Origin of the sequence: Maritimibacter sp. HL-12 (assembly GCF_900177545.1) — a bacterium.
In the GTDB taxonomy this organism is placed as follows: domain Bacteria; phylum Pseudomonadota; class Alphaproteobacteria; order Rhodobacterales; family Rhodobacteraceae; genus Sinisalibacter.
In genome coordinates, this window is record NZ_FXBQ01000001.1 from 1,514,195 (window position 1) to 1,569,604 (window position 55,410).

At 61.1% G+C, this 55,410-nt stretch carries 56 protein-coding genes (2 of these 56 only partly in view); 26 read left to right on the top strand and 30 right to left on the bottom strand.

The features are described from left to right. Both B9Y97_RS07505 and ahcY read right to left on the bottom strand, forming a co-directional pair. A protein-coding gene (locus B9Y97_RS07505) for a ketopantoate reductase family protein (protein WP_085526162.1) crosses the window boundary here: on the bottom strand, nucleotides 1-182 show its start. Its footprint begins 793 nt before the window's first position; the window shows 182 of its 975 coding nt (coding positions 1-182); it begins with the start codon at nucleotides 180-182; its stop codon lies beyond the left edge, outside the window. Next, nucleotides 182-1,576: an adenosylhomocysteinase gene (ahcY, locus tag B9Y97_RS07510; RefSeq protein ID WP_085526163.1), complete on the bottom strand. Its 1,395-nt coding sequence runs from the start codon at nucleotides 1,574-1,576 to the stop codon at nucleotides 182-184. Before ahcY ends, B9Y97_RS07505 begins: the two co-directional genes overlap by 1 nt. Before the next feature lie 123 nt (nucleotides 1,577-1,699). On the opposite strand from ahcY, the gene B9Y97_RS07515 reads away from it, so the two are divergent. Beyond that, on the top strand, nucleotides 1,700-2,290 hold the full coding sequence (locus tag B9Y97_RS07515) for an HD domain-containing protein (RefSeq protein ID WP_085526164.1): 591 nt from the start codon (nucleotides 1,700-1,702) through the stop codon (nucleotides 2,288-2,290). Here B9Y97_RS07515 and B9Y97_RS07520 read toward each other — a convergent pair. From B9Y97_RS07520 to B9Y97_RS07530, 3 genes are all read right to left on the bottom strand, one after another. Next, complete coding sequence (locus tag B9Y97_RS07520) at nucleotides 2,287-2,655, bottom strand: hypothetical protein (RefSeq protein ID WP_085526165.1); 369 nt, start codon at nucleotides 2,653-2,655, stop codon at nucleotides 2,287-2,289. The genes B9Y97_RS07515 and B9Y97_RS07520 overlap by 4 nt on opposite strands. Next, nucleotides 2,652-3,206 carry an ActR/PrrA/RegA family redox response regulator transcription factor gene (locus tag B9Y97_RS07525; RefSeq protein ID WP_085526166.1) on the bottom strand — a complete coding sequence of 185 codons (555 nt, stop codon included), beginning with the start codon at nucleotides 3,204-3,206 and terminating at the stop codon, nucleotides 2,652-2,654. The genes B9Y97_RS07520 and B9Y97_RS07525 overlap by 4 nt, the downstream gene beginning before the upstream one ends. Before the next feature lie 86 nt (nucleotides 3,207-3,292). After that, nucleotides 3,293-3,916, bottom strand: coding sequence for an SCO family protein (locus tag B9Y97_RS07530; protein WP_085526167.1), 624 nt, complete (start codon nucleotides 3,914-3,916; stop codon nucleotides 3,293-3,295). Nucleotides 3,917-4,017: 101 nt separating this feature from the next. On the opposite strand from B9Y97_RS07530, the gene regB reads away from it, so the two are divergent. From regB to trxA, 8 genes are all read left to right on the top strand, one after another. Further along, on the top strand, nucleotides 4,018-5,415 hold the full coding sequence (gene regB / locus B9Y97_RS07535) for a sensor histidine kinase RegB (protein ID WP_085526168.1): 1,398 nt from the start codon (nucleotides 4,018-4,020) through the stop codon (nucleotides 5,413-5,415). 85 nt (nucleotides 5,416-5,500) lie between these two features. Beyond that, entirely contained in the window at nucleotides 5,501-7,114 is a 1,614-nt protein-coding gene (locus B9Y97_RS07540) for a PAS-domain containing protein (protein ID WP_085526169.1), read from the top strand. A gap of 43 nt (nucleotides 7,115-7,157) precedes the next feature. Beyond that, complete coding sequence (gene tsaE / locus B9Y97_RS07545; protein WP_085526170.1) at nucleotides 7,158-7,664, top strand: tRNA (adenosine(37)-N6)-threonylcarbamoyltransferase complex ATPase subunit type 1 TsaE; 507 nt, start codon at nucleotides 7,158-7,160, stop codon at nucleotides 7,662-7,664. Nucleotides 7,665-7,716: 52 nt separating this feature from the next. Continuing rightward, nucleotides 7,717-8,676 carry an aminoglycoside phosphotransferase family protein gene (locus tag B9Y97_RS07550; RefSeq protein ID WP_254900969.1) on the top strand — a complete coding sequence of 320 codons (960 nt, stop codon included), beginning with the start codon at nucleotides 7,717-7,719 and terminating at the stop codon, nucleotides 8,674-8,676. Further along, nucleotides 8,676-9,347 (top strand): nucleotidyltransferase family protein, encoded by a 672-nt coding sequence (locus B9Y97_RS07555; RefSeq protein WP_369596656.1) that lies wholly within the window; start codon nucleotides 8,676-8,678, stop codon nucleotides 9,345-9,347. Before B9Y97_RS07550 ends, B9Y97_RS07555 begins: the two co-directional genes overlap by 1 nt. Then, nucleotides 9,340-12,279 carry a double-strand break repair protein AddB gene (gene addB, locus B9Y97_RS07560; RefSeq protein WP_085526173.1) on the top strand — a complete coding sequence of 980 codons (2,940 nt, stop codon included), beginning with the start codon at nucleotides 9,340-9,342 and terminating at the stop codon, nucleotides 12,277-12,279. The genes B9Y97_RS07555 and addB overlap by 8 nt, the downstream gene beginning before the upstream one ends. Continuing rightward, entirely contained in the window at nucleotides 12,276-15,641 is a 3,366-nt protein-coding gene (gene addA, locus B9Y97_RS07565) for a double-strand break repair helicase AddA (protein WP_085526174.1), read from the top strand. The genes addB and addA overlap by 4 nt, the downstream gene beginning before the upstream one ends. Nucleotides 15,642-15,688: 47 nt before the next feature. Continuing rightward, nucleotides 15,689-16,009: a thioredoxin gene (trxA, locus tag B9Y97_RS07570; RefSeq protein ID WP_085526175.1), complete on the top strand. Its 321-nt coding sequence runs from the start codon at nucleotides 15,689-15,691 to the stop codon at nucleotides 16,007-16,009. A gap of 152 nt (nucleotides 16,010-16,161) precedes the next feature. On the opposite strand, the gene B9Y97_RS07575 is transcribed toward trxA, so the two are convergent. Next, nucleotides 16,162-16,350, bottom strand: a complete 189-nt coding sequence (locus B9Y97_RS07575) for a hypothetical protein (RefSeq protein ID WP_085528156.1) — start codon at nucleotides 16,348-16,350, stop codon at nucleotides 16,162-16,164. A 123-nt stretch (nucleotides 16,351-16,473) separates the two neighbouring features. After that, nucleotides 16,474-17,085, bottom strand: coding sequence for a L,D-transpeptidase (locus B9Y97_RS07580; protein ID WP_085526176.1), 612 nt, complete (start codon nucleotides 17,083-17,085; stop codon nucleotides 16,474-16,476). A gap of 168 nt (nucleotides 17,086-17,253) precedes the next feature. Here B9Y97_RS07580 and B9Y97_RS07585 point away from each other — a divergent pair, with 168 nt between their 5' ends. After that, nucleotides 17,254-17,766 (top strand): divisome-associated lipoprotein DalA, encoded by a 513-nt coding sequence (locus B9Y97_RS07585; RefSeq protein ID WP_085528157.1) that lies wholly within the window; start codon nucleotides 17,254-17,256, stop codon nucleotides 17,764-17,766. Nucleotides 17,767-17,775: 9 nt separating this feature from the next. On the opposite strand, the gene B9Y97_RS07590 is transcribed toward B9Y97_RS07585, so the two are convergent. From B9Y97_RS07590 to B9Y97_RS07610, 5 genes are all read right to left on the bottom strand, one after another. Next, entirely contained in the window at nucleotides 17,776-18,270 is a 495-nt protein-coding gene (locus B9Y97_RS07590) for a L,D-transpeptidase family protein (protein WP_085526177.1), read from the bottom strand. A 66-nt stretch (nucleotides 18,271-18,336) separates the two neighbouring features. Next, nucleotides 18,337-19,551: a class I SAM-dependent RNA methyltransferase gene (locus B9Y97_RS07595; RefSeq protein WP_085526178.1), complete on the bottom strand. Its 1,215-nt coding sequence runs from the start codon at nucleotides 19,549-19,551 to the stop codon at nucleotides 18,337-18,339. Continuing rightward, nucleotides 19,551-20,711 (bottom strand): CCA tRNA nucleotidyltransferase, encoded by a 1,161-nt coding sequence (locus tag B9Y97_RS07600; protein ID WP_085526179.1) that lies wholly within the window; start codon nucleotides 20,709-20,711, stop codon nucleotides 19,551-19,553. The genes B9Y97_RS07595 and B9Y97_RS07600 overlap by 1 nt, the downstream gene beginning before the upstream one ends. Next, a complete protein-coding gene (locus B9Y97_RS07605) occupies nucleotides 20,708-21,298 on the bottom strand; it encodes a CoA pyrophosphatase (RefSeq protein ID WP_085528158.1) in 591 nt (196 codons plus the stop codon). Before B9Y97_RS07605 ends, B9Y97_RS07600 begins: the two co-directional genes overlap by 4 nt. After that, the gene (locus B9Y97_RS07610; RefSeq protein WP_085528159.1) at nucleotides 21,291-22,280 is read right to left on the bottom strand and encodes an Hsp33 family molecular chaperone HslO; all 990 of its coding nucleotides are present in this window, start codon (nucleotides 22,278-22,280) and stop codon (nucleotides 21,291-21,293) included. The genes B9Y97_RS07605 and B9Y97_RS07610 overlap by 8 nt, the downstream gene beginning before the upstream one ends. A gap of 69 nt (nucleotides 22,281-22,349) precedes the next feature. Between B9Y97_RS07610 and B9Y97_RS07615 the strand changes: the two genes are divergently transcribed. Next, nucleotides 22,350-22,793, top strand: a complete 444-nt coding sequence (locus B9Y97_RS07615; protein WP_085528160.1) for an NUDIX domain-containing protein — start codon at nucleotides 22,350-22,352, stop codon at nucleotides 22,791-22,793. Here B9Y97_RS07615 and B9Y97_RS07620 read toward each other — a convergent pair. Next, entirely contained in the window at nucleotides 22,775-24,064 is a 1,290-nt protein-coding gene (locus B9Y97_RS07620) for a PP2C family protein-serine/threonine phosphatase (protein ID WP_369596650.1), read from the bottom strand. The genes B9Y97_RS07615 and B9Y97_RS07620 overlap by 19 nt on opposite strands. A 153-nt stretch (nucleotides 24,065-24,217) precedes the next feature. Here B9Y97_RS07620 and B9Y97_RS07625 point away from each other — a divergent pair, with 153 nt between their 5' ends. Beyond that, the gene (locus tag B9Y97_RS07625) at nucleotides 24,218-24,529 is read left to right on the top strand and encodes an Hpt domain-containing protein (protein ID WP_085528163.1); all 312 of its coding nucleotides are present in this window, start codon (nucleotides 24,218-24,220) and stop codon (nucleotides 24,527-24,529) included. Here B9Y97_RS07625 and ilvA read toward each other — a convergent pair. Beyond that, nucleotides 24,526-25,773: a threonine ammonia-lyase IlvA gene (ilvA, locus tag B9Y97_RS07630; RefSeq protein ID WP_085528162.1), complete on the bottom strand. Its 1,248-nt coding sequence runs from the start codon at nucleotides 25,771-25,773 to the stop codon at nucleotides 24,526-24,528. The two genes, B9Y97_RS07625 and ilvA, sit on opposite strands and share 4 nt — an antisense overlap. A 106-nt stretch (nucleotides 25,774-25,879) precedes the next feature. Between ilvA and B9Y97_RS07635 the strand changes: the two genes are divergently transcribed. Next, nucleotides 25,880-27,103 carry an argininosuccinate synthase gene (locus B9Y97_RS07635; protein WP_085526180.1) on the top strand — a complete coding sequence of 408 codons (1,224 nt, stop codon included), beginning with the start codon at nucleotides 25,880-25,882 and terminating at the stop codon, nucleotides 27,101-27,103. 6 nt (nucleotides 27,104-27,109) lie between these two features. After that, entirely contained in the window at nucleotides 27,110-27,571 is a 462-nt protein-coding gene (locus B9Y97_RS07640; protein WP_085526181.1) for a GNAT family N-acetyltransferase, read from the top strand. Between the two features lie 14 nt (nucleotides 27,572-27,585). Here the strand turns inward: B9Y97_RS07640 and B9Y97_RS07645 are convergent, their stop codons facing one another. Further along, a complete protein-coding gene (locus B9Y97_RS07645) occupies nucleotides 27,586-28,485 on the bottom strand; it encodes a ribokinase (protein WP_085526182.1) in 900 nt (299 codons plus the stop codon). Next, nucleotides 28,482-30,740 (bottom strand): NADP-dependent malic enzyme, encoded by a 2,259-nt coding sequence (locus tag B9Y97_RS07650; protein ID WP_085526183.1) that lies wholly within the window; start codon nucleotides 30,738-30,740, stop codon nucleotides 28,482-28,484. Before B9Y97_RS07650 ends, B9Y97_RS07645 begins: the two co-directional genes overlap by 4 nt. A gap of 186 nt (nucleotides 30,741-30,926) precedes the next feature. Between B9Y97_RS07650 and galE the strand changes: the two genes are divergently transcribed. Together galE and mutS are read left to right on the top strand one after the other, a co-directional pair. Next, nucleotides 30,927-31,937, top strand: a complete 1,011-nt coding sequence (galE, locus tag B9Y97_RS07655) for a UDP-glucose 4-epimerase GalE (protein WP_085526184.1) — start codon at nucleotides 30,927-30,929, stop codon at nucleotides 31,935-31,937. Between the two features lie 88 nt (nucleotides 31,938-32,025). Next, the gene (gene mutS, locus B9Y97_RS07660) at nucleotides 32,026-34,650 is read left to right on the top strand and encodes a DNA mismatch repair protein MutS (RefSeq protein WP_085528164.1); all 2,625 of its coding nucleotides are present in this window, start codon (nucleotides 32,026-32,028) and stop codon (nucleotides 34,648-34,650) included. Here the strand turns inward: mutS and B9Y97_RS07665 are convergent. Further along, nucleotides 34,647-35,237 (bottom strand): nucleotide exchange factor GrpE, encoded by a 591-nt coding sequence (locus B9Y97_RS07665; protein ID WP_085526185.1) that lies wholly within the window; start codon nucleotides 35,235-35,237, stop codon nucleotides 34,647-34,649. The genes mutS and B9Y97_RS07665 overlap by 4 nt on opposite strands. Nucleotides 35,238-35,241: 4 nt before the next feature. Beyond that, complete coding sequence (gene hrcA, locus B9Y97_RS07670) at nucleotides 35,242-36,312, bottom strand: heat-inducible transcriptional repressor HrcA (RefSeq protein WP_085526186.1); 1,071 nt, start codon at nucleotides 36,310-36,312, stop codon at nucleotides 35,242-35,244. Nucleotides 36,313-36,394: 82 nt separating this feature from the next. Here hrcA and rph point away from each other — a divergent pair, with 82 nt between their 5' ends. From rph to hemW, 3 genes are read left to right on the top strand one after another with little or no spacing between them, the layout of a single operon-like run. Further along, nucleotides 36,395-37,108 carry a ribonuclease PH gene (rph, locus tag B9Y97_RS07675; RefSeq protein ID WP_085526187.1) on the top strand — a complete coding sequence of 238 codons (714 nt, stop codon included), beginning with the start codon at nucleotides 36,395-36,397 and terminating at the stop codon, nucleotides 37,106-37,108. Next, on the top strand, nucleotides 37,108-37,716 hold the full coding sequence (gene rdgB / locus B9Y97_RS07680) for an RdgB/HAM1 family non-canonical purine NTP pyrophosphatase (RefSeq protein WP_139828252.1): 609 nt from the start codon (nucleotides 37,108-37,110) through the stop codon (nucleotides 37,714-37,716). The genes rph and rdgB overlap by 1 nt, the downstream gene beginning before the upstream one ends. Next, on the top strand, nucleotides 37,709-38,869 hold the full coding sequence (hemW, locus tag B9Y97_RS07685) for a radical SAM family heme chaperone HemW (RefSeq protein WP_085526189.1): 1,161 nt from the start codon (nucleotides 37,709-37,711) through the stop codon (nucleotides 38,867-38,869). The genes rdgB and hemW overlap by 8 nt, the downstream gene beginning before the upstream one ends. Here hemW and B9Y97_RS07690 read toward each other — a convergent pair whose 3' ends face one another. From B9Y97_RS07690 to B9Y97_RS07720, 7 genes are all read right to left on the bottom strand, one after another. Further along, nucleotides 38,870-39,760 (bottom strand): ParB/RepB/Spo0J family partition protein, encoded by an 891-nt coding sequence (locus B9Y97_RS07690; RefSeq protein WP_085526190.1) that lies wholly within the window; start codon nucleotides 39,758-39,760, stop codon nucleotides 38,870-38,872. A 10-nt stretch (nucleotides 39,761-39,770) separates the two neighbouring features. Next, nucleotides 39,771-40,565: a ParA family protein gene (locus tag B9Y97_RS07695; protein WP_085526191.1), complete on the bottom strand. Its 795-nt coding sequence runs from the start codon at nucleotides 40,563-40,565 to the stop codon at nucleotides 39,771-39,773. Then, the gene (gene rsmG / locus B9Y97_RS07700; protein ID WP_085526192.1) at nucleotides 40,558-41,181 is read right to left on the bottom strand and encodes a 16S rRNA (guanine(527)-N(7))-methyltransferase RsmG; all 624 of its coding nucleotides are present in this window, start codon (nucleotides 41,179-41,181) and stop codon (nucleotides 40,558-40,560) included. The genes B9Y97_RS07695 and rsmG overlap by 8 nt, the downstream gene beginning before the upstream one ends. After that, nucleotides 41,178-43,055 carry a tRNA uridine-5-carboxymethylaminomethyl(34) synthesis enzyme MnmG gene (mnmG, locus tag B9Y97_RS07705; protein ID WP_085526193.1) on the bottom strand — a complete coding sequence of 626 codons (1,878 nt, stop codon included), beginning with the start codon at nucleotides 43,053-43,055 and terminating at the stop codon, nucleotides 41,178-41,180. Before mnmG ends, rsmG begins: the two co-directional genes overlap by 4 nt. Before the next feature lie 15 nt (nucleotides 43,056-43,070). Then, nucleotides 43,071-44,351: a tRNA uridine-5-carboxymethylaminomethyl(34) synthesis GTPase MnmE gene (gene mnmE, locus B9Y97_RS07710; RefSeq protein ID WP_085526194.1), complete on the bottom strand. Its 1,281-nt coding sequence runs from the start codon at nucleotides 44,349-44,351 to the stop codon at nucleotides 43,071-43,073. 27 nt (nucleotides 44,352-44,378) lie between these two features. Next, complete coding sequence (gene rho, locus B9Y97_RS07715) at nucleotides 44,379-45,647, bottom strand: transcription termination factor Rho (protein ID WP_085526195.1); 1,269 nt, start codon at nucleotides 45,645-45,647, stop codon at nucleotides 44,379-44,381. A 116-nt stretch (nucleotides 45,648-45,763) separates the two neighbouring features. Then, nucleotides 45,764-46,213, bottom strand: a complete 450-nt coding sequence (locus tag B9Y97_RS07720) for a CopD family protein (RefSeq protein WP_085526196.1) — start codon at nucleotides 46,211-46,213, stop codon at nucleotides 45,764-45,766. 402 nt (nucleotides 46,214-46,615) lie between these two features. On the opposite strand from B9Y97_RS07720, the gene B9Y97_RS07725 reads away from it, so the two are divergent. The 4 genes from B9Y97_RS07725 to dnaQ are packed head-to-tail and all read left to right on the top strand — an operon-like array spanning nucleotide 46,616 to nucleotide 49,347. Beyond that, a complete protein-coding gene (locus B9Y97_RS07725) occupies nucleotides 46,616-47,215 on the top strand; it encodes a Maf family protein (protein WP_085528165.1) in 600 nt (199 codons plus the stop codon). Continuing rightward, on the top strand, nucleotides 47,212-48,057 hold the full coding sequence (locus B9Y97_RS07730; RefSeq protein ID WP_085526197.1) for a shikimate dehydrogenase family protein: 846 nt from the start codon (nucleotides 47,212-47,214) through the stop codon (nucleotides 48,055-48,057). Before B9Y97_RS07725 ends, B9Y97_RS07730 begins: the two co-directional genes overlap by 4 nt. Further along, entirely contained in the window at nucleotides 48,054-48,653 is a 600-nt protein-coding gene (gene coaE / locus B9Y97_RS07735) for a dephospho-CoA kinase (RefSeq protein ID WP_085526198.1), read from the top strand. Before B9Y97_RS07730 ends, coaE begins: the two co-directional genes overlap by 4 nt. Further along, on the top strand, nucleotides 48,646-49,347 hold the full coding sequence (gene dnaQ / locus B9Y97_RS07740; protein WP_085526199.1) for a DNA polymerase III subunit epsilon: 702 nt from the start codon (nucleotides 48,646-48,648) through the stop codon (nucleotides 49,345-49,347). The genes coaE and dnaQ overlap by 8 nt, the downstream gene beginning before the upstream one ends. Here dnaQ and secB read toward each other — a convergent pair. Then, nucleotides 49,340-49,849 carry a protein-export chaperone SecB gene (gene secB, locus B9Y97_RS07745; protein WP_085526200.1) on the bottom strand — a complete coding sequence of 170 codons (510 nt, stop codon included), beginning with the start codon at nucleotides 49,847-49,849 and terminating at the stop codon, nucleotides 49,340-49,342. The genes dnaQ and secB overlap by 8 nt on opposite strands. A 71-nt stretch (nucleotides 49,850-49,920) precedes the next feature. Next, on the bottom strand, nucleotides 49,921-50,421 hold the full coding sequence (locus tag B9Y97_RS07750; protein ID WP_085526201.1) for an FxsA family protein: 501 nt from the start codon (nucleotides 50,419-50,421) through the stop codon (nucleotides 49,921-49,923). Nucleotides 50,422-50,527: 106 nt separating this feature from the next. Between B9Y97_RS07750 and B9Y97_RS07755 the strand changes: the two genes are divergently transcribed. From B9Y97_RS07755 to B9Y97_RS07765, 3 genes are read left to right on the top strand one after another with little or no spacing between them, the layout of a single operon-like run. Then, nucleotides 50,528-51,190 carry a Tim44/TimA family putative adaptor protein gene (locus B9Y97_RS07755; protein ID WP_085526202.1) on the top strand — a complete coding sequence of 221 codons (663 nt, stop codon included), beginning with the start codon at nucleotides 50,528-50,530 and terminating at the stop codon, nucleotides 51,188-51,190. 43 nt (nucleotides 51,191-51,233) lie between these two features. Continuing rightward, entirely contained in the window at nucleotides 51,234-52,232 is a 999-nt protein-coding gene (locus B9Y97_RS07760) for a murein transglycosylase A (RefSeq protein ID WP_254900875.1), read from the top strand. Between the two features lie 3 nt (nucleotides 52,233-52,235). Beyond that, on the top strand, nucleotides 52,236-52,823 hold the full coding sequence (locus tag B9Y97_RS07765; RefSeq protein WP_085526204.1) for a Smr/MutS family protein: 588 nt from the start codon (nucleotides 52,236-52,238) through the stop codon (nucleotides 52,821-52,823). On the opposite strand, the gene B9Y97_RS07770 is transcribed toward B9Y97_RS07765, so the two are convergent. The 3 genes in view from B9Y97_RS07770 to hslV are tightly spaced (at most 52 nt apart) and all read right to left on the bottom strand, a layout consistent with a single transcriptional unit that may run on beyond the window. Further along, nucleotides 52,820-53,923 (bottom strand): alpha/beta hydrolase, encoded by a 1,104-nt coding sequence (locus tag B9Y97_RS07770; RefSeq protein WP_085526205.1) that lies wholly within the window; start codon nucleotides 53,921-53,923, stop codon nucleotides 52,820-52,822. The two genes, B9Y97_RS07765 and B9Y97_RS07770, sit on opposite strands and share 4 nt — an antisense overlap. Before the next feature lie 52 nt (nucleotides 53,924-53,975). Then, nucleotides 53,976-55,286 (bottom strand): ATP-dependent protease ATPase subunit HslU, encoded by a 1,311-nt coding sequence (gene hslU, locus B9Y97_RS07775; protein WP_085526206.1) that lies wholly within the window; start codon nucleotides 55,284-55,286, stop codon nucleotides 53,976-53,978. Beyond that, nucleotides 55,283-55,410: the end of an ATP-dependent protease subunit HslV gene (gene hslV, locus B9Y97_RS07780; protein ID WP_085526207.1), read on the bottom strand. It continues 430 nt past the right edge of the window; 128 of the gene's 558 nt are visible here — the last part of the coding sequence; the start codon falls outside the window, past its right edge — the gene reads right to left on this strand; the stop codon is at nucleotides 55,283-55,285. The genes hslU and hslV overlap by 4 nt, the downstream gene beginning before the upstream one ends.

Genomic DNA, 55,410 nt, shown 5'->3' on the forward strand with positions numbered 1-55,410 from the left:
GTTTCGACCACGTCGAGGACCACGGTGAAATCATCTTTCGGACTGCGCAACCGCAGCCCTCTCCCCCGGATCGCGGCCAATTGTTCGCCCCGGGCAATCGCGGTGACCTCTTGCCCGTTGCGGGCAAGTGCTGCGGCCACCGTTCCACCGATCGCCCCGGTGCCGAAAACGACGATGCGCATCAGTAGCGGTAGTGTTCGGGCTTGTAGGGGCCTTCCACCATCACACCGATGTAATCCGCCTGCTCGGGCTTCAGTGTGGTGAGCTTCACGCCGATCCGGTCAAGGTGGAGCCGCGCCACCTTCTCGTCGAGATGCTTGGGCAGAATATAAACCTCGTTCTTGTATTCATCGCCCTTCGTCCAAAGCTCGATCTGGGCCAGAACCTGGTTGGTGAAACTTGCCGACATCACGAAGCTCGGGTGCCCCGTGGCGTTGCCGAGGTTCAGCAGGCGTCCCTCGGACAGCAGGATGATCCGCGCGCCCGAGGGCATCTCGATCATGTCCACCTGGTCCTTGATGTTGGTCCACTTGTGGTTCTTCAGCGCCGCCACCTGGATCTCGTTGTCGAAGTGACCGATGTTGCCGACGATCGCCATATCCTTCATCTCGCGCATGTGCTCGATGCGGATCACGTCTTTGTTGCCGGTGGTGGTGATGAAGATGTCCGCGCTGTTGACCACGTCTTCCAGCGTCACCACTTCGAAACCGTCCATCGCTGCCTGAAGCGCGCAGATCGGGTCGATCTCGGTCACCTTCACGCGCGCGCCCGCACCACGCAGAGAAGCCGCCGAGCCCTTGCCTACGTCGCCATAGCCGCAGACCACGGCAACCTTGCCCGCCATCATCGTATCCGTCGCGCGGCGGATGCCATCGACCAGCGATTCCTTGCAGCCATACTTGTTGTCGAACTTCGACTTGGTGACGCTGTCGTTCACGTTGATCGCCGGGAAGGGCAGCAAGCCCTGCTTGACCAGTTCGTAGAGCCGGTGCACGCCGGTGGTCGTTTCCTCCGAAACCCCCTTGATCATGTCGCGCTGCCGGGTGAACCAGCCGGGGCTTGCGGCCATCCGCTTGCGGATTTGCGCGAACAGCGCCTCTTCCTCCTCCGATTTCGGCACGGCAATGAGGTCTTCCTCACCCGCCTCCACCCGCGCGCCAAGCAGGATGTAGAGCGTGGCGTCGCCGCCATCGTCGAGGATCATGTTTGCCCCACCCTCGGGGAACATGAAGATCCGGTCGGCGTAGTCCCAGTATTCTTCCAGCGTTTCGCCCTTGATCGCGAAAACCGGCACGCCGGACGCCGCAATCGCCGCTGCCGCGTGGTCCTGGGTCGAGAAGATATTGCACGACGCCCAGCGCACATCCGCACCCAGCGCCACCAGCGTTTCGATCAGAACCGCCGTCTGGATCGTCATGTGCAGGCTGCCGGCGATCCGCGCACCCCTGAGCGGCTTGGCCGCGCCGAATTCCTCGCGCAATGCCATCAGTCCCGGCATTTCGGTCTCGGCGATATCCAGCTCCTTGCGACCGTATTCCGCCAGCGAAATGTCCTTCACAATATGGTCTTGGGTCACCTTGGGTGCCTCCGTTCAAATCTCGTTTGGCGCGGGGTTACCACCGGAATGCGAAACAGACAACAACGCGCGATTGACTCGGTCGTTGATCGCGGCATTGTGCGCGGCAATCAGGAGGCTCGCATGGCGGCACAACGCGCTTGGCAAAGGATGCTCTCGGGCCGCAGGCTCGACCTGCTCGATCCCACGCCGATGGATATCGAGATCGAGGATATCGCCCACGGGCTGGCCTTCGTGGCGCGCTGGAACGGGCAGACTTTCGGCGATTGGCCCTACTCCGTGGCCGAGCACTCTCTGCTGGTAGAAGCGATTTTTGCTGAAATAGAGCCTGATTCACCACCCAGGTGGCGGCTTGCGGCGCTTCTTCACGACGCCCCGGAATACGTCATCGGCGACATGATCTCGCCGGTCAAATCCGCCGTGGGTCCAAGCTATGGTGAACTTGACGCACGGCTTCAGGCGGCGATCAACATCCGGTTCGGCCTGCCCGCCGAGGTGCCGGCTCGCATCAAGAAAGCGATCAAGAAGGCCGACCGCATCTCGGCCTGGCTGGAAGCGACACAGATCGCCGGGTTTTCCCGAACCGAGGCCGACAAGTTCTTCGGCAAGCCCAATCCCGCCACCATCGAGGGCATGACCTTGCAACTTCGCCCGCCCCGCGAGGTTCGCGAGGCCTTCGTCGCCCGGCACAAGGCGTTGTTGAAGGCGGTTTAGGCCAGCATCTCGCAGATCTGCCCGGCGCTTTCCCCAGCCTGCCGCCAGCCTACAAAACGTTCGCTGGTAAAGGTCAGAACCAGCCCGTCCCAGTCGCGTTGCGCTGAAATATCAGCGCCACAACCCGCAACGCCAAGGTCGCGGCCCGGCCCCAACTCGCGGTCGAGTGCGGCTATCACGCCCGCCGGAGCGCGTCCAAAGTCGATGCGCAGCGCGTTGCCCGTCACCGCGAGCCCGGCCTGATCGGGTGTGAAGCTTATACCCTGACGCCCGGTCGCCTGTTGAGTGGCACTTACCTCGGCACATCCAGCGAGCACCGCGCAGGCCATCAGCGTCGCCGCGAACCGCCAGCGCTTCGGGATCATTTCGGGCTGCGTTTGGCCAGAATGCGTTGCAAGGTCCGCCGATGCATGTTGAGCCGCCGCGCGGTTTCGCTCACGTTGCGGTCGCACAGCTCATAGACTCGCTGAATATGCTCCCAGCGCACCCGGTCGGCACTCATCGGGTTGTCGGGCGGCGGCGGCAGGTCATCGCCCCGGGCGAGCAGCGCGTTAACCACGTCATCGGCATCGGCGGGCTTCGACAGGTAATCGGTTGCGCCCACCTTGACGGCTGCAACCGCCGTGGCGATGGCTCCATAGCCGGTCAGCACCACGATCCGGGCCTCGGGCCGTCTTTCGCGAATGGTTTCAACAACATCGAGCCCGCTGCCATCCTCCAGCCGAAGGTCGACCACCGCATAGGCCGGTGGGCGAGCAATTGCGCTCGCCTTGCCCGCGGCGACCGACTCGGCCATCTCCGGCTCGAATCCCCGCTTCTCCATCGCCCGGAACAGGCGACGCAGAAACGGCTCGTCGTCATCTACGAGAAGGAGAGACCGATCTTCGCCGATGTCTTGCAACTGGATGTCAGACATGGATATTCCTTACCGCTGTTCGCCCGATTGGCGAACATTATGCGCAAGGTCGCCGCAGGTCAATTTATCGCACGCATTCCAACGGATCACTTCGCGGCATCAATGAAGCAGGCCGCGCGATCCGCCATGGCCTCGTGGCCTTCATCACGTTTGAAAAACTCGACAAACCCGGTCTCCGGCAGCACCAGATAGGTAAAGGTGGAATGGTCGATCAGGTAGAAATCCGGATCGGGATCTTCCTCTTTCTTGAAGTAGGTCTTGTAGGCTTGGCTGGCGGCGCGGATCTGTTCGGGCGAACCGGTGTAGCCGTAGGCCTCCGGGTGCAGGTAATCGGTGAAATCGCGCAGCCGCTCGGGATCGTCGCGCTCGGGATCAACCGAGATGAAGGCCATCTGTGCATCGTAGCCGCGCTCGATCAGGATATCGAGCGCCTCGGCGTTGCGGGCGTTGTCGAGCGGGCAGACGTCGGGGCAGAAGGTATAGCCGAAATAGACCAGCGTCGGCTTGGTGAACATCTCGGCATCCGTCACCGGGTTGCCGTTCTGATCAATCAGCGACAGCGGGCCGCCGATCGAGGTGATCCCGGTGCCGATCGAGGTTTCGCGGCATTGCGCGAAGCGATCTTCGCCTGCCGGACGGCTCATCCACCACGTCACGCCAACAAGGCCAACAACCGCTGCCGCAGACCCCAGGGCAATGATCTTTCGCATGAGCTTCCTCCGGTTTGAGCGCTCGGCATTGATCCCCGATATGGCCCCGACATACAAGGGATCACTATGACGCAACCAGACGTGAAGGCGCACCGAAGGCGATGACCGACAACACACCCGCCCTGTTCGATCACCACCAAGCCGATGGCTGGGTTCGGCTGCGCACCCTCATCCTCTTGCGCTGGGTTGCAATTGCGGGCCAGATCGCGGCCATTGGCATCAGCCAACGCCTGTTCAACCTCGATGTTGAGCTTGGCCTTTGCGCCGTTGCGGTGGGACTTTCGATTATCCTCAATCTGGTTTCACTTTTCGTTTACCCGGAATCCAAGCGGCTGACCGAGCGCGAGGCAACGCTGATGTTGGCCTTCGATACGGTCCAGCTCGGTTTCCTTCTCGGGGTCACCGGCGGCATCAACAACCCTTTCGCGGTGCTGATCATGGCCCCCGTCACCGTTGCCGCAACCGCGCTTTCCCTGCGCGCGACGCTTGCGATCGGCCAGGCCGCGGTGGTGCTGATCTCCGTGATCGCCTGGTTTCACCTGCCGCTGCGCACGCTTGACGGCCAACTGCTCCAGATGCCGGAGTTGTTCGCGCTCGGCTATTGGTTTGCCATCGTGATCTCGATCGTGTTCATCGGCATTTATACTCGCCGGGTCAGCACCGAAATCCAGTCGATGAGCCAAGGCCTGCTTGCAACCCAGATGGCGCTTGCCCGCGAACAGAAGCTGACCGATCTCGGCGGTGTCGTGGCCGCGGCAGCGCATGAACTGGGAACCCCGCTCGCCACCATCAAGCTGGTCAGTTCCGAGATGATTTCCGAACTGCCCGAAGGTTCTGACCTGCGCGAAGACGCCACACTGATCCGGGATCAGGCCAATCGTTGCCGCGATATCCTGCGCTCGATGGGGCGGACCGGAAAAGACGACCTTCATCTGCGCCAGGCACTGGTTTCGGCAGTGATCGAGGAGGCGGCCGAACCACACCGCGAACGCGGAAAGAAAATCATCATCCAGACCCTTCAGGGCGAGGCACTGCCGGAAGACCAGCCAATGATCCTGCGCCGGCCGGAATTGATCCACGGGCTGCGCAACCTGATCCAGAACGCGGTGGATTTCGCCAGCTCCACCGTCTGGATCGAAGCCTGCTGGAGTGACACCGTTTTCAGTATCCGCATACTCGACGATGGCAGCGGCTACCCGCCTCACCTGCTCGGTCGGATCGGAGACCCGTTCATTCGCAAGATCCGAAAAGCAAAGCGCGATACCAGGCGGCCGGAATACGAAGGGATGGGCCTCGGGCTGTTCATCGCCAAGACCCTGCTGGAAAGAACCGGCGCGGAGCTGAATTTTGCCAATGGAACAAATCCCTACACCGGCCTTGCAAAACCCGGCGAGAAATCGGGGGCGATTGTTGAGGTGACATGGTCCCGCAAGCAGAACGGAATCGAGGCAGAAGACCGGACTCCCGTGCTGGGCGAGAATACCCAGTTCGAAACCTGAGGCGCGCCTCAATTCCTGCTTAAGCCTTCCTTAACCTTCGCCGGATTACGGTTTGGTTAACCAAACTCGTGCCCGGTGTTTCAGAATGCTCAATACGCTCATCGCCATTCTTCTGATCGCTTCGGCGTTCCTGATCGCCCTCGCCGTTCTGTTAACCTTCGGATTGTTCGACAAAAGGCGCACCAGCCGTCTGCGGCAATTCTCGGAAACCGAACGCGACTCGATTGTCTTCATTTTCGAGGATGAAACCCTGCTCGACGCCACCCCCGCTGCCCGGCAACTCCTCGATTCAACGATCCGACAGGGGACGGTCTGGGCGCATCTCGCCGCGCTGCTGAGCGCGCGTTTCTCCAGGTTTTCGGAGCGCATGCTGGATCTCGCCGAGCTTGGCGAGCTGACTTTCACGTCACAAGACGGCAACAGTCGGATCAAGGCAGAATGGCACGACGGCGTGACCCGGATCACACTCATGAGCAACCAGCCCGGAGCACATGAGGAAGAAATCGACGGCCAAAGCGTCCTCGCGATGAGTCGGGAAATAGACGAACTGCGCGCCCATATCGACTCCACACCCTATCCGCTTTGGCGCGAGAATTCCGGCGGCGCGATTACCTGGTGCAATGCCGCGTATCTCGACCTTGCCGATAGCTTGCGCGGGTCGGAAGAAGTTCCGGCATGGCCGCCAGCAAGGATTTTCGATCATTCCGATGATCCTCTCGAGCAAAACCGCAGCCGGGTTTCGCCCGGATCCAACCGCGTTGCAGTCTGCCCGCGCGGTCAGCACACCCGCCATTGGTTCGAGATCACGCAAGCCGAACTGGAAAATTCAGACCGGTTCTTCGCGGCGATTCCGGTCGACCGACTGGTGCGCGCGGAGACAACACTCGACGAGTTCGTCACCACGCTCACCAAGACCTTTGCCTCACTCCCGATCGGGCTTGCCATCTTCAACCGCTCGCGTGAGCTTGCCTTGTTCAACCCCGCATTGATGGATCTTACCGTTCTGCCGGCGGATTTCCTGATCTCGAAACCGTCGCTCTCGGCCTTTCTGGACAAGCTGCGTGAAGCACGCATGATGCCCGAACCCAAGGATTATCGCTCTTGGCGCCACCAAATGTCAGACCTCGTCGCGGCCGCGCAGAACGGCACCTATGAAGAGACATGGGCCCTGCCGACCGGGCAAACCTATCGTGTAACCGGCCGGCCGCATCCGGACGGTGCGGTTGCGCTGTTGTTCGAAGACATTTCGGCCGAGATTTCGGTGACCCGCCGCTTCCGCGCGGAGCTCGAAACCGGACAGGCCGCGCTCGACGCGCTTCCTCAGGCCGTTGCCGTCTTCTCCCCCGGTGGCGTGCTCTCGATCTCGAACGCAGCCTACGCAGATATCTGGGGCAACGACCCTTCCACCAGCCTCGGTGATATCACCATCCTTGATGCGGTGAAGCGCTGGCAAACCATGACCGCCCCGAATACCGTCTGGGAAGAGATCCAGAGGTTTGTTTCACAATCCGGGCCGCGCGAGAACTGGCGCGCGCAAGTACCGATGCAAAATGGACGGATGATCGAATGCGAGGTGAAGCCGCTCGCGCGCGGGTCTACGATGGTGAGTTTTTCAATCCTCCAGCATGGGCCCTCACGTCGACATGACTTCGGTTCCCTGCCCTCCCCTTGGCCCGAAGCGACAAGTGTGGAAGCCTGAACAACCAGCTTGCGGGCCGCCATACCTGCGGTAAAACGGAGACATGATCGTCTCGTCCCGCCGCATCTCTCTGCCCTCGCCCGATGTTACAGCCCGGTTGGCGACGGCGCTTGCGCCGAAGCTCGGTCCCGGCGATGCGATCCTGCTGGAAGGGCCGATCGGCAGTGGCAAGACGCATTTCGCACGCGCCTTGATTCAAGCCCGTCTCTCGCTGGACCACGCCCCGCATGAAGACGTGCCGTCGCCGACATTCACGCTCGTCCAGACCTACGACACGGGCAAGGTCGAAATCTGGCACGCCGATCTCTACCGGCTCACGCATCCTGACGAAGTTGAAGAGCTTGGGCTGTCACAGGCATTCGAGCAGGCGATATGCCTTGTCGAATGGCCGGACCGCCTTGGCAATCTTGTGCCCGACAACGCCCTGACCCTTGCGTTTTCCCAAGGCGACAAGTCCGACGAAAGGTGGCTGACAGTGACGGGCTCCCCGGATTGGAGAGAGAAACTAGACCCTGTTCTGGCGGAAATCGTCCATGAACACCCTTCGTGAAAACCGGCTTCGTGCCTTCCTTGCCAGCAATGGCTGGCAACAAGCCAACCGCATGGCGCTCGCGGGGGATGCGTCAAACCGACGTTACGAACGTCTTTCCGGGGGCCCCGGGGGCAGAAAAGCCGTGTTGATGGACGCATCGCCCGACAAGGGCGAGGATATCCGGCCTTTCGTTGCCATTGCCCAGCATTTGCGGAGTCTCGGGCTTTCGCCCCCAAAGGTCTTTTCGGCAGACCAGGAGCAGGGTTTCGCCTTGCTGGAAGACCTCGGGGATACGCTATTTGCACAGCTCCTGGAAGATACCCCGGAACTCGAGGCCGAGCTTTACCTGGCCGCGACCGACGTTCTGCTCACCCTTCACGCCGCGCCTCCACCGCCAGCTCCGGACTATGGTCCGCAAACCATGGTTCCGCTCGCCGGGTTGGCCTACCAATGGTATGGGTTTGGGGCGACGGGCCGCACCGACGATACCGGCATGTTGTCCATGCAGGCCGAACTCGCGTCACTTCTTGCCCAACTGCACCCGTGGAAACCGGTTCTGGTCTTGCGCGATTTTCACGCCCAGAACCTGTTCTGGCTTGCAGACCGCGAGGGGCCTGCGCGGGTCGGGCTGATCGACTTTCAGGACGCCGGGATCGGTCACCCGGCCTATGATTTCGTTTCGCTCGCTCGCGATGCCCGGCGCAATGTGTCGCGCGATACCGAAGCCCGGATGATCGCACGGTATTGTTCGGCGACCGGGCAGAACCCGGACGGGTTTGGCCTCGCTGCCGCGATCATGTCGGCCCAACGGAGCCTTCGAATCCTGGGGGTATTCGCCCGGCTCTCGATGCACTTCGGCAAAGCGCAATATGTCGATCTCATTCCCCGGACCTGGTCGATCCTGATGAATGATCTCGCGCATCCGGCGCTTGAACGCCTTCGCGGCATTGTCTGCGATGATCTGCCCGAACCGTCTCCCGAAATCCTGGACGCACTGAGAGCAAAATGCGGCACGATCCCGAAGCCTTGATGATCTTTTCCGCAGGCCTTGGCACGAGGATGGGTGCCTTGACGGTTTCGCGACCGAAACCGCTTGTTGAGGTGGCCGGGCGGCCTTTGGTGGATCATGCGCTCGATTTGGCAGAATCCGCCGGAATAGAGACGATTGTGGCCAATCTTCACTACCTTGCGGAGCAGCTTGCCGCCCATCTGGAACCTCGTGGCGTGGTTCTTTCGGATGAGCGCGAAAACCTGCTGGAAACCGGCGGCGGCCTGCGTCATGCCCTGCCTTTTCTCGGTGATGGGCCGGTCTTCACGCTGAACTCGGATGCGGTCTGGACCGGCGCAAATCCGTTGGAACAACTCCGGTCGCAATGGAAGCCGGACGAGATGGACGCGCTGCTCCTTCTCGTCTCGCAAGAATCCGCGCTCGGCCACAGCGGGCAGGGCGATTTCATTCTCGACGACGCGGGCCGTTTGGCGCGCGGGCCGGGGTTGGTCTATTCTGGCGCACAGATCATCAAGACCGAGGGGTTGGCTGCCATCACCGACGAGGTTTTTTCGCTCAACCGGCTTTGGGACAGGATGATGGACGAGGGCAGGTTGTTTGGTGCCGTGCACAGCGGTGGATGGTGCGACGTCGGCGATCCCCGCGGCATTGCCTTGGCGCAAGCCATGCTGGCCGGAGCAACCGATGTTTGAGCCGAGCACGAAGCCGCGTCTGTTCGCGCTCCCGCCCGGCGTCGACTTTCCCCGTGCGGTGGTCGCGGGATTGCGCGCGCGGTTCTGCGGGCAACCGCCCGAAGCCCTCGCCCGGGTCTCCGTTTTCGTAAACACGCGAAGAATGCAGCGCAGGTTTGTCGAGCTTTTCGATGAAGGCCCCGGCGTCCTGCTTCCCCGTATCCGGTTGGTGACCGACCTCGGGCAAGACGTTGCTTTCGCCGACTTGCCGCCTGCCGTCTCGCCGCTTCGGCGACGGCTTGAATTGGCCGAGCTGATATCTCGATTGCTCGACTCGCAACCCGATCTTGCCCCGCGCGCGGCGATCTACGATCTCGCCGACAGCCTTGCCGCCCTGATGGACGAGATGCAGGGCGAAGGAGTCACACCCGAGGTGATCCGGGCGCTGGATGTCACGGATCTGTCCGGGCACTGGCAACGCAGCCTTACTTTCATCAACGTTGTCGCGCGGTTTTTCGGTGAATCCAGCAAAGAACCCCCCGATCTGGAGGCGCGGCAAAGGCGTGTGATCGAGCGCCTCAACCGGATCTGGGAGGCCAGTCCTCCTGCTGATCCGATCATCGTCGCCGGTTCGACAGGATCGCGCGGGGCCACGCAAATGCTGATGCGCGCGGCGGCCGGTCTGCCTCAGGGTGCCGTGATTCTGCCCGGGTTCGATTTCGACATGCCGGAACCGGTATGGGATACGCTCAAGGATGCGATGGCCTCGGAAGACCACCCCCAATTCCGGTTTTCCCGGTTGATGGAAGCCTTGGACCTGCGCCCCCGCGAGGTCATGCCCTGGAGCGACGCAACACCTCCGGTTCCGGCCCGGAACCGCCTTGTCTCTCTTGCCCTGCGGCCCGCTCCGGTCACCGATCAATGGCAGGCCGAAGCGCCTGGTTTCTCTGGAATAGAGACTGCTACAGACGCCATATCGCTTATAGAGGCACCGTCTCTGCGGCTCGAAGCGAGCGCGATTGCCCTCATCCTTCGCGATGCGGCGGAGCGGGGGATCGAGGCCGCCCTGATCACGCCGGATCGGACGATCACACGTCAGGTCACCGCCGCACTGGACCGGTGGCGGATCGAGCCCGACGACTCAGCCGGCCGGCCGCTACCCCTCACGGCACCGGGCCGGCTCTTGCGTCAGGTTGCCGACCTCGCCGGTAAAAAGATCAGCGGGCCGGCGTTTCTGGCGTTGCTCAAACACCCGCTCACCAACACCGGCAGCAACCAGCGCGGCGATCACCTGCGCCATACCCGCGACCTCGAACTCGAAGCGCTGCGCGAAGACATGCCTTACCCCACGTCCGACTCAATCACCGCATGGGCCGGGTCGCGCGACGATCGCAGGAACTGGGCCGCCTGGGTGAGCTCTGTTCTCGATGCGCTCGCCCGATCCGGCACACAGGAACTTTCCAGCCACGTGGACCACACCTTGAGAGTTGCCAGCCTGATCGCTGCAGGCCCTGACGCCGACGGCGCGGGGCAGCTCTGGGAAAAGCCCGCAGGTCGCGAAGCACGGCGCATCATCGATGAGCTTGTCCGCGAAGCGCCTCACGGCGGAGAGATGAACGCCGCCGATTTTCGCGGCCTGTTCGCGGCGGTTCTGAACCGGGGAGAAGTGCGCGACCCGGTTCAGCCGCATTCCGGCGTTCGGATCTGGGGCACGCTCGAAGCGCGGGTGCAGGGCGTGGAACTGGTGATACTTGCCGGGTTGAATGAAGGCGTCTGGCCAGAAAAGCCAAGCCCCGATCCCTGGATGAACAGAAAGATGCGGTTTGAAACCGGGCTTCTCCTCCCGGAACGCCGTATAGGCCTGTCGGCGCACGATTTTCAGCAGGCCATAGCAGCCAAGACTGTTGTCCTCACGCGGTCTGTGCGTGACGCCGACAGCCCTACCGTCCCTTCCCGCTGGGTCAATCGCCTCACGAACCTGATGGCCGGGATGTCGCCTGAAGCCACAACGGCGCTCGACGAGATGCGCGCGAGGGGGAATTCCTGGCTGAAGCTCGCGGATGCGCTTGATGAGGGTGATCCCGTTGCCCCCGCGCCGCGCCCCTCACCGTCGCCGCCGATTACTGCGCGGCCAAAGCGCCTCTCGGTAACCCGCATTACCCGGCTGGTACGAGATCCCTACGCCATCTATGCTGAAAAGATCCTCGGCCTGCGACCGCTCGGCCCCCTCCACCAATCCGCCGACGCACCATTGCGGGGAACGATCCTGCACAAGGTGATGCAGCGGTTCATCGAGGAAACCCCCCATGGCGAAGGGCCGGAAACCGGGCACGCAAGGCTGATGGAGATCGCCCGCGAAGTGCTCGAGGCCGAGGCCCCATGGCCCGCGGCCCGGGCGCTGTGGCTGGCGAAGTTCGGGCGCATTGCGGATGCGTTCCTTTCCGGTGAAGCCGAGCGACAAGCCCGCGCAACCCCGGTCAAAACCGAGATCCGCGGTGCGCTTCCCTTCGAGGCGCTTGATTTCACGTTGACCGGAACTGCCGACCGGATCGACCGTGACGACACCGGCGCGCTCCATATCTACGACTATAAAACAGGGTCTATTCCAACCAAAAAGCAGCTTGAGACCTATGACAAGCAACTGGTTCTGGAAGCCGTGATGGCAGAAGCCGGAGCCTTCGATGGGCTTGCGAAGGCGCGCGTGGCCGAGGTCGCCTATATCGGGCTCGGAGCGCAGGCAACCTTCAAGGCCTTCGACATGGACCAGGCGACGATCGAACAGGTCGGCGATGAACTCTCGGAGCTGATATCGGCCTACCGCCAACGAACAAAGGGCTACACCGCGCGCCGGGTCGTCGAAACCCAGACCTTCGCAGGCGACTACGATCACCTCTCACGCTTCGGAGAATGGGATCACACCGACACGCCCGAACATGCAAAGGTCGGCTTATGAAACCGGACGATGCAACCCTGCGCCAGATCGACGCGGCGGACCCATTGGAAAACACCTGGCTTGTTGCGAACGCCGGATCGGGCAAAACCAGGGTGCTGACCGATCGGGTCGCAAGGCTTCTGCTTTCCGACGTATCGCCGCAGAATATCCTTTGCCTCACCTACACCAAGGCCGCCGCCAGCGAGATGCAGAACCGCCTTTTCAAACGGTTGGGTGCGTGGGCCATGAAGCCGGACGGCGATCTGCGCAAGGAACTTGCCGAACTCGGCGTGGGCGAGATTGATGATCTTGCCAAGGCACGGCGCCTGTTCGCCGGGGCAATCGAAACGCCGGGTGGCCTCAAGATTCAAACGATCCATTCGTTCTGCGCTTCGATCCTGCGTCGATTTCCGCTCGAAGCCGGCGTCTCGCCGCAGTTCACCGAGATGGACGAGCGCACCGCCCGCCAACTTCAGGCCGAAGCGCTCGACGAGATGGCATCGGGACCGGACAAGAGCCAGATCGAAGCGCTCGCCGCGCATGTGACGGATTCCGATTTTACCCGGCTTGCAAAAGAGATCATCCACCACCGCGACGCGTTTACGGTCAGGACGTCCGCAGCGGAGATCTGGCGCTGGTTCGAGCTTGCTCCAGACCTCGACGAGGCAGGTATTGAAGCGCAGGCGTTTGCGCCTGGCGATGGCCAGCTTGTTGAAGACCTCTTCCCCTTCCTCGATGCCGGAACAGTCACCGATACGGGTAACGCCCAGAAGCTCAGGGCATTGAACACCGCGGCGCTGTCGGTGCGTGACCTGCCTGTTCTTGAAGACGTGTTCCTGACAAAAGCCAAGGCTGCTGAGCCGTTTTCGGCAAAGATAGGGTCTTTTCCAACCAAGAGCACCCTTAAGGCGGCGGCGCATCTCATGCCTCGGGTGGATGATTTCATGCGCCGCGTCGAAGACGCGAGACGCTTGCGGCTGGGTCTGTCCGCTGCACAGAAAACCATGGTTCTGCACGCGTTTGCCCACACGTTCATCAAGCGTTACGAGGAAAGCAAACAGGCCCACGGCTGGCTCGATTTCGACGATCTGATCTCGCGCACGGCCAACCTGTTGAACCATCCCGGCCTTGCCGCCTGGGTGCTCTACCGTCTTGACGGCGGGATCGACCACATCCTTGTTGATGAGGCTCAGGATACGTCACCCACGCAGTGGCGCGTGATCGAGAGTCTGGCGCGGGAATTCACCACCGGGGAGAGCGCAAGATCGGAAAGGGCCCGCACTCTCTTTGTGGTCGGCGACCTGAAGCAATCGATCTACTCGTTCCAGGGTGCCGACCCGGGCGGCTTCACCCGTATGCAGACACAGTTCGATGACGCATTCCAGCAGGTGGGTGGCCGTGTCCGCGACATGGAGCTCGAGTATTCGTTCCGGTCGTCCTGGGCCATTCTGAGCATGGTCGACCACACGCTGGAGACAGCGCCGGGACTGGGGCGGGAATTCAAGCATCGCACACTTGATCTGGCACGTCCCGGCCGGGTGGATCTTTGGCCTGTCGTGGAGGTGCAGAAAGATACAACCCAACCTCCCTGGAGCGATCCAGTCGATATCCCCGCTCCGCATGATCCTGCCGTCGTTCTCGCCAACACCGTTGCCGACGCGATTGCGGAGATGCTTGAATTCGGCTCTATTCCTGACAAAAATGGCGGCATGCGCGCCATTCGAGCCGGTGATATCATGGTGCTCGTTCAGCGGAGATCCGAGTTGTTTCACCAGGTCATCCGCGCCTGCAAGGCGCGTGATCTTGCGATCGCGGGCGCGGATCGTCTGCGCATCGGCGGAGAACTCGCCGTGAAGGATCTGACCGCCGTTCTCGCGTTTCTTGCAACGCCCGAAGACGATCTCTCGCTCGCCTCCGCGCTTCGATCACCGCTTTTTGGCTGGTCCGAGGATGCCCTGTTTCGTCTGGCACATGGACGCGGAAAGGCGTTCTTGTGGAACCAGCTTCGAGCCGGCCGCGAGAAACATCCCGATGCCCTTGCTATCCTCAACGATCTCCGCGATCAGGCCGACTACCTTCGGCCCTATGACCTGATCGACCGTATCCTGACCCGGCACGGCGGCCGTCGGCGGCTGGTGGCGCGTCTTGGCGCGGAAGCAGAAGATGGGATCGACGCCCTGCTCACGCAGGCGCTTGCCTATGAGCGCATCGAGGTGCCGAGCCTCACCGGCTTTCTGACATGGCTTGCCAGCGATGAAGTCGAGATCAAGCGGCAACTCGACAGCGCGGGTGACCAGATCCGGGTAATGACCGTACACGGTGCAAAGGGTCTCGAAGCCCCGATCGTGTTTTTGCCGGAAACAGCCAGACGGCGCTCTCCAAACCGCAGCCGGTTGATCGAAACATCGCACGGCATGTGTTGGCGTCTCGGCGAGAATGAAGCGCCGCAGGCAATCCTTGCCGCCACCGAAGAGAACAAGCGGCGCGAATTTGAAGAAAGCATGCGCCTCATGTATGTGGCGATGACCCGAGCGGAAAGCTGGTTGGTGATTGCCGGAGGCGGAGACGTTGGCGCTGCAGGCACAACAGATAGCTGGTATCGGATCGCCGAAGCCGGGTTGAAGGCCGCAGGCGCGGTGCATCACGGTTTTGCACTTGGCCCCGGGTTGCGCCACGAAACCGGGGATTGGACAGACCAACCGCGAACCGGCAAGGCGACGGGGGCCACGCCCCACGTCGACATGCCCGCCTGGATTGGCCTTCACGCGGCACCCCCGGCCGAGAAACCCTCACCTCTGCGACCGTCAGAGCTTGGTGGTGCCAAGGCGATCGGCGAGGGGGCGGCGGATGAAGATTTGCAGGACGCCGCGTTGCGCCACGGTCGGCAGGTTCACCGGCTTCTCGAGTTTCTTCCCACATATGACAGGGCGCGCTGGGCGGATGTGGCCCGCGATCTGCTTGCCTTCGGCGACGACGCCGCATCCCCCGAGGAGATTGCCGGCCTCCTGGAAGAAGTATCGCGGATTTTCGACGCGCCAGACCTCGCTCGGCTTTTCGAAGCAGGCACCTTGGCGGAAGTCGAGCTCTCAGCGCCATTGCCGTCGGGTAGCGCGGGCAGAGTGCACGGCGTTGTCGATCGGCTCATCATTGATCCAGAACAGGTCATTGCCGTTGATTTCAAGACAAATCGCATCGTTCCAGACCGGCCAGAGCAGGTTCCGGAAGGTCTGTTGCGCCAGATGGGCGCGTACGAAACGGCACTCGAAAACATCTTCCCGGACCGCAAGATCAGCACCGCGCTGCTCTGGACACGCACCGCAAGTCTCATGCACTTGCCCGATGGTCTCGCGCTGCGCGCATTTGGCCGACTTGACGGATCGTGACCCCGTTCATAGGTTCGGCTCAACCCGTTTTTTCAAGGAGTCCCCTGATGACCACCTACGCTGTGACCGACGACACGTTCGAACAGGAAGTTCTCAAGAGCGATATTCCCGTCGTCGTCGATTTCTGGGCCGAATGGTGTGGCCCATGCAAGATGATCGGCCCCGCTCTCGAAGAGCTGGCCACCCAGTACGAAGGCAAGATCAAGATCGCCAAGGTCAACGTCGATGAAAACCCCTCGTCGCCCGCGATGATGGGCGTGCGCGGCATCCCGACGCTGTTCATGTTCAAGGATGGTCAAGTCGTGTCGCACAAGGTGGGTGCCGCGCCGAAGGCCGCGCTCGACAGCTGGATCAACGAAGTCATCTGATCGCATTTTGCGGTGATGGAAAACGCCCGGGTCACAGGCCCGGGCGTTTTTCTTTGCTCGGCCCGGATCGGAAACCGGATCGGCAAAAAGAAAACCCCGCCAAAGGCGGGGTTTCCTCCCGAGCCTTGCGGCCCGAAAACTTTGCTTCTAGCTCAGAGGAGCCAGATCGCGGCGCCAACGGCGGCCAGGAACAGCAGCGGCACGATGATGCCGGCAGCCGACGAAGACGCAGCTTCTTCCACGACAACGACGGGCTCAACGACCGGGTCGGCAAGGCTACCAGCGTGGGCAGCGGTAACGGCGAGAGCGGCAACTGCCGCGGCAAGCATGACTTTTTTCATCTCAATCTCCAATTGTCCTACCGACGCGAACGCCGGAACAAGGGTAGTTCTGTACCTCGTGAGCCTAGAAAACCGAACCACGGAATTTTTGCAACTGGATTCGTCCAAAACATGGTCGTGGTGTCAGATTAGCAACACCTGAGTGCCAACCTGCGCGAACCCGAAAAGTTCTTTAATATGCTCGTTGTAGAGACCGATGCACCCATTCGAGGAACGTCTGCCGATCTTGCGCGTGTCGTGCGTGCCGTGGATGCGATAATATGTCCAGCTCAAATAGAGCGCATGGGTGCCAAGAGGGTTGTCCGGGCCCGGCGGTATGTAGGGCGGCCACTCGGGATTGCGCTGGAGCATAGAGGGGGTCGGGCGCCAATCCGGCCCCTCGACCTTGCGCACCACGCTGGTACGTCCAAGCCGCGTAAGTTCCTCCGACAACGGCACCGACGTCGGGTAGAGCTTGTAGATTGACTGGTCTTCCGACCAGTAGTGCAGGGCGCGCGACGTGGTATCGACCAGGATCGCGCCCTTGCGAAGGTTCGAGAAATAAGGCCGCCAGTCAAGCGAGCGGAAGCTGGAAATGTTTCGGCGCACAACTTCGGAGAGATCGCGCTCAATTTCCGTGGAACCGGAATCGGTATCCTGGGCCAGAACGGGCGCACCCACAATTCCGCCCGCAGCGGCAGCCGACGACATCAGGAAGGACCGTCGGTTGATCAACTTCTCGCGCGAAAAACTCATTCGTCCAATCCTCGATTGCTTGGAACCCCGGCGCGATATATAGGCCTGACCGGTTGCTGCCGCAAATCAAACCGGCGTCAGGACGCCGGTTTCCTCCGGTTCCCGCTGGTTGCGATTTTTTCCGCAACAGGCACTATACCGACTGGTAACAGATTTCTGGTGGACAATATGATACGCGCTATTCCGCTGATGCTCAGCCTCGCTTTCGCCCTTGCAGCCTGTGAGAGCCCGGCACCCGTCCGGATGGGACCCGATGGCAAGCCGATGCCGGTTGCCCGCCAGATTTCCTCCGCGGAACAGAACCGGGTCACCTACCGGATGGTTGATTCGGTCAATGAATTGCGTGCGGCGGCCGGCGTGCCCCAGGTTCAGCTCAATCCGCAGCTTACCGCCGCCGCCGCGACCCATTCGCGGGACATGAGCCTCCAGAACCGGCCCTGGCACTTCGGTTCGGATGGCTCATCTCCGATCGACCGGGTGGCACGCACCGGTTATCCCGGCCAGATGCTCGGCGAGACGATCTCGGAAACCTACGAGACCGAGCTCGAAACCCTTGCCGCCTGGATGGAGCAGAAAGACACCCGCGACATCATCCTCGATCGCCGCGCGACGAACATCGGATTCGCCTGGTATCAGGATGCCAACGCCAAGGTCTGGTGGACGCTGCTGATGGGGTCGTGATCTCCGGCCTCACGGGTAGATTGTAATCCGGGTTCCAACAGTCACCATCGCGTAGATCGTCTCGATCTGCCGGTCGGTGACGGCAATGCAACCCGCCGTCCAGTCCGGTTGTTCACGCAAACGACGATCCGTTGGCCCGCCGTGAATGAAGATATCGCCCCCCGGGTCATTGCCCGCTTCCTTCGCCGACAGGCTGTCGTTGACATCAGGATAGGAAATCCCGAGCGAAAGATGGAACTCACTGTTGGGGTTCTTGCGGTCGATGATGTAGCTGCCCTCCGGCGTCTTGCCGTCTCCCTTGCGTTCCTTGTGCCCGTTCGGGGCAAAGCCAAGATCGATCGGATAGCTGACGAGCACCCTGTCGTGATGTATCAGGTGCATCACCCGCGCATCCTTGAAAACGAGGATCTGCGTAACCTCGGGGCCATCGTAGGTTTTGAACTTCGAGCACGAGGCAAGGCCGAAAAGGCCAAGTATCATCGCCACCATCAGAAATGCGCGCATCGGTGTAGCCTCGTGCGGATTGGTTACAGCGGCATTACAGGAAATCCGCGGTTCCGGGAAGCGGGATCAGTCCCGCGAGAATCCCGCAGCGATCTCGACGTGCGTCGACCAGCGGAATTGATCGACCACCACCAGTCGTTCCAGTCGGTATCCGGCATCGAGAAGCAGGCGCGAATCGCGGGCGAAAGTCACCGGATTGCACGAAACCGACGCGACCCGCGAAACGTTCGATGCAGCGATTTCGGTCATCTGGGCTTCAGCCCCGGCGCGGGGCGGATCAATCACGATGGCGTCAAACCTGTTCAGCTCCTCCGCAACCAACGGACGGCGAAACAGATCGCGCGTCTCGGTCGTCACCCGCTTGAGCCCGGCGGCACCGCGCCACCCGGCATCGAGGCAAGCAAGCATCGCCGCATCGCCTTCCACGGCATGAACCTCCGACCCCTCGGCGAGCGGCAACGCGAAGGTGCCGCAGCCTGCGAACAGATCGAGCACCCGGGCGGCTGGCCCCACCGCGCGGCGCGCCTCGCGCAAGAGTGCGGCTTCTCCCTCGGCTGTGGCTTGGAGGAACGCGCCGGGCGGCGGCGTCACCATGGCATTGCCGAAAGCCTGGACCGGCGCGGCGACAAGCGCCACGGTTTCATCATCCCATGTCAGGCGCGCAAGGCCTGCCTCGTCCGCAATCCGCGCCAGATCGCTGGCAAGGATCCTGTCGAGCGGCTTGCCGCCCGAGATCGACACATCCGGCCCAGCCTGCGAAAGCGTGACGCTCAGACGCAACGCGCCCTTGCGCGAAGCCCCGGTTTCCACGAGCGCCTCCAGTGCCGGGATCGCTTTCATCAGGTCCGGGTGAAGCAATTCGCATCCGGGCACCCGGGTGATCGCGTCGGATCTGGGAGCATGAAATCCGATGAACGGGCCGGCTTTGGTGCGGCGGGCAGACAGAACCGCACGCCGTCGCGATCGAGGTGGAGAAGTCTCTATTCCGTCTGGATTGGCCGTGATTCCCCGCGCCGCCAGGGCCGCGCGAACAATCTCCTGCTTCCAGCGCGAAACGAAATCATCCGAAGCATGTTGCAGTGCGCAGCCGCCGCAGGACTTGTAATGCGGGCAGGGTGCACGCACCCGTTCAGTCGAGGGCTTCACAATGCGGGGCGCGTCCAGCCGGGTGCCGACCACCTCGCCTTCGACTGTTTCACCGGGCAGGCAGCGGGGCGCATAGACCGGACCGGGTGCGATTCCGTCGCCGTGCAGGCCAAGCCGTTCGATGGTCACTTCCATCATGCCCGCCCGAGAAGATCGTCGCGCGTAAGCGAAAAACCGGAGGCGATCCAGGCATCTTCGAGGCCTTGCAGACGGGCGCCGAGCGCGGGGCCCTCGTAACTGGGCATCAGGTCGTGAGGCCGGATCGGGAAGACCGCGCCGGCACCTTTCGCAAGGTCGGCCTCCAGATTGGTCGGAAGCGGTTTCTCCAGCATCGCGGCGGTGACCAGCACCACGTTTCGCGCCTCGTCACTGCCCAGACGATAAGCCAGTTCCTCGGGTGACGCGAATGTGCCCCGATGCTCCAGAAGGCGTCCGAGGCGGCGGTCATCCGCCTTTGAAAGCCTCAGCCGATCCATGTGAGCCTCGCCACCAAGACAGGCGAGCCGGCGGATCGGGTCAGGCTTCACGCCCAGTGCCGCTTCGTGGTGCACGAGAACTGCCAGCGCGGTCGCATCTGCACCCGGCAAGACCCGGGCAAGAACCCCGGCCTGCGCCATCGCGGCAACGGCGGGCGCCGGGTCCGGGGCGGAGAGGAGCTTTTTCAACTCTATGCCTACCCGTTCGCGGGAAAGGGTTTCCAGTCCACCCGAGTTGGCGGAAATCGCGGCAAGAGCCTCGGCATCGAGACCATGCCCGGGGTCGCCATACCAGGCATGAAACCGGAAGAACCGAAGAATGCGCAGGTAGTCTTCGCGAATACGGGCGTGGGCGTCATCAATGAACCGCACCCGCCGCGCCTCAAGGTCGGGCAAACCGCCGATCGGGTCGGCCAGGGCACCATCGGGCGCGGCATAAAGCGCATTCATGGTGAAGTCGCGTCGGTGCGCGTCTTCCTCTATGGTTGTGGCATAGGCAACCACCGCGCGTCGCCCGTCGGTTTCAATATCTCGCCGGAAGGTCGTGACCTCAAAGGGATGGCTTTCGACAACAACGGTGACGGTGCCGTGATCGAACCCGGTTGGGACCGGGTGAAACCCGCGCGCGCGCGCCAGTTCGGTGACCCGTTCGGGCGTGGCGTCGGTCGTGATGTCGATATCGGTGATCGCCGCCCCGAGGAGCGCGTTGCGCACACATCCGCCGACGAACCAGGCTTGGTGCCCGCCATCGGTCAGCATGGCGCAAACCGCTTGTGGTGCCGGCCCCGAAAGCCAGTCACCTGTGATCCGGAGGGTCATGGCCCAAGTCTTTCCGCAAGGCCATACAACATCCGCGCGGTGGCTCCCCAGATGTAATAGGGACCATAGGGCACCACCTGAAACCGGCGTTGAACCCCCCGGAAATACCGCGATTCGACGAGGTAGTTTGCGCGATTGGCGATGTGTTCGAAAGGCACCGTGAAAGCCTCGTCCACCTCGCCCGCTTCGGGGATCGGCGTGAATGGCTGCCGCACCAGCCCGAGCACCGGGGTGACACGAAAACCCGTCACGGTTTCATGCGGCGTCAGGGTGCCCAGCACATCGACCGCAAGACGCGGCAGCGCGATTTCCTCCTCCGCCTCCCGCAGCGCAGCGGCAATCACATTGCTGTCGGACGGATCGACCTTGCCGCCCGGAAAGGCGATCTGACCGGGATGGTGCTTGAGCCCGGACGACCGCTTGGTGAGGTGCAACGCCCACCCATTCGGTGTTTCGGAAAACGCGACGAGAACGCCGGCGGGCCGCAATTGGCGAGCCGCAGGACGAAGTTCCGGATTCAGATCGAAATCCGACGAAGGAGCCCCTTCGCCCACGGCGGCGCGCAGCCGGGTGATCGGATCAGCGATCGTCAAACTTGCCCTCCCCGGCCTCGAAACCAAGCGTGTCAGGGTCGAATTCGTAATGCGCGCCACAGAACTGGCAATCGGCAGTGACCACGCCACGTTCTGTCGTCATGGAAGCGATATCCTTGCGTGAGTAGATCGACAGGCTCTCCTGCACCCTTTCCCGCGAACAGGTGCAGCCGAACTTCACCGGTTGCGGGTCGAACACGCGGGGGCCTTCTTCGTGGAACAGGCGCGCGAGCATCTCGGTTGGCTGGATAGCCGGGCCGATCAATTCGTCCTCGTGAATGGTCAGCAGCAGGTTGTTGACCCGCGACCAGTCTTCAAGTTCGTCCTTGTCGGCAAACAGGTCTTGCGGGGCCAGCAATCCGGATTCGCCGCTGCCACCTTCCTCGGTGAGCCGGGGCGGAAGTCCGGGCATCTTCTGCAACATCACACCGCCCGCGCGCCAGCCGGTACTCTCTTTCTCGAAGGTCAATGCAAATCGGGTCGGCAGTTGCTCGGACTGCGCAAAATAGGCCTGCGCGCAATCCGCCAACGCCGTTCCGGCTATCGGCGTCAACCCGGAATAGGGCGTGGTATCCTTGCCCTGGTCCATCAAAACGGCGAAATATCCCCGCCCGATCTGCTCGAAAGGATCGCTCGTCTGGTTCAGCCTTTCGGGATCGAAGCTGGCAAACGCCCGGATGCGGCCCGGCGCGCCTTCGCCTTCGGGGGCGTAATAGTCGGTCGCGACCAGACGCGCAGGTCCATCGCCCCTGATCTGGAGCGAAAGTTTCCAGCGCAGCTTGATCGCCGGGCCGATCAGCGCGGTCAGGATCGCGGCCTCGGCCACCAGGTTTTCGATCGCGGGCGGATAATCGTGCTGTGCCAGGATCTCGTCGAGCACACCGTCGAGCCGCACCACCCGGCCACGAATATCGCTCCGGTCAAGTTGGAAGGGGAGAACGGTATCGTCCCATGCAATCTTCGATCCGAGGCTCATCATGCTTTTCCGCGTTGCGTTTCGCCTCGCATACCCCGTCTATTGGGCGTGGGCAACCGAGGCAAAACCATGATCCGACGACGCGGCGAGCCGATACGGCACGACAAGAAATACAAGCTGCGCGCAGGGGCCTACGCCATCTTGCCGCTTGGTTTCAAAGTTCTGCTCACGCATCAAGCCCATCCCTTCCCCGAGTTCCAGCTCCCCGGCGGTGGGATCGACCCTGGCGAAAGTCCGCTGGCGGCCCTGCACCGGGAAGTTTTCGAGGAAACCGGCTGGCGTATCGCCGCGCCACGCAGGTTGGGGGCGTTTCGACGGTTCACCTTCATGCCGGAATACGAGATCTGGGCAGAGAAGCTCTGCCATGTCTACGTTGCGCGCCCGGTTCGCCAGATCATGCCACCAATCGAGCCCGCCCATTCGGCGCACTGGGCTTCCGCGTCAGTGGCCATCGAAGTCGTCGGCAATGAGGGCGACCGGGCGTTTCTGAAGGATTATTTCAGACGATCCTGACCCGCACCGCGGTATTCGATCATTGCGCATGAAAGATCATCGGCAAAGTCCCGCGCGGTGTGGAACATATCGAGATCCCAGACCAGGGCCTCGAAAAAGGCGTTACCATGCAGTTCGGCGTTGCTGCGAATCATGCGCGCGAATCCCTCCTCCTCAAGCATTTCCCCGCTGGCATCGGTGCATTCGGTGAAGCCGTCTGAATAGAACAGCAGCCGGTCACCCGGAGCCAGGTGAAGGTGCCATTGCGTATAGTCTGCCTCGGCCAGGAGCCCGACCGGCATGCCGCCTTCACCGCGGTATTCCACCACCCCGTCCGCCCGAAGCAAGGCCGGGTTCGGGTGGCCGCATTGCGCAATATCGACCCGGCCCGACTCGAGATCGAGATACCCGATGATGATGGTGAAATAGAGCTCGGATTTCATTTCCTCGAGCATCAGGGCATTGAGGAGAGCGGCAACCTCCGCAGGTGGACGGGCGACGAAATCGCCTCCTTCGGGACGCACCAGCGCAATGTTCTGCTCCGGTGCGCCATCGGAGAGGTAGCCGGCGAGCCGCGCGGTCATCAGCGCGGAAGCGATGCCGTGTCCCGACACATCGATTGAATAGACGGCAACCTTGCCTTCCCCGGCCCGGAAGAACCCGACCAGATCGCCGCCGACATGGCCGGAAGGCTTGAGGAGGAGCGAAACATCCGCCACGCCAAAATCCCGGTTTCGCTCACGCACGAGCGATTGCTGCATCTTTCGCGCCTCGACGAGATCGCGATCCACGGCATCGTACAGGGCGCTGATCTCGTTGAGCGTCGAGGTTATCAAGCGGTTCTTGTCCGAGAGCTCCCGCTCCATCTTCAGGATCCGCGCACCCGCCTTGATCCGCGCCCTCAACTCGTCGGCGTTGAATGGTTTGGCGAGGAAGTCATCGGCCCCCATATCGAGCCCGTGAACGACCGCGCCCTTTTCGTTCTTCGAGGTCAGGAGGACAAAATAGACGTAACGATCCAGCGCCAGCGCGCGCACACGGGCGCAAAGTTCGAGCCCATCCATACCGGGCATCATCCAGTCCGAAAGGATCAGATCGATCGGCTCCGCGGCAAGGCAGCCAAGCGCCTCCTGCCCCGACCCGGCCTCGATCACCTCGAATCCCTGCCGCGTAAGCAAGGCCGAGAGAACGCGTCGCTGAGCAGGCGAATCATCCACGACAAGCACCCGCTCGATCACGCAATCCAGGCGGCCGCTTTCCGCCGAAACACTATGTAAAACCAAGTTCGACACACATACCTGACTTGTTTCGGGCCGAGTTGCCCGCGTCCAGTTAGGCAGCCCGAACCTAAATCCGGGTTAAGGCTAAAATGTTCTTCATTTTCATGGGCCACCTAACCCTCCTTCAACGGTTTCCGGCGATCTCTTGAGAAAACGGAGGCCATGATGATCGACTGGGAACGGGTCCGGGAACTGAAGGAAGAGATCGGCGAGGATGATTTCGCCGAAGTCGCTGAAATGTTCATGAACGAGGTCGAGGAGGTTATCGGGCGGCTGCAAAACGAGCCCAATCCGGCGGATTACGAGGCCGATCTTCACTTCCTGAAATCCTCGGCACTCAACCTCGGGTTTGCGCGACTGGCCAGTCTTTGCCAGGAGGGCGAGCACCGATCGGCTTCGGGCGATGCAGGTCGGGTCGAGCTTGCGCCGATCTTCGCGTGCTATGCCGCGTCAAAGGCCGCGTTCATACGGGCCTAGAGTATGAACTCGCCAATCACATCGTCGTTGGTCACGTCGGTGTAGACAAACCCCTTCTCATCCAACCGGCCAAAAAGGCGCGCGAAATTCTCGGGTGCCTTGGTCTCGATACCGATCAGGACCGTGCCGAAGTTGCGCGCAGACTTCTTGAGATATTCGAACCGGGCAATGTCGTCGTCTGGCCCGAGAACTTCGAGGAAATCGCGGAGCGCGCCTGGCCTCTGCGGCAACCGCAGAAGAAAATACTTCTTCAACCCGGAATACCTTTGAGCCCGCTCCTTCACCTCGGGCAGTCGCTCGAAATCGAAATTGCCGCCCGAGGTGACGCAAATGATCGTCTTGCCCCTGATGTCAGCGCCCAGATCGCCCAGAACGTCAACCGAAAGCGCGCCCGCAGGTTCGAGCACGATGCCTTCGGTGTTCAGCATCTCGAGAATGGTCACACAAATCCGGTCTTCCGGCGCGACAAGCACATGCGACATCGGAATATCCGCGAGCGCCTCGAAGGTGAGTTCGCCAACTCGTGCAACGGCCGCGCCGTCCACGAAAGTGTCGATCTTCGAGAGCGAAACCGGATGGCCCACCGCCAACGCCGCAGTCAGGCTCGCACCGCCCGCAGGCTCGACGTAGCGCATTGCCGAACCCGGCGCGGCCTCGGCCAGAAACCGCCGAAGCCCCGCCGCAAGCCCGCCGCCGCCGACCGGAACGATGACCAGATCGGGGGACTTGCCGAGCTGATCGAGCATTTCCACCGCAACGCTGGCCTGTCCCTCGATCACATCAACATCGTTGAACGGCGCAAGAAAATGGCCGCCGGCCTCTTCGCAAAACGCCTGCGACGCCGCGAGCGTGTCGTCGAAATAGTCGCCAATCAGGCGGATCTCGATACTATCCTCGCCAAAGATCCGGGTCTTGTCGATCTTCTGCTGTGGCGTCGTCACCGGCATGAAGATCACCGCCTGAACGCCGAAGTGCCGGGCGGCGAACGCCACGCCCTGGGCATGGTTGCCGGCACTTGCGCAGACAAAAAGCTTCTGCTCCGGCTTCGTGGCCATCACCTTGCGCATGGCATTGAACGCGCCCCGGATCTTGTAGCTCCGCACCGGGCTCAGATCCTCGCGTTTCAGCCAGATATCGGCCCCGAAGCGTGCCGATAGATGATCGTTGCGCTGCAGCGGTGTGGGCGGGAACAACTCCCGCATCTTGCGTTCGGCGATAAGCGCCTTGTCTGAAAAGCCTGTCATGCCCGCGATACTGCCGATCCGGGACCTTCGCGCAACCCCGATCACCCTTGCCGCCCCGCCCGCCAGCCGATAAACCGCCGCGGACAACATATTGACGGAGTTTCCCATGTCCGCGCCGAAGAAAGTCGTCCTCGCCTATTCCGGTGGCCTCGATACCTCGATCATCCTCAAGTGGTTGCAAACCGAATATGGGTGCGAGGTGGTGACCTTCACCGCCGATCTCGGTCAGGGCGAGGAACTGGACCCGGCGCGCAAGAAGGCGGAACTTCTCGGGATCAAGCCCGAAAACATCTACATTGAAGACCTGCGCGAAGAATTCGTGCGCGACTTCGTCTTCCCGATGTTTCGGGCCAACGCTGTCTACGAGGGGCTCTACCTGCTCGGGACCTCCATCGCGCGCCCGCTGATCTCCAAGCGCCTGATCGAGATCGCCGCGATGACCGGGGCCGATGCCGTGGCCCATGGCGCAACCGGCAAGGGCAACGACCAGGTCCGGTTCGAGCTTTCGGCCTATGCCCTGAACCCAGATATCAAGGTGATCGCGCCATGGCGTGAGTGGTCACTCACATCCCGCACCAAGCTGCTGGACTTTGCCGAGCAACACCAGATCCCGATTGCCAAGGACAAGCGCGGCGAAGCGCCGTTTTCGGTCGACGCCAACCTCCTGCACACATCGTCGGAGGGCAAGGTGCTTGAAGATCCGGCGATCGAGGCACCCGACTACGTCTACCAGCGCACGGTTCATCCCGAGGAAGCGCCGAACACGCCGGAATACGTCGAGATCGGGTTTGAAAAGGGCGATGCCGTTTCGATCAACGGGCTGACGATGAGCCCCGCCGAGGTGCTGACACGGCTCAACGAGCTTGGTGGCAAGCATGGCGTCGGGCGTCTCGATCTGGTGGAAGGCCGTTTCGTGGGGATGAAATCGCGCGGGATCTACGAGACCCCCGGCGGCACGGTTCTGCTTGAAGCCCACCGCGGCATCGAGTCGATCACCATGGACCGGGGCGCCATGCACCTGAAAGACGAACTGATGCCGCGCTATGCCGAACTGATCTACAACGGCTTCTGGTTCAGCCCCGAGCGCGAAATGCTTCAGGCCGCGATCGACAAGAGCCAGGAATTCGTCACCGGCACGGTGCGCGTGAAACTCTACAAGGGCTCGGCGCAAACCGTCGGACGCTGGTCGGATTTCTCGCTCTATTCCGAAGAACACGTGACCTTTGAAGATGATGCCGGCGCATACGACCAGAAAGATGCCGCGGGCTTCATCAAGCTCAATGCGCTGCGGCTGCGCCTGCTGGGAAACCGTCGAAAAAAGCATGAATAGAGCCACATGCTGGAACGACGCGCGATAACACGGGAAACATTGTCACAGCTTTTGAAGCTGGAAGTTCGGGCCGATCAATCGCATCTGGTTGCGTCGAATCCGGTCACCATCGCGCAAGCCGCCTACGAGCAGCCCGGGGCTTATGTCTGGGGACTGTGGGCGGGGGAAGACGCCGTTGGCCTCCTCGCCATGATCCATCCGACCGAGTACCGGCACCTTGAACCGGAAGACGACCCTGAGGGCGCGTATATCTGGCGGCTCATGATCGGGGCGAATTTCCAGGGCAAGGGCTATGGCCGCGCCGCAATCGAAGAGGCGGTAGCTCAGGCCCGCGCGTGGGGGCTGCCACGGATCGCCACGTCGGTGGTCGAAACGACCGACAGCAATATCGGCTTCTACGAGTCACTTGGATTTCGCCGCACCGGCGCGATCATTGAGGGCGAGATCGTGCTCAGCCGAGAAGTATAAGCGCTGACAGCGGCTTACGTGGCCGGCGTTCGCATTTCGATGCCGGCAAGGAATGCATCAACCTCGGCCCGATCGGGAATCGCGTCCGAGGTTCCGGGCCGTGTCACCTGGATGGCCGCCGCTGCCGCACCGAGACGCATGGCCTTTGCTGGACCCAACCCCTGTTCGAGACCGGCCACGACATAGCCGATGAAGCAATCGCCGGCACCGGTCGTATCTATCGGCGTCACCGGAAATGCGGCCACCGCATGATCCACACCTTGCCCGAGGTCTTTCAACACTGCGCCAGACGCGCCTTTGGTCACAAGCAGCCATGACACCGGCATGTCATCGACAGCCCGCCCGACTGCGGCCGAAAGCTGCAACGCTTCAACTTCGTTGAGCACGAGCATGTCGGCAAACGGCAAAACCGCCCGGACCGCAGCGGCATCGAACGGAGCGGCGGAAAAGACGACAAACAGACCCTTTTCCTTGGCGATTTGGGCCGCGCGTTCGGTGAGATTCGTCTCGTTCTGGAGCATGAGGTAGTCGCCGGCATGCGCGTCAGCGAGTGCTGCTTCTATCTGCTGCAACTCAAGCGCACGGTTTGCGCCCGGGTAGACGACGATCATGTTTTCGCCGGCGTCATCGACATGCACGTTTGCGTGCCCGGTTGGCGTATCGCCTTGAGCGACGTGCTTCACATCGACGCCCAACGCCGCCAGTCGTTCACACGTCCAAGCGCCCTCAGGACCGATCCGGCCAATATGGCGCGCCGTTGAACCAGCCTTCGCCACGGCGACAGACTGGTTCGCACCCTTTCCCCCAAGCCCTGCAGAGAATCCTTTCGCGGTAACCGTTTCACCCGGCTTCGGCAAAGCTGGCACACGGTAGAACCGATCCTCGTTGATGGAGCCGAGGTTCCAGACCGTCATCCACCCACCTTGCTGGCGGCGAGAACGGCCATGTTCAGGATGTCGCTCGCCGTCGAGCTGGTCGAGCAGATCTGGATCGGCTTTTCAACACCTGCAAGGATCGGACCGATAACCGTGGCACCCGCCAGTTCCTGCATCATCTTCACCGAGATCGACGCGGAGTGCCGCGCCGGCATCACGAGGATGTTGGCGGGCCCCGTCAGGCGGCAAAAGGGATAATTGGCCATGACGTTCGTGTTCAACGCCACATCGACGGTCATTTCGCCTTCGTATTCGAAATCCACGCCGCGCCGGTCGAGAATCTCCGGTGCGACATGCATCTTCTCGGCGCGCTCCGATATCGGGTAGCCAAAGGTCGAGAAACTCACGAAAGCCACGCGCGGTTCCAGCCCGAGGTTACGCGCAACATCCGCCGCGCGCTCCGCGATATTCGCAAGGTCTTCCTCATCGGGCCACTCGTGAACCAAGGTATCGGCAACCAGAACGATGCGGCCCTTGTGCAGGATCGCGGTGATACCGACCGCGCCATCCTCGGCCTCGGCATCAAACACGTGGTTGATCAGGCTCATCACATGTGCGGCCTTGCGGGTGGCACCGGTCACCAAACCGTCACCATGGCCATGCGCCAGCATGAGCGAGGAAAACACGTGCCGGTCACGGGCCGCGAGTCGGTGAATGTCGTGCTTGTCGAAGCCCTGGCGCTGCAATCGTTCGTAGAGGAACGCCTTGTAAGCCGGGAGGTGTTCGGTATTCGCCGCATTTACGATTTCAAGCTCCTCGAAGGCATCCGCAAGCCCTGCGGTTTCCAGCTTTTGCTTCACGTCCGAAGCGCGGCCAACCACCAGCGCCTTGCCGAATCCGTTGCGCTGGTAGGCCACGGCAGCGCGCAACACGTGCGGATCGTCGCCCTCGGCGAAAATCATCGTCGCCTGTGCCTGGCGGGCACGTGCATTGAGCGAGCGCAGGATCGAAGCGGTCGGGTCCATCCGCGCTTTCAGAGTGGCGGTATAGCGCTCCATATCAATGATTGGTCGGCGCGCCACGCCGCTGTCAGACCCGGCCTTCGCCACCGCCGGCGGGATGGTGTAGATCAGCCGCGGATCGAAAGGGGTTGGGATGATGTAATCGCGCCCGAACGTGAGTTTCTTGCCGTATGCCATCGCAACTTCGTCGGGCACATCCTCGCGCGCGAGCTTGGCCAGCGCCTCGGCACAGGCGATCTTCATCTCGTCGTTGATCGCCCGGGCGTGGATATCGAGCGCGCCACGAAACAGGTAGGGAAACCCGAGCACGTTGTTGACCTGGTTGGGGTAGTCCGAGCGCCCGGTGGCCACGATCGCGTCGGGCCGGACTTCGTGGGCTTCCTCCGGCGTGATCTCGGGATCGGGGTTGGCCATGGCAAAGATCACCGGGTTCGGTGCCATCGACTTCACCATGTCCAGCGTCACCGCGCCCTTCACCGAGACGCCAAGGAAAACGTCGGCCCCCTCCATGGCTTCTTCCAGCGTGCGCAGGTCGGTGTTCACCGCGTGCGCCGATTTCCACTGGTTCATGCCATCGGTGCGGCCCTGGTAGATCACGCCCTTGGTATCGCAGACGATGCAGTTTTCGTGCCGCCCGCCCATCCGCTTGATCAGCTCGATGCAGGCGATCCCCGCCGCGCCCGCGCCGTTGAGCACGATCTTGACGTCCTCGATCTTCTTGCCGGAAAGCTCCAGCGCGTTGAGAAGCCCTGCCGCCGTGATCACCGCCGTGCCGTGCTGATCGTCGTGAAAGACGGGGATATCCATCATTTCCTTGAGCCGCTGCTCGATCATGAAGCACTCGGGCGCCTTGATGTCTTCGAGGTTGATACCGCCGAAGGTGGGCTCCATCAGCTTCACGGCCCTTACGATGTCGTCGACGTCCTCGCTATCAAGTTCGATGTCGATGGCGTTCACGTCGGCGAAACGCTTGAACAAAACCGCCTTGCCTTCCATCACCGGCTTCGACGCCAGCGCGCCAAGGTTGCCGAGGCCCAGAACGGCGGTCCCGTTGGAGATCACCGCCACGAGATTGCCCTTGTTGGTGTAATCGTAGGCCGTCTCGGGTTTATCGTGGATTTCCTCGCAAGGCACGGCAACGCCCGGCGAATAAGCGAGGCTCAGATCGCGCTGCGTGGTCATCGGCACCGAAGCGGTAATCTCGAATTTGCCGGGCGTCGGCTCGAGGTGATAGGCAAGCGCCTCTTCGCGCGTGATCTTGGATCGGGACATGACAAGCCTTTCAGCTGGGTATTCGTCCGTGATAGCCGCCGCGCTCGGGCCCCTCAACCGAATTGCGCAAGAATGTCGCACCGAGTCCCTGGCTCCTGCCGCGATATCGCGCATCCACGACACCGTTTTTCGGGTGATTCCTCCGTCTCGGACCGATAGGTTGTGGCGAAAACTGGAGGCGTTTCCTTGGCTGACACAATCCTTCTCACCGGCGGTGCCGGCTATATCGGGTCGCATACCTACGTCGAGCTCGTGGCGGCCGGATATGACGTTGTGATCCTCGACAACTTCTCCAACTCGCGCCCCGAGGTGATCGACCGTCTTGAAGTGATCTCCGGGGCGCCGGTGACCGTCTACACCGGCGACGTGCTTGATCCGGCGGTCCTGGAGCGGGTGTTCGTGGAACGGAACATCGCGGCCGTCATCCATTTTGCTGCGCTCAAGGCCGTGGGCGAAAGCGCCGAGAAGCCGATCGAATACATCCAGACCAACGTGTCGGGCCTCGTCAACCTGCTGGCCGCGATGAAGAAGCACGGCGTTCACCGCCTCGTGTTTTCCTCCTCCGCCACGGTCTACGGCGAGCCTGAAACATTGCCGATCCCGGAAGATGCACCGCGCAGCTACACCAACACCTACGGTTTCACCAAGCTGGTCTGTGAACAGACACTGGAGCAGGTTGCGGCATCGGACCCGCGCTGGGCATTCGGCACGCTGCGCTATTTCAACCCCGCCGGGGCCCATGACACCGGGCTGATCGGGGAAGACCCGAACGATATCCCGAACAACCTGATGCCCTATATTGCCAAGGTGGCAACGGGCGAACTTGAGCGCCTTTCGGTATTCGGCAATGACTACGAAACACCCGATGGCACCGGGGTGCGCGACTATATCCACGTTGTCGATCTCGCGCGTGGTCATGTCCAATCGGTGCGCGCCCTGATCGAGTCCGGCGAGAGCCACACCGTCAATCTTGGCACCGGCAAGGGGTATTCCGTGCTGGAAATGCTGAAATCCTACGAAAGCGCTTGTGGCCACGAACTTGCCTACAGCATTGCGCCTCGCAGAGCGGGCGACGTAGCCGCCTCGTTTGCAGATCCGTCGAAAGCACACGCAATCCTGGGATTCCAGGCTGAGCGCGATCTCGACGACATGTGCAGAACGAGCTGGAACTGGGTTTCGCGCCTCAAGAACACCTGAGGGGCTTTCGCCCGGAGACTCGCTTCAATACTCTGTGCCGGATCGCAACCAGGGGGCCCGCGTGACTGCCGAACATGCCGTAACGCCGATGATGGCGCAGTTTCTGGAGATCAAGGCGCAGTATCGCGATGCGCTCCTGTTCTACCGGATGGGCGACTTCTACGAGATGTTCTTCGATGACGCCAAGGCCGCGGCCGAGGCGCTCGATATCGCGCTGACCAAGCGCGGCAAACATCTTGGCGAAGATATTCCGATGTGCGGCGTGCCGGTGCATTCGGCGGAAGGGTATTTGCTGACCCTGATCCGAAAGGGGTTCCGCGTCGCCGTCTGCGAGCAAATGGAAGATCCGGCGGAGGCGAAGAAGCGAGGCTCCAAATCGGTGGTGAAGCGAGATGTCGTGCGGCTTGTCACCCCCGGCACCCTGACCGAGGAAAGCCTGCTCGATGCACGGCGACACAATTTTCTTGCCGCCTACAACGAGGTTCGCGGCGATGCGGCCCTGGCCTGGGTCGATATCTCGACCGGCGCATTTCGTGTGATGCCGATAACGCCTGAGAAACTCGGGCCGGAACTCGCGCGTCTGGAGCCCCGCGAAATCGTCGTCTGTGACGGAAATGAGGCAATTCTTGACGGATTAGTCTCTGATATGAGGGTGTCCCTTTCTCCGCTCGGCCGTGCGGCATTCGACTCGAACGGGGGAGAGAAACGGCTCGTTGAGCTCTTTGCCGTGAACACGCTCGATGCTTTCGGCAGTTTCAACCGTGCCGAACTGGGCGCAATGGGCGCGATCGTCGAGTATCTGGAGATCACGCAAAAGGGCAAACTCCCCCTGTTGCGCACCCCGGTCAAGGAGAGCGCCTCGCGCGTGATGCAGATCGACGCGGCAACGCGGCGCAACCTCGAGCTTACCCATGCGCTTTCCGGAGGGCGCGACGGAAGCCTGCTGTCTTCGATCGACCGAACCGTGACCGCGGCGGGAGGGCGGCTGTTGGAGCGGCGGATATCGAGCCCCTCGCGCGACATCGCCGTGATCCGGTCCCGATTGGAGAACGTGGAATTCTTCCTTGATCAGTATCTATTGCGGGAAGATTTGCGCACTTCACTCCGCAAGGCACCTGATCTCGACCGTGCGCTCTCCCGGCTCTCGCTCGACCGCGGCGGACCGCGCGATCTCGGTGCCATCCGGGGCGGGCTTGAGGCGGCAGGCGAGATCGCAGCTAGGATGGACGGCGAGGGTCTGCCCCCCGGGCTCGATCAGGCCAGAACCGGGCTGATCGGGCATGAGTCGCTACGCGATCTTCTCGATCAGGCTCTCGTGGCCGATCCGCCCCTTCTGCTGCGTGACGGCGGTTCTATCGCACCGGGATTTGATGCCGCGCTCGACGAGGCCCGAAAGCTGCGCGACGAAGGACGGGGCGTGATTGCGGCCATGCAGGCCGACTATGCCGGGCTTGCGGGCGTGCAAAGCCTGAAAATCAAGCACAACAACGTGCTTGGGTACTTCATCGAAACAACCGCGGTTCACGCCCAAAAGATGATGTCGCCGCCGCTGAATGAAACGTTCATTCATCGGCAGACCACCGCCAACGCGGTGAGGTTCACCACCGTCGATCTCAGCGACATGGAAACCCGGATTCTCAATGCCGGCAACCGCGCATTCGAGATCGAGAAACGCCTGTTCACCTCGTTGGTCGCCTCAGTTCTGAAAGAAGCGGTCGCGCTTGGCGATTGCGCCCGCGCGCTCGCAGAGATCGACTTGAGCGCCGGGCTCGCAGAGATTGCCGCCGGTGAAAACTGGTCCCGTCCCATGATGGAGGAGGGCCGCGCGTTTGAAGTGAAGGGCGGGCGGCATCCGGTCGTTGAACGGGCCTTGCGGTCGCAGGGCGGTGATCCCTTCATCGCCAATGATTGTGCCCTTGCCGATGGCTCCGACGGTGCGGATATCTGGTTGCTGACCGGCCCGAACATGGCCGGTAAATCCACCTTTCTTCGCCAGAACGCCCTGATCGCGCTCCTCGCTCAAGCCGGAAGTTTCGTGCCTGCCCAATCGGCGCGGATCGGCATTGTTTCACAGCTTTTCTCGCGTGTTGGCGCCTCGGACGATCTGGCGCGCGGCCGCTCGACCTTCATGGTGGAAATGGTCGAAACCGCCGCGATCCTGAACCAGGCCGATGATCGCGCCTTGGTCATTCTCGACGAGATCGGCCGCGGCACCGCAACATGGGATGGGCTTTCCATCGCCTGGGCCACGCTTGAACACCTGCACGAGGTCAACCGATGCCGCGCGCTGTTCGCCACGCATTATCATGAGCTTACCCGACTCGCGCAGGATCTCGATGGGGTCGACAACGCCACCATTGCGGTGAAGGAATGGGAGGGCGATGTCATCTTCCTGCACGAGGTGCACAAGGGCGCGGCCGATCGGTCATACGGTGTTCAGGTCGCAAAACTCGCCGGCCTCCCCGCATCCGTCGTCGAGCGCGCGCGCGTGGTACTCGAAGCGCTTGAAAAGGGGGAGCGTGAAGGCGGGTCCGGACGGAAGGCGCTGATCGACGATCTGCCGCTGTTTTCGGCGGTTGCCGCACAATCGCCCAGCCCGAAACCCGTCACGTCACCGCTCAAAGCGAAGCTCGCCGGGATTCACCCCGACGAGCTGACGCCCAAACAGGCGCTTGAGTTGATCTACGAGCTGAAATCCCTCGTCGGTGATTAGCCGGGGTTGGACGAAACCCCAACCTGCGCCGGGCGAAGCAACCGCTCGTGAAGCAGAAAGCCTTCCCCCATCACCTGGATGATCTGACCGGCCTTCGTGCCCGGAACCGGGGCTTCAAACATGGCCTCGTGCAACTGAGGATCGAACTTGTCGCCCACGGCAGGGGTGATCTTGCTGATTCCGTGTTTCTCAAAGATGTTGAGCAACTCACGCATGGTCAGCTCCAAACCTTCGATGAGGCCCGCTGCCTGCCCCCGCAAATCATCGTTCACAACGTCGAGCGCACGTTTCATGTTGTCATAGACCGGCAGCATGTCGCGCGCGAGTTTGGAGCCGCCGTAATTTTCCGCCTCCCGCCGATCACGCTCGGAGCGTTTACGCGAGTTTTCCGCATCGGCGAGGGCCCGCATGAACTTGTCGCGAAACGCGTCGCGTTCGGCGATCAGCGCCTCGATTTCGATGTCGATCCCGCTGCTTTCGGATTCGGGTTCCGCCTCATCCTCAACGGAAACATCCTCACCAGCCATGATTTCCTCGATCGCTGCTTCGATGTCGGAGAGTTCGTCTTTTTTCTTTGCGTCAGCCATGGTCCTACCTGTTACCCCGGTCGGAAATCAGCTTCCCGACCAGTTGCGCGGTGTAATCGACAATCGGAACGATGCGGCCGTAATTGAGCCGCGTCGGTCCGATGACACCCACCGCGCCGATGATCTTTCGGTCAGCGTTCATATATGGAGAAACCACAAGAGAACTACCCGAAAGTGAAAAAAGCTTGTTCTCGGAGCCGATAAAAATGCGCACACCATCGCCCTCTTCGGTCAGTTCGAGGAAGCCGGCGATATCGCGCTTGCGTTCGAGGTCGTCGAACAAGGATTTCACCCGCTCGACGTCGGCTTGTGCCGTTGAGGGGCCGATCAGATTCGAGCGCCCACGCACGATCAAACGTTCCTGATCGCCATCTTCATCGGACCAAAGCGCAAGCCCGCTTTCGACAAGGTCCTGCGCGAGCGAATTGAGCTCCTGGCGGCGCTCCGCAATCTCCTTCTCCATGGAGTCGCGCAGCTCCGCAATGGTTTTACCGCCGGCAACCGAGTTCAGAAAATTGGCGGCCTCCCGCATGGAGGCCGGCGTTTGTCCGGGTGGCGGCGAGAACAGCCGGTTTTCGACGTGACCATCGGAAAAAACGATGACCGCGAGCGCCCTATCGAGTCCGAGCGAAACGAACTCGATGTGCGAGATCGGCGATTCCTGTTGCTTGGGGGTGAGAACAAGGCTCGCCCCGGAGGTAAGGCCCGAAAGCGCCGCGCCGACGCGGTCCATCAACAAGGCCACGTCTGCGCTGTTGGATTGCACGGTCTCGTCGATCTTCGCACGATCATCGCGGGAAAGATCGCTGACCTCAAGAAAGCCGTCAACGAACATGCGAAGCCCGGATTGCGTGGGAACACGCCCCGCCGAAACATGGGGGCTATCCAAAAGCCCCATGAATTCCAGGTCTTGCATTACGTTGCGCACGGTCGCCGCCGAAACCTTCTCGGTGAGCGCACGGGTCAGGGATCGCGAGCCAACGGGTTCGCCGGTTTCGAGATAGGCTTCGACAAGCCGCCGAAACACCTCGCGCGAACGCTCGTTCAACTCTTCAAGTCTTGGGCTCTGCGCCATCTGCCTCTGCTCCGCCCGGATCGGCCTTGCGTTTTTTCGGGCGCCGTGAGACTCCACCCTGAACCGTAAGGAGGGAGACCCAATGCGCCCGTCTGGTCGAAAGATAGATGAAATGCGCCCGATTTCAATTGAGACCGGCGTTACCAAGCACGCGGAAGGCTCTTGCCTGATAAAGGCGGGCGACACCCACGTGCTTTGTACCGCGACGATCGAAGAACGGGTTCCCCCTTTCATGCGGAATTCCGGCCAGGGATGGGTCACCGCCGAATACGGCATGCTTCCCCGCTCGACCAATACACGTATGCGACGCGAGGCCGCCGTTGGCAAACAAGGTGGCCGAACCGTCGAGATTCAGCGCCTGATCGGGCGGGCGTTGCGCGCCGGCGTCGATCGCCAGGCGCTGGGCGAACGCCAGATCACCGTGGATTGCGACGTTATCCAGGCCGACGGCGGCACCCGCTGCGCCTCGATCACAGGTGGTTGGGTCGCGCTCCGGCTGGCGGTGAACAAGCTCATCAAGGCAGGCGATCTCACCTCGGATCCGCTTGCCGACCCAGTGGCCGCGGTGTCTTGCGGTATCTATGCCGGGCAAACCGTGCTCGATCTCGATTATCCGGAAGACAGCGAGGCCGGTGTCGACGGCAATTTCGTGATGACCGGATCGGGCCGGTTGATCGAAGTCCAGATGTCGGCGGAAGGGGCCACCTTCACCCATGAGCAAATGTCGCGGCTGATGGAACTCGCCGACAAGGGCATCACGGAACTTGCCGGGATTCAGAAGGCGGCCGTGGCCTGATGCGAAAGTTCACCGGCAAGAAGCTCGTGATCGCGTCGCACAATGCCGGCAAGATCCGGGAGATCGGGGCGTTGCTCGATCCCTTCGGTGTCGAGGTTGTCTCCGCGGGTGCGCTTGGGCTCCCAGAGCCCGCTGAAACCGAGAGCACCTTTGCCGGGAATGCCCGTATCAAGGCACATTTCGCTGCCCGTGAATCCGGGTTGCCCGCGTTGTCGGACGACAGTGGAATCAGTGTCGAAGCCCTCGATGGCGCTCCGGGCGTTTATACCGCGGATTGGGCGGAAACGCCGAACGGGCGCGATTTTCCCATGGCCATGGCCAAGGTATGGTCGTTGCTGGAAGAAAAACAGGCACCCGAACCGCGTCGCGCCAGGTTCAACGCCACCCTTTGCCTCGCATGGCCCGATGGCCATGACGAATTGTTCGAGGGCAAGGTTCATGGCCGGATCGTCTGGCCCATGCGCGGCACCAACGGTTTCGGCTTCGATCCGGTGTTTCTTCCCGACGGAAAGACCCAAACCTTCGGGGAAATGGACCCGGCGGAGAAACACGCGATGAGCCACCGCGCGATCGCCTTCCGGAAGCTCGTCGAGGGCTGCTTTGGTTGAGGATTGGCGGCTTGGAGGTTTCGGCCTCTATATCCATTGGCCATATTGCGAGGCCAAGTGCCCTTACTGCGACTTCAACAGCCATGTCTCGCAGGTGATTGATCAGGACGCCTGGCGGGATGCCTATCTCTCAGCGCTCGATGCCTACGCGGCTGAAACGCCCGATCGAGTGCTCAACAGTGTCTATTTCGGCGGAGGAACGCCATCCCTGATGAACCCTGCGGTCGTATCCTCGGTTCTGGATGCGCTTCCGAAGCATTGGCGGCTTGCAAACGATCTCGAGGTCACGCTCGAGGCCAACCCCTCATCCGTTGAAGCCTCCCGGTTCAGCCGGTATCGGGATGCGGGGGTCAATCGGGTTTCTCTCGGCATCCAGGCCCTGAACGACATCGACCTGCGTCGCCTTGGCCGCCTTCACAACACCGATACCGCCCTCAAAGCCTTGGAAATCGCCAGGAACACTTTTGATCGGGTAAATTTCGATCTGATCTATGGGCGTCAGGATCAAGGCCTTCAGGATTGGATCGAGGAGCTGGAGCGCGCCCTCTCCTTTTCACCCGATCATCTTTCGCTTTACCAACTGACGATCGAACAAGGCACGGCCTTCGGAAATCTGCTCAACCGTGGAAAGCTCACCGGGCTGCCGGGCGAAGACCTGGCGGCTGATCTCTATGACCTCACGGCCGAGACAACCGCAGCGGCCGGGCTCCCGGCCTATGAGGTGTCTAATCACGCAAAACCCGGGCAGGAATCCCGGCATAACCTCGTCTACTGGCAAGCGGGTGACTACGTCGGTATCGGGCCCGGCGCACATGGCCGGCTCACCCTTGGAGGTCATCGCTTCGCAACAACAACGGCACTGGCACCGGGTGACTGGCTGGCTGCGGTTGCCAAAGGTGGGTCCGGTGAACTCGCGCGCGAGACGCTGTCTTCAGAAGATCACCTGGTCGAATACATCATGATGAGCCTGCGCACCCTGAAAGGCCTGGATTTGCGTCGCGCGGAAACCATTGGTGAAAGACCTATAGATTCAAGGAAAATCAATATGTTACGGGAAATCGGCATGCTCGATTGTGTTGATGATCGGGTGGTTGTCAGCCAGCGAGGTCGCAGTGTTCTGAATGCGGTTATCACTGCGCTGTTGCCGGACTGACTAACTGCCAAGCCGTTTGCAAAGATCGTCAAGCTGATCGAGGCTGGCATATCGGATCGTCAGCATCCCTGATTCCTGCCCTGCTGAGTGATCTATGGTCACCTTCATGCCCGTTGCCGCCGATAGATCCTGCTCGAGCGCGATCGTATCTGCGTCTTTCTCCTTGGATGCGAGCTTTTTGGCTGCGTCATCCGGGCTTTTCTTCGTTTTGCTCAACCGCTCTGCCTCTCGAACGGAGAGCCCGTTCGCGACAATCTTCTTGGCCAGCGCAACCGGATCTTCGGCCGTGATCAGAGCCCTCGCATGGCCTGCGGTAAGCTTTCCTTCCTTGAGGTAGATTTGAACTTCTTCCGGCAAACTCAGAAGTCGCAACATGTTGGCGATATGGGATCGGCTCTTGCCTAGAGCAGCGGCAAGCTTTTCCTGGGTATGGCCAAACCTTTCCATCAACTCCCGATAGCCGCCGGCTTCCTCGATAGCATTCAGATCAGCCCTCTGGATGTTCTCGATAATCGCGATTTCAAGCGATTCCGTATCCGAATAGTCCCGGATCAGGGCGGGCACGCTGTGAAGTTGCGCCATCTGTGCCGCGCGCCAGCGCCGTTCCCCTGCCACGATCTCGAAAAGCCCATCGCGTCGCGGATTTGCGCGCAGGATCAGGGGCTGAATAATGCCTTTCTCTCGTATCGACGCGGCTAGATCCTCCAGCTCGTCCAACGAAAAACTTCTCCGCGGCTGCTCCGGATTGGGCTCGATCTGATCAATCGGAACCATCTGGTCGGCCCGCCTCGGCGTAGCCTTCCCGCCCTCCACTTGAGGTTCATCGGAACCGACATCCGCCATGAGCGCGGAAAGTCCGCGGCCAAGTCCGCGCGTTGGTTTTTTTGTCATGATGATCTCCTCAGTTTCGCGCGATAAGCTCACGAGCCAAGTGTCGATAGGCAGTCGTCCCTTTCGACAACGGGTCATAGGTCAATACGGGCATCGCGAAGGACGGCGCTTCACTCACCCGGACATTTCTCGGGATGACGGTTGAAAAGACCAAATCCCCCAGGTTTTCACGCGCATCTGCTTCAACCTGTTTGGAAAGGTTGTTGCGTGCATCATACATCGTCAAGGCCACGCCCTCGATCCGCAGTTCCTTGTTTGCGGTTTGTCGCACTTCCCGAATTGTCAGCATCAGTTGCGACAGGCCTTCCAGCGCGAAAAATTCACTTTGGAGCGGGACCAGAACCGAGTGCGCCGCGACCATCGCGTTGATCGTAAGCAAGTTCAACGATGGCGGGCAATCAATCAGCACGTAGTCATACCCGAGATCCGCAACCAGGGGCGCACGAAGGGAATCGTGGAGCAGAAAGATCCGTTTTTCATTTGAAACCAGTTCAATATCGGCCGAGGAAAGATCGGTGGTTGCGGGCGCGATGAACAGGTTCTCAAGATCGGTTTTTCGAACGACATCCTGTAGGGGGACCTCTTCCAGCAGAAGATCGTAAGTTGAAAGACCTCGCTGCTCGCGATGAACCCCGAGGCCGGTCGACGCGTTTCCTTGCGGATCGAGATCCACCAAAAGCACGACCTTGCCCTCTTCCGCCAGAGCGGCGCCGAGATTGATCGCGGTCGTCGTCTTTCCAACCCCTCCTTTCTGATTGGTTATCGCAATAATCTTGGGGCCTTTGGGCCGGGAAGGGTCAGACACGCCGGATATCTCCGATTTTTAGGATGACTGCATCAGGATCAGTTTGGCTCGGATATGTATCCAACTCGAAGGACCAGCTTTCAAGGGCGTCGTTCACTTCTTTTCGGTAGCCGGCCCCTTTCAGGAACACCGCGTGGCCGCCCGAAACAAGATGGCGGGATGCATGGCCAAGCAGGGCTGGTAAAGGGGCCAATGCCCGGGCTGAAAGAATGTCGGCGCCAAGTGGGTCAAGATCTTCGATGCGTTGCGCCACGATCTGTGCAGAAATCCCGGTCTCCCGGGTGACCGTTCTAAGAAAGGCCGCCTTTCGTTGATCGCTTTCAACGCAGACCACCTGCATATCCGGGCGCGTTTCGCGGGCGAGGATCGCAACGATCAAACCCGGAAAGCCTCCGCCCGTTCCCAAGTCGGCCCACAGCTTCACGTTATCTTCCGTCAGGTCGAGAATCTGCGCAGAATCAAGGAAGTGGCGCGTCCAGAGCATTGGGATCGTCGACGCGGATACGAGGTTGATCCTCGGGTTCCATCTTTCAAGCAATGCGGCGTAGACATGCAGGCGCTCGCGTGTTTCACGTGAAACATCTGCAAAAAGTTCCGGACCACCCGCCTCGGTCATGCAGATTTTGCCCGTTCCATTTGCTTCAGCTTGGCAAGAATCAGGGTCAATGCCGCGGGCGTCATCCCCTCGATGCGACCGGCATGTGCAATGGTTTCGGGCTGCACGCGCGTGAGCTTGCCGCTCAATTCCCGCGTAAGGCCATTCAGGCTTTCATAGTCGAAGTCGGGCGGAATCCGTTGCGCTTCATCGCGCTGAAGCGCCTCTACTTCCTTTTTCTGCCTGGCGATGTAGTTCGCATAGAGCGCGTCCTTTTCAACCTGCCTCCGTATCTCGGGCGGAGTCGGCGGAAAATCCGTATCCTCCAGACCAAGCATGTCGAAAGTCATTCCCGGAAGAGAAAGCACCTCGAACCCGGTGCGGCGTGATCCGTCATCGCTGACATTCACGCCCAAGTCGCGCACATCGCGTGACGAGTACGAGAGCGCCGCCAGGGCGCCCTTCGCCGTCTCGAGGAGGTCCATCTTCTTCAGGAATGACTGGCGACGGTCGTCCGAGATCGCACCCAACGATATCGCCAGCGGAGTCAACCTCTGGTCGGCGTTGTCGGCGCGCAGGGAAAGCCGGTATTCCGCGCGCGACGTGAACATCCTGTAGGGCTCCGTGACTCCGCGGGTGACAAGATCGTCGACCATCACGCCGATATAGGACATCATCCTGCTGAAGATCACCGGCTCACGCCCCAGTGCCTTTTGCGCCGCATTAAGCCCCGCAACCATTCCCTGCGCCGCAGCTTCCTCGTAGCCGGTTGTTCCATTGATCTGGCCAGCAAAAAACAGCTGTGGAACGGCCTTGACCTCGAGGGTCTGGCTCAGCGCCCTTGGGTCCACGTAATCATATTCGATGGCATAGCCCGGTTGCAGAATCCGTGCGCCTTCCAGCCCCCTGATCGAACGCACGTAGTCTTCCTGAACCTGTTCCGGAAGCGACGTTGAGATCCCGTTTGGATAGACCGTATCGTCATCCAGCCCCTCGGGTTCGAGAAAGACCTGATGCGAGGATTTCTCGGAAAACCTCACCACCTTGTCTTCGATCGAAGGGCAATAGCGCGGCCCGACGCCGTCGATATGGCCGCCATACATCGCGGAGCGCCCAAGGTTCTTCTGGATGATCTCATGCGTCTTTTCGTTGGTATGGGTGATCCCGCACGAGATTTGCCGTGCCACCGGACGCTGGTTCAAAAACGAGAACATTTCCGGCTCATCGTCACCGGGCTGGGAGTCAACCACATCCCAGTTGATTGTTTTCCCGTCCAGTCGCGGCGGCGTTCCGGTCTTCAACCGCCCAAGCGGCAACCCGATGTCGTCTATCTGCTCGGCCAGGCGTACAGAGGGTCGGTCGCCCATCCGTCCACCGGCAGATTGCCGGTCGCCGATATGAATGATCCCACGAAGAAACGTTCCGGTGGTCAGGATTACGGCCTTTGCCCCCAATTCCACACCATCCGCAAACCGAATCCCAGTCACCGCCGTCCCGGAAAAAAGAAGCTCCTGGACCTCGCCCTCAAGCAATTCCAATCCAGCCGCCCGGTGAATTTCGTTCGCCATCGCGGCTCGATACAATTTTCGATCTGCCTGGGCGCGCGGCCCCTGCACGGCCGGGCCCTTGCTTCGATTCAAGAGGCGGTATTGGATCCCCGCCTGATCGGCAACCCGCGCCATCGCGCCATCAAGCGCGTCGATCTCGCGCACCAGATGGCCTTTTCCCAGCCCACCGATTGCGGGGTTGCATGACATGACGCCCAAATCGGTAGCGCGCAGCGTGATCAACGCGGTGCGTGCGCCAACGCGCGCCGCTGCCAGCGCCGCCTCGGCACCGGCGTGACCACCGCCAACCACAATCACATCGAAGTCTGGATGTTTCACGTGAAACACTCCTTGCTACCGCGTCTACTTGCCGAGACAGAAGCTGGCAAAAATCTCGTCGAGGATGTTTTCCACATCGATGCGACCGACAATCGAGTCAAGAGCCCTGACGGAAAACCGCAATTCCTCGGCCGCGAGCTCGGATCTCTCGCCTCCCAGCGATACCTCGATTCGCGCCCGCTCCAAAGCGCCAACCGCGCGGGAGATTGCCGCCGCATGCCGTGTCCGGATTGCGGTTCCTGCCAAGGCGGAGCGCTTCTCAAGCACCGACTGGATCCGGCCCACGAGAACACCGATGCCCTCCCCCGTCTTTCCGGAAACCGCAAATCCCGCGGCGCCAAGATCAGCCTTGCCGTGCACCAGAATGTCCTCCGGCTCCGGCGCAAGCCCAACGCCGGAATACCCGTCCGCCAGGAGAAATACGCGAAGGTCTGCGGCCTCTGCCCGCTGAACCGCACGCTGGATCCCGATACCTTCGATTTCATCCTCGGCCTTGCGCAACCCGGCAGTATCGAGAACCGTAACCGGAAGACCACCAAGATTCATACGAACCTCGATGACGTCCCGCGTCGTTCCGGCCTTTTCCGAGGTGATCGCGGCGTCTCTCCCCGCCAATGCGTTCAGCAACGTCGACTTTCCAGCATTTGGAGGCCCGACGATGGCCACTTCAAAGCCCTCTCGAATGCGTTCCGCGATCCCCACTCCGGCTCTCTCTTGTTCCAGCGATTCGAGAACCCGGTCAATCAATGACAGAACTTCAGGTGCCACATCGACCGGCACATCCTCATCCACGAAATCTATGGTGGCTTCCAGCAAAGCCGCCGCGCGGATCAGATCACTGCGCCAGGCATCGGCCTTTTCCCCGAGCGCCCCGGAGAGAACCCGGTATGCCTGAGCCCTTTGCGCCTCGGTCTCGGCATCGATGAGATCGGCCAGGCCTTCCACCTGGGCCAAGTCCAGTTGGCCGTTCTCCAACGCCCGCCGGGTAAATTCCCCCGGCTCGGCCAAACGCAGCCCCTCCATCGCGGACAAAGCATCGAGCACGGCATCAACAACCGCAAGCGACCCATGCAGATGGAGCTCGATGACAGCTTCGCCGGTGAAGCTGTGCTTCTCCGCGAATCGAAGCACGAAAGCCTGATCTATGGGTTGGCCCAGCGCGTTTCTGAGCACGCGAAGGCCACGGCTTTCCGGCAAGTCTCCGCAAAGTGCAGAAGCCGCATCGAAGGCGGCCGCACCCGAAATCCGGATGATCGCAACGCCCGCTTTTCCGCGAGCGGTTGCCAATGCAAAAATTGTATCCATCACTCCAAACCGTTGGAGTCGGGCAAATCAGGCGTTCATCGAGTCGAAGAACTCTGCGTTGCTCTTGGTTTGTTTCAGCTTTGAAAGCAGGAATTCGATGGCGTCCGTCGTCCCCATCGGGTTCAGGATCCGGCGCAGCACGTAGGTCTTTTGCAGATCCTTCGGCAGGACCAGCAGCTCCTCTTTCCGGGTGCCCGATTTCAGGATGTCGATCGCCGGGAAGATCCGTTTGTCCGACACTTTGCGATCCAGAACGAGCTCGCTGTTGCCGGTGCCCTTGAATTCCTCGAAGATGACCTCGTCCATCCGGCTTCCGGTATCAATCAGCGCCGTGGCAATGATCGTCAGTGATCCGCCTTCCTCGATGTTGCGCGCTGCGCCGAAAAACCGCTTGGGCCGCTGCAATGCGTTTGCATCGACACCGCCCGTCAAAACCTTGCCGGATGACGGTACGACGGTGTTGTAGGCACGCCCGAGGCGGGTGATGGAATCCAGCAAGATCACCACATCTCGCTTGTGCTCGACCAGCCGCTTGGCCTTTTCGATCACCATCTCCGCAACCGCCACGTGCCGGGTTGCCGGTTCATCGAAAGTCGACGAAACCACTTCGCCTTTCACCGACCGTTTCATGTCGGTGACCTCTTCCGGCCGCTCGTCGATCAGCAGAACGATCAGGTAGCAATCGGGGTGATTCGTTGCGATCGACTGGGCGATATTCTGAAGAAGAACGGTCTTGCCCGTCCGGGGCGGCGCAACGATGAGCGACCGCTGGCCTTTACCGATTGGCGCGACCAGGTCGATGATCCTCGCCGACCGGTCCTTGAGCGTCGGGTCCTCGATTTCCATCTTGAACCGTTCATCCGGGTGCAGCGGCGTCAGGTTATCGAATGCAACCTTGTGACGCGCTACTTCCGGATCGGTGAAGTTGATCTTCTCGACGTGCGTGATCGCGAAATAGTTCTCGTTCTCCCCCGGCGACGAAATCACGCCTTCGACGGTATCGCCCGTGCGCAGGGAATGCTTCCGGATCATCTCGGGCGACATGTAGATGTCATCCGGACCCGGCAGGTAGTTCGCTTCCGGCGACCGCAGGAACCCGAACCCGTCTTGCAAGACCTCCAGCACGCCTTCTCCGCCGATCTCCCAGCCGTCTTCCGCGCGTTCCTTGAGGATCGAGAACATCATCTCGCCCTTGCGCATCGTCGAGGCATTCTCGATCTCAAGATCCTCCGCCATCGCAAGAAGGTCTTTCGGGCTCTGCGCCTTGAGATCAGAAAGATTCAAACGTTCGGTCATTGGAACACCCATGGACGGCGCATCGAGCGCGGTCGGAATTGAATTGGGAAACATACGGGCCGGACGGACCGTCTGGCGCGGTACATAGTGCGGTCACGGGATGGTGTCAATCTGGCTCAGAACTTCACGATCACCGCAAAAACGATCACCAGCATCAGGATCGTCGGGAACTCGTTCATCATCCGGTACCGCTTGCCGGGCAGCGCATTCGTTCCCGCGACGAATTCCTTGCGCCGCGCCGCAAGCCACATGTGAAACCAGGTCATCAACACGACCGATGCACCCTTCGCATAGGGCCATACCGCCGTCCAATCGACGATCCCGGGCGTGAAGACCAGCATCAGGCCAAACAGCCAGGCCGCGATCATCGACGGATTCATGATCGCCTTGAGCAACCTGCGTTCCATGGTCTGAAACATCACATCCGTGGTCGACCCGGGTTCGACCTGCTCGACGTGATAGACGAAAAGCCGTGGAAGATAGAACAGGCCGGCCATCCATGTGATCACCGCGATGACGTGAAGCGATTTCGACCAGACGTAGAAGCCCGACAGCCAGTCCAACATGTTCTCAGCCTTTCCGGGCGATGATCTCTCCTCCCTTCTTAAATAAAGAATATAAGAAGAAAAGAGTTGTTGTTTTCTTAGGCCCTGTGGAGCGTGTGGATTACAGGGTTATCCCCAATTTCATACAAATTGAAACCGGGCCCCCGTGCCAGCTCAAGAATTTGCGCGAAGAAAAATAACATTGATGTTTCAATAGGATAAAGGAAATTGTCCCTGATTTGAGAGGAGGCAACCTTTGGGTTGCACCGATTCCTCCCGGGCTGCGAGCAAGTCTATCCCCAGTGCATGAAACTCCGCCGAAGCCGGTATGAATGACCGGGCTTTCCACAAGGTCGGTTGGCGGGCTAAGTGTTGGCTGTCGCCGCACGGGAACAAACCGCGCATATCCACAAGGTTGCCTACATGCCGAAACCCTTCATCCTGGCTTCCGCCTCCGAGATCCGGGGGCAATTGCTTCGCAACGCGGGGCTCGATATCGAAATCAAACCGGCGCGCATTGATGAAGGTGCCATCAGGGCCAGCCTTGAGGCGGAATCTGCCAGCCCCCGAGACGTCGCCGATACCCTTGCGGAATACAAGGCGATGCGGATTTCGAGCGGCAATCCGGGCGCGCTGGTTCTGGGCTGCGATCAGGTTGCAGACTTCAAAGGCGCGATCCTGTCGAAACCGGAAACGCCAGAAAGCGCGGGAAAACAGCTTCGCATGCTTTCGGGGCAAACCCACAAGCTGCTCTCGGCTGCCGTGCTCTATGCCGACGGGGAGCCGAAATGGCGGCATGTTGGCGTGGTCCAGCTCACCATGCGCCCGCTATCGGACACCTATGTTTCATCCTACCTCGAGCGAAACTGGGAAAGTGTCCGCCACGCCGTCGGGGCCTACAAGCTGGAGGAGGAAGGCGTGCGCTTGTTCTCGCGCATCGACGGCGACTATTTCCACGTTTTGGGGTTACCGCTCACTGAGCTCTTGTCATTCCTGATCGAGACTGGCGAACTGGAGATATGACGAACAGCCCCATTCCCCTCGCCGGGATCCTGCAGAGCCCGGATCAGCCCAGCCCGATCACGGCGCTCTATGATCATTGGCTGACTGTAAAGGCGATCCCGGGGCGCTATGTTCCCCTCACCGTCAAGCCGGAGTCGCTTGGCGAGGTCATTCAGGTGTTGCCGAAGGCCGGGTTTGTCGGGCTGAACGTTTCGCCGCCCTTCCAGAAAATGGTGCTCGACCACGCCGACATCATCACCGACCGGGCCGCGCTGATGTCGGGCGCAAACACGATCATCTTTCGCCGTGACGGCAAGATTCACGCCGATAACACGGATGGTTACGGCTTCATCGAGAATATCCGCCAGAGCGCACCCGGATGGAACCCGAAGTCGGGACCAGCCGCAATCATCGGTGCGGGCCGGGCTGCGCGCGAAGTGGTGGCGGCCCTGCTGGAGGTCGGCGTCGAGCAAATCCGGATCGCCAACCGGACCCGCCCAAGGGCGGAAGCCCTGCGTTCGGAGTTCGGAGGGCGATTGTCGGTAACCGATTGGATGAAGGCCGGAAACATCCTTGAGGGCGCCACCACCATCGTCAATGCCACCCCGCTTGGATCTCTGGGAAAGCCGGAGCTTCGAGTTCCCCTCGATGCTTTGCAAGCCGGTGCTGTCGTCAGTGACCTCGTGGTGGCACCCGCCGAAACCCGGCTTCTGCGCGCAGCGATCGACGCAGGATGCTACCCGGTCGATGGGGTAGGCATGATTCTCTACCAGGCAGCACCGGCGTTCGAGCGCTGGTACGGATCGCGCCCGGAAGTCGATGCGCAAGCGCGCGAAGTCACTTCGGCGGCATTTGCACGATGAAACGGCCTTTCGTGATCGGCCTCACCGGCTCAATCGGTATGGGCAAGACGACAACGGCGCGGCTGTTCGCTGATGCCGGCGTCCCGGTCTGGGATGCGGATGCCGCGGTCCACCGTCTCTATGCAAAAGGCGGCCCGGCTATAGATCCGCTCGGCGCACTTTGTCCCGAAGCCGTGCTCCGGGGTGAAGTGGACAGGAGCGCCCTGAAGGATTGGATCGCGCAAGATCCCACGGCGCTGCGCCGGATCGAAGCCATCGTTCATCCCCTCGTTGCCGAGGACAGGGCCCGGTTTATCTCGGCAGCGGATGCCGATATCGTGGTGATCGACGTGCCGCTTCTGTTCGAGGTCGGTGCCGAGGATGAGGTTGATGCCATTGTCGTAGTGAGCGCCCCTCCCGAAACGCAGAAAGCCCGTGTTCTCGAGCGCGGCACCATGGATCAACACACCTTTGAAACCATTCTTGCCAAACAGATGCCTGACGAAGAAAAACGCAAACGCGCCGATTACGTGATCGAGACCACTTCACTGGCGGCCGCGCGCGAAAAGGTGCGCGCCGTTCTCAAGAACATCCGGGAAAACATGACCAATGCGTGAGATCGTCCTCGATACCGAAACCACCGGATTCGACCCGAAGACAGGCGATCGGATGGTCGAGATCGGCGCCGTCGAGTTGGTCAACCACATGCCGACGGGCCGCACCTTTCATCAATACATCAACCCCGAGCGAGACGTGCCGCAAGCGGCCTTCGAGGTTCATGGGCTGTCCGCCGAGTTCCTGCGCGATTACCCGGTGTTTCGTGATATTGCGGCGGCTTTCCTGGAATTTATCGGCGATGCGCCGCTGGTGATTCACAATGCGAAGTTCGACGTGCCGTTCCTGAATGCCGAACTGGGCTGGTGCAATCACCCGATCATCCCGATGGAGCGCGCGATCGACACGCTTGATATTGCCCGCAAGAAGTATCCCGGCTCCCCGGCGTCGCTCGACGCTCTTTGCCGTCGTTTCAACATCGACAATTCACACCGAACGCTTCACGGCGCATTGCTCGACAGCGAGATTCTGGCGGAGGTCTATCTCGAACTGATTGGTGGCCGCCAGCCCGGGCTGGTGCTCGCGCACGATCCTTCGCAAAGCAACGAACGCATTCCGGGGGCCGAAGCCTGGCGGCCCTATCCCCGACCGTCGCCGATCGGCCCGAGGATCACCGACGAGGAAGCCGCCGCCCATGCGGCCTTCGTGGAGGCGTTGGGCGACGGCGCGATCTGGAAAAAGTTTCCGCTCAGTTAGTCGGGGTCTCGGCCTTTTCGGCGGCGGCTCGCCGGGCGATCTCCTGCCGGTAGAGCGCGAGGAAATCCACGCTGTCGAGATTGACCGGAGGAAACCCGCCGTCGCGGGTCACGTCAGAGACGATCCGGCGAACGAAGGGGAACAGGAGGCGCGGGCATTCGATCAACAGAAAGGGGTGAAGCTGTGCTTCCGGCACGTTCTCGATATGGAAGATCCCGGCATAATCCAGTTCGAGCAGGAACAGCGGATCGCCAGACCCCTGATTTGTCGAGTTGACCTTGAACTTGGTGATCACTTCATACTGGTTCTCGGCCGTACGCTTCTTTGCATCGAGCGAAACCTCAACCGAGAGCTCGGGCTTGACCTCACCTTGCGCGCCCTTCTGCGCGAGGATGTTCTCGAAAGACATATCCCGGATAAACTGCGCGAGAGACTGCATTTTCACCGGGCTTTGCTGCGCCTGGCTTTCGGGATTGACGGTAGCGTTGGCTTCATCGGCCATGATTATCTCCTGAAATCACGAATTTCGGGCTTCCTTAGCAGGAAGCAGCGAAACCGACAATGCGGAGCGGCTCAATGCTTGGTCCAGCCAGACGGGCCTTGCCTTGGCTCATGAGTTGGCCGTTTGGGCCCGGTGACATCCTCGAAGTCTCCGTCGATCACATCGCCGGGATCATCCGGCTGGAAGGGATCACGCCGAGTCTCGGCTCCCATGGTGAAGCTCTGCACCCGAACCCGCGCGCGCAGCTTGCGAAAAACCCAGCGGCGCACAGGCGGCAGGAGAAGCGCGAAGCCCAGAAAATCAGTGAAAAAACCGGGTGTCAGTAACAGGGCGCCGGAAAACAGAATCATCGCCCCGTGGGCAAGCGGTTCGGTCGGATCACCGAGCGATTCAAAAGACCTGCGCAGATCGTTCAGGGCCGTGGCACCCTGCTGCCTCACGAGCCAGGACCCCAGAACCGCTGTTGCGATCACGATTGCAAGGGTCCATCCCAGCCCGATCGCGCCACCGATTTCAATGAAAAGGGCGATTTCGATCAGCGGAACCACGATGAACAGGACCAAAAGCAACATGACAACCTCTTGAAGGTGAAACGGTGGAGTGGACTTGCCCCCACGGCTTGCCTACATATGTGCCACCTGCGCAGAAATTCCACCCGCGCATTGAAACGAGGTGTTCATGTCATCCCCCGTGATCCAGCTTCTGGTGCTCGCCGCCATCGCGCTCTTTCTCATTCTCCGGCTGCGTGACGTGCTTGGCACCCGCGAAGGTTTCGAGAAGCCGAGTGTAACGCGCAAGGCCGATCCCCGCGAGGAAAAGCGCGGTCAGTTCCAGGTTATCGAGGGCGGCCCGGATGCCGATATCATCGATCACGTCCCCGAAGGTAGCGAGGCCGCGAAGGCTCTCGCAGCGATGAAGGCGGCAGATCCGAGCTTCAATGTCGGCGAGTTTCTCAGCGGCGCGCGCGGTGCCTACGAGATGATCCTGATGGCGTTTGAAGCCGGCGATCTTTCCACGATCCGGCCGTTTCTTGCCGATGACGTCTACGAGTCCTTTGCGGCTGTCGTTGAAGAGCGCGCGAGGAAGGGTTTGACGGTCGAGGCCGATTTTGTAGGTTTGCGCGAGTTGAAGCTCCTCGACGCCGAGTTTGATCCGACCACCAATGAGGGCGAGGTCACGGTGCGTTTCATTGGCGAGCTGACCTCGGTCGTGCGCGATAAATCGGGCGAGATCGTCGAGGGCAACCCGAAGGAAGTGAAGCGTCAGAAAGATGCATGGACCTTTGCGCGCGTCATGGGAACCGACAACCCGAACTGGCTGCTCGTCGCAACCGGCGGCTAACATGCTCCGCCGGCTTGGTCTGACGGTTGGTTTCGCGTTCTGTTTGAGCGGAACAGCGATCGCCGGACTGGACGAAGCCGAGGTCAGCATTCTCGATTTCTCCGACCTGGTGGGCTGGGAAGACGAAAACCACGTCGAAGCCCTCGCGGTTTTCAAGGAAACCTGCGCGCTCCTGAACGATCCGCAATGGCAACCGATTTGCAGCATCGCCGCCGCACATGAAGGCCCGGCGCGGAGTTTTTTCGAGCTGTTCTTCCGCCCCGTGCTCGTTGACGACGGCAAGGCAGGTCTGTTCACGGCTTATTACGAGCCTGAGATCCGTGGCTCCCGAACAAGGAGCGCCCGCTACAGGTATCCGGTTTATCGCAAGCCGCCCGAGGTGCCGCCGGGTGCCCAGTGGTATTCCCGTGAGGTCATCGAGCGCGACCGTGTTCTCGATGGGCGCGGTCTGGAAATCGCATGGGCCGAGGACCCGGTGGAGCTTCAGTTCCTTCAGATCCAAGGCTCGGGACGGATCCGGCTGCCCGACGGCTCCGCCATTCGGCTTGGCTACGCCGGACACAACGGCCACCCCTTCCGGTCGCTCGGCGACGAGTTGGTGCGCCGCGGGGTCTATGACCCGCACCAGGTTTCCGCCCCGGTGATCCGCGCCTGGGTGCGTCGCAACCCGGTAGAGGGCGAAAAGCTGCTGCACCACAATTCTTCTTACGTGTTCTTCCGGGAGGTGGGCCACGTCCCCGCAGACCGCGGACCGCTTGGCGCGATGAACCGTTCGATCACCGCACATCGCACCTTGGCTGTCGATCCGGAATACACCCCCCTCGGTGCCCCGGTGTGGATGGAAAAGCAGGGTGACGCGCCGTTCAACCGCCTGATGATCGCACAGGATACGGGATCGCGGATCAAGGGCGCGCAGCGTGCGGATATTTTCTTCGGAACCGGCGACGACGCGGGCGAGGAGGCGGGCCGGGTTCGTGATCCGGGCAGAATGGTCGTCTTGCTTCCGATCCAACACGCCTATGCGCTGAAGCCGGAGGGTTGACCCTTGTCCCGCCGCAAGCCGCGCAAGATCCGGCAAGATGAGATTGATCTCTGGGCCAAGGTCGTGGAACACGCGGTCCCGCTCTACCCAACACGTCCTTTGGTGGCCGAAAAACAGTCTCTAACCCCGCCGAAACCAGCTTTTTCGCCGGTGCCTCGATTTCGACTTGGCGAAACGGCAAAGGCCGCTTTCCCGGCGCATAATCTGGCACGGCCGATCGTGGAACAGCTTGCGCAGCAGCCGGTTGCAATGGATCGAAAACGTTTCGCCAAGATGAAACGTGGCCGGATCTCGCCCGAGGCACGGATCGACCTTCACGGGATGACCACAGCCCAGGCCCATCCGGCCCTTACCCGTTTCATCCTTGATGCGGTGTCAGAGGATCGCCGGCTGGTTCTCGTGATTACCGGGAAAGGGAAAACCAGGGCCGACCATGGCCCGATCCCGGAGCGCCATGGCGTCTTGCGTCACCAGGTTCCGCACTGGCTGCACACGCCACCGCTCAAGGCCCACATCCTGCAGGTTTCTGACGCCCATGTGAAGCACGGCGGGCACGGCGCCTACTACGTTTACCTGCGCCGCAACCGTTAGTCTTCCAAGGTGCCCACTTCGATGGTGTCGGCATCCTGCACCGACATGATCGAGTCGGGCTGTTCGCTCATCGCATCCGTCACGCCCTGCCCGAAGCTGCCGGTAAAGGCGCGCATGTTGCTCATGATCTTCAGGAAGGCAGGCGAGGTGATCGCGGTATCGTGGTTCAATATGCCCCTGGAAAAATCCGTCACATCAACAACATTCACATCCAGATCCGAAAGCTCTCCTTCCAGACGGAGCGCGCCAACCCGGGTGTTGCCGTAAATTTCCGAAGCGGCAAACCGCAACACCCTGTCGCGCTTCGATGAAAAGACCACGAAGGGCTGCGGCACATTCCCGATCCGGCGAACCTGAGCCCGGAACACGTCGATATCGATATCGGGCGAAACGAGGATCACACCGTCGATCTTGCCCCGCGTCCCGGTGTCGCCGGCGATCGCGAACTCGCGCAAGGTTTCCATGATCAGCATCGAGCCCATCGAATGACCGATGATCAAGACACCCTCGGCACCGGCAGCAATCACCGAACGGATCGTCGCCTGAAAACCGTCTCGGGCGTAGAGCATCGAGTCGCGGTCATAACCATAGCGCAAGAGTTTTTCCGCGCTGGGCCATGAGTAATGCACCGGCACGTCGTCCAGCCCGACATCGGTATAGAACTGCGAGAACCGGAACAGCCCGTCTTCGTAACCAGTGTTGTAGCCATGCACGAAGATCACGGCCCGGCGGCGCCCGGCGGGGCGGCTCATCAACTGGGCCCGGAGCTGACTGCGGAAAAGGGCTTCGTTGGGGAAGATCTCGTTGTTGAGGGTTGCGAAATGCTTGCGGGGGTTGGCTCTGAACGAAGGCAGGTTCAAGCTTCCCGCCCGGCGATCGGGTGGCACGGAGATATCGTAACGCCCGAAGGCAAGGCCTTCCCCGCGTCCGGACCCGAGCGATCCGTCATCTTTCAGGTTCCGGCTGGAGACGACGAGGATCGGTGCGATCGTGCCGCCCGCGGTGTTGACGTCTTCGAGCGAAACCATGCGCGCGCCGCCGGCGCAGGCCGAAAGCGCGAGGGTCGACGTGAGAGCAAGGCCGAAGCGGCGGCGATTCATGGCTGGTATCCCGTTCTTTTTCGGCAGCGCTACGCCGGAATCCGAAGCTGCGCTAGAGCATATACCGGCTGATATCGGCACTGCGCATCAATTCGCCGAGATTGGCCTCCACGAAGGCTTTGTCCACCACGATTTCCTCGCCCGACCGGTCCGGCGCGGTGTAGCTCAGTTCCTCGAACACGCGCTCCATCACGGTGTAGAGCCTGCGCGCCCCGATGTTCTCGACGCTCTGGTTCACTTCCGCGGCAATACCGGCGAGGGCCACGATGCCGTCGTCGGTAAATCTCACCCCCACCCCCTCGGTTTCCATCAGGGCGCTGTATTGCAGCGTGAGCGCATTGTCGGTCTCGGTCAGGATGCGCACGAAGTCCTGTTCGGTCAGCGCCGAAAGCTCCACCCGGATCGGCAACCGCCCCTGCAGCTCTGGCAGCAAGTCCGACGGTTTGGCGGTATGAAACGCGCCCGACGCGATGAACAGGATATGGTCGGTTTTCACCGGCCCATGCTTGGTGCTTACCGTGGTGCCTTCGATCAGCGGCAGGAGATCCCGCTGCACGCCCTCGCGACTCACATCCCCGCCCCGCGCTTCGGCCCGGGCACAAACCTTGTCGATCTCGTCAAGAAACACGATGCCGTTCTGCTCCACGGCTTCGAGCGCGGCGCGGTTGACGGTTTCGTCATCGAGGAGTTTGTCGGCCTCCTCGGCAATGAGAATATCGTGGCTTTCCGCAACCGTCATCTTTCGGCGCACGGTGCGCCCGCCAAACGCCTTTCCGAAGATGTCACCGAGCGACATGACACCCATACCCATCCCGGGCTGCCCCGGGATATCGAGCATCGGCATTCCACCGCTCGAACTTTCCTGCAGATCCACCTCGATCTCGCGGTCGTCAAGATCGCCGGCCAGCAGCTTCTTGCGAAACATGTCGCGGGTCTGCTCCCGGGCGTCCTTGCCTGCGATAGCCTCGATCACGCGGTCTTCGGCGTTGCGTTCGGCGGCAGCTTTCACATCTTCGCGCATCTGCGCGCGCGTCAGGATGATCGCGGTATCGACCAGATCGCGCACGATCTGTTCCACATCGCGCCCGACATAGCCAACCTCGGTAAACTTCGTAGCCTCGACCTTGATGAAGGGCGCTTTCGCCAACCGGGCGAGGCGACGGGAGATTTCGGTTTTGCCAACCCCTGTGGGCCCGATCATCAGGATGTTCTTGGGGTAGACCTCCTCGCGCAACTCGGGCCCAAGCTGCTTGCGCCGCCAACGATTGCGCAAGGCAACCGCAACAGCACGCTTGGCATCCTTTTGCCCGATGATGAAACGATCGAGCTCGGAGACGATTTCCCTCGGGGTCAGATCGGTCATTTCGAGATGGTCTCCACGGTGAGATTTCCGTTGGTATAGACACAGATATCGGCGGCAATACCCATGGCGATGCGGGCGATGTCCTCGGCCGTCTTGTCGCTTTCCATCAGCGCCCTTGCAGCGG

What these genes read in the sequence shown, in the direction of transcription:
- mutS (WP_085528164.1), top strand. Translation starts at nt 32,026, where the DNA reads ATGATGGCGCAGTTTCTGGAGATCAAGGCGCAGTATCGCGATGCGCTC.
- B9Y97_RS07750 (WP_085526201.1), bottom strand. Translation starts at nt 50,421, where the DNA reads ATGTTGCTTTTGGTCCTGTTCATCGTGGTTCCGCTGATCGAAATCGCC.
- B9Y97_RS07555 (WP_369596656.1), top strand. Translation starts at nt 8,676, where the DNA reads ATGATCTTTTCCGCAGGCCTTGGCACGAGGATGGGTGCCTTGACGGTT.
- dnaQ (WP_085526199.1), top strand. Translation starts at nt 48,646, where the DNA reads ATGCGTGAGATCGTCCTCGATACCGAAACCACCGGATTCGACCCGAAG.
- B9Y97_RS07585 (WP_085528157.1), top strand. Translation starts at nt 17,254, where the DNA reads ATGATACGCGCTATTCCGCTGATGCTCAGCCTCGCTTTCGCCCTTGCA.
- B9Y97_RS07755 (WP_085526202.1), top strand. Translation starts at nt 50,528, where the DNA reads ATGTCATCCCCCGTGATCCAGCTTCTGGTGCTCGCCGCCATCGCGCTC.
- B9Y97_RS07665 (WP_085526185.1), bottom strand. Translation starts at nt 35,237, where the DNA reads ATGGCTGACGCAAAGAAAAAAGACGAACTCTCCGACATCGAAGCAGCG.
- hslU (WP_085526206.1), bottom strand. Translation starts at nt 55,286, where the DNA reads ATGACCGATCTGACCCCGAGGGAAATCGTCTCCGAGCTCGATCGTTTC.
- rho (WP_085526195.1), bottom strand. Translation starts at nt 45,647, where the DNA reads ATGACCGAACGTTTGAATCTTTCTGATCTCAAGGCGCAGAGCCCGAAA.
- B9Y97_RS07645 (WP_085526182.1), bottom strand. Translation starts at nt 28,485, where the DNA reads ATGACGGTCTGGAACCTCGGCTCCATCAACGAGGATCGGTTCTACCGT.
- B9Y97_RS07530 (WP_085526167.1), bottom strand. Translation starts at nt 3,916, where the DNA reads ATGCGAAAGATCATTGCCCTGGGGTCTGCGGCAGCGGTTGTTGGCCTT.
- B9Y97_RS07610 (WP_085528159.1), bottom strand. Translation starts at nt 22,280, where the DNA reads ATGAGCCTCGGATCGAAGATTGCATGGGACGATACCGTTCTCCCCTTC.
- secB (WP_085526200.1), bottom strand. Translation starts at nt 49,849, where the DNA reads ATGGCCGATGAAGCCAACGCTACCGTCAATCCCGAAAGCCAGGCGCAG.
- rph (WP_085526187.1), top strand. Translation starts at nt 36,395, where the DNA reads ATGCGCCCGTCTGGTCGAAAGATAGATGAAATGCGCCCGATTTCAATT.
- B9Y97_RS07595 (WP_085526178.1), bottom strand. Translation starts at nt 19,551, where the DNA reads ATGGAAGTGACCATCGAACGGCTTGGCCTGCACGGCGACGGAATCGCA.
- addA (WP_085526174.1), top strand. Translation starts at nt 12,276, where the DNA reads ATGAAACCGGACGATGCAACCCTGCGCCAGATCGACGCGGCGGACCCA.
- B9Y97_RS07640 (WP_085526181.1), top strand. Translation starts at nt 27,110, where the DNA reads ATGCTGGAACGACGCGCGATAACACGGGAAACATTGTCACAGCTTTTG.
- B9Y97_RS07690 (WP_085526190.1), bottom strand. Translation starts at nt 39,760, where the DNA reads ATGACAAAAAAACCAACGCGCGGACTTGGCCGCGGACTTTCCGCGCTC.
- hrcA (WP_085526186.1), bottom strand. Translation starts at nt 36,312, where the DNA reads ATGGCGCAGAGCCCAAGACTTGAAGAGTTGAACGAGCGTTCGCGCGAG.
- mnmE (WP_085526194.1), bottom strand. Translation starts at nt 44,351, where the DNA reads ATGGATACAATTTTTGCATTGGCAACCGCTCGCGGAAAAGCGGGCGTT.
- B9Y97_RS07550 (WP_254900969.1), top strand. Translation starts at nt 7,717, where the DNA reads ATGGCGCTCGCGGGGGATGCGTCAAACCGACGTTACGAACGTCTTTCC.
- regB (WP_085526168.1), top strand. Translation starts at nt 4,018, where the DNA reads ATGACCGACAACACACCCGCCCTGTTCGATCACCACCAAGCCGATGGC.
- B9Y97_RS07525 (WP_085526166.1), bottom strand. Translation starts at nt 3,206, where the DNA reads ATGTCTGACATCCAGTTGCAAGACATCGGCGAAGATCGGTCTCTCCTT.
- tsaE (WP_085526170.1), top strand. Translation starts at nt 7,158, where the DNA reads ATGATCGTCTCGTCCCGCCGCATCTCTCTGCCCTCGCCCGATGTTACA.
- B9Y97_RS07625 (WP_085528163.1), top strand. Translation starts at nt 24,218, where the DNA reads ATGATCGACTGGGAACGGGTCCGGGAACTGAAGGAAGAGATCGGCGAG.
- B9Y97_RS07725 (WP_085528165.1), top strand. Translation starts at nt 46,616, where the DNA reads ATGCCGAAACCCTTCATCCTGGCTTCCGCCTCCGAGATCCGGGGGCAA.
- trxA (WP_085526175.1), top strand. Translation starts at nt 15,689, where the DNA reads ATGACCACCTACGCTGTGACCGACGACACGTTCGAACAGGAAGTTCTC.
- addB (WP_085526173.1), top strand. Translation starts at nt 9,340, where the DNA reads ATGTTTGAGCCGAGCACGAAGCCGCGTCTGTTCGCGCTCCCGCCCGGC.
- coaE (WP_085526198.1), top strand. Translation starts at nt 48,054, where the DNA reads ATGAAACGGCCTTTCGTGATCGGCCTCACCGGCTCAATCGGTATGGGC.
- B9Y97_RS07600 (WP_085526179.1), bottom strand. Translation starts at nt 20,711, where the DNA reads ATGACCCTCCGGATCACAGGTGACTGGCTTTCGGGGCCGGCACCACAA.
- B9Y97_RS07730 (WP_085526197.1), top strand. Translation starts at nt 47,212, where the DNA reads ATGACGAACAGCCCCATTCCCCTCGCCGGGATCCTGCAGAGCCCGGAT.
- B9Y97_RS07515 (WP_085526164.1), top strand. Translation starts at nt 1,700, where the DNA reads ATGGCGGCACAACGCGCTTGGCAAAGGATGCTCTCGGGCCGCAGGCTC.
- B9Y97_RS07770 (WP_085526205.1), bottom strand. Translation starts at nt 53,923, where the DNA reads ATGAATCGCCGCCGCTTCGGCCTTGCTCTCACGTCGACCCTCGCGCTT.
- rdgB (WP_139828252.1), top strand. Translation starts at nt 37,108, where the DNA reads ATGCGAAAGTTCACCGGCAAGAAGCTCGTGATCGCGTCGCACAATGCC.
- rsmG (WP_085526192.1), bottom strand. Translation starts at nt 41,181, where the DNA reads ATGACCGAGGCGGGTGGTCCGGAACTTTTTGCAGATGTTTCACGTGAA.
- B9Y97_RS07575 (WP_085528156.1), bottom strand. Translation starts at nt 16,350, where the DNA reads ATGAAAAAAGTCATGCTTGCCGCGGCAGTTGCCGCTCTCGCCGTTACC.
- B9Y97_RS07720 (WP_085526196.1), bottom strand. Translation starts at nt 46,213, where the DNA reads ATGTTGGACTGGCTGTCGGGCTTCTACGTCTGGTCGAAATCGCTTCAC.
- B9Y97_RS07615 (WP_085528160.1), top strand. Translation starts at nt 22,350, where the DNA reads ATGATCCGACGACGCGGCGAGCCGATACGGCACGACAAGAAATACAAG.
- ilvA (WP_085528162.1), bottom strand. Translation starts at nt 25,773, where the DNA reads ATGACAGGCTTTTCAGACAAGGCGCTTATCGCCGAACGCAAGATGCGG.
- B9Y97_RS07520 (WP_085526165.1), bottom strand. Translation starts at nt 2,655, where the DNA reads ATGATCCCGAAGCGCTGGCGGTTCGCGGCGACGCTGATGGCCTGCGCG.
- B9Y97_RS07635 (WP_085526180.1), top strand. Translation starts at nt 25,880, where the DNA reads ATGTCCGCGCCGAAGAAAGTCGTCCTCGCCTATTCCGGTGGCCTCGAT.
- B9Y97_RS07650 (WP_085526183.1), bottom strand. Translation starts at nt 30,740, where the DNA reads ATGTCCCGATCCAAGATCACGCGCGAAGAGGCGCTTGCCTATCACCTC.
- B9Y97_RS07540 (WP_085526169.1), top strand. Translation starts at nt 5,501, where the DNA reads ATGCTCAATACGCTCATCGCCATTCTTCTGATCGCTTCGGCGTTCCTG.
- B9Y97_RS07590 (WP_085526177.1), bottom strand. Translation starts at nt 18,270, where the DNA reads ATGCGCGCATTTCTGATGGTGGCGATGATACTTGGCCTTTTCGGCCTT.
- B9Y97_RS07580 (WP_085526176.1), bottom strand. Translation starts at nt 17,085, where the DNA reads ATGAGTTTTTCGCGCGAGAAGTTGATCAACCGACGGTCCTTCCTGATG.